We start from the raw sequence: 55,965 nt of genomic DNA, 5'->3' as shown, positions 1-55,965 counted from the left end.
TACTTTCACGGATTCAAGGGCAGAGGAACCTGGGGAGACGTGAATCAGATCAACCGGCGAGGGAGGCGCTAGGGTGAGGGCATCCTGCATTTCGGCTGGAGGTAGCGCTGGTGCCCAACGATGCGACCGTGACCGCGGCGGACATCGCCCGCCTGGCCGCGGTCGGCCGCGCCGCCGTGAGCAACTGGCGCCGCCGCCACGATGACTTCCCCCAACCCGTCGGCGGGACGGCGGTCAGCCCGACGTTCTCCCTCGCCGAGGTCGAGGACTGGCTCCGCGCTCAAGGGAAGCTGGCCGACTCGCCCATCCGGGAGCGCGTCTGGCAGACCCTTCGCTCGGCGGCGTCCGACGGCACGGATCTCGCGGACGTCCTCGCCTTCGCCGGCTCCTTCCTCCTCTTCCTGCAGGCCGACCCGCGCCACTGGGAGGAGCTGCCGGACGAATCGGACGAGCAGATCGAGCGCGTCCTCCGCGACGTGGTCCGCGGGCCGACCGACGTGATGCCGACGGCCGCCGCCCCGATCGCCCGCGCACTGGCGCAGCTCGTCGGTGAACTAGGCGTCGCGGAGACGTACGAGTTCCTGCGCACCCGCTACATGGAGCACCACAGCCGCCGCGTCTATGTGACGCCGGAGCCGGTCGTGCGGCTGATGCTCGATCTCGGCGGCCCCGCACGCACGGTCCTCGACCCCGCCTGCGGCACGGGCACGTTCCTGAAGGCGGCCGGCGAGACGTTCAAGAACGTCGAACGGCTGCTCGGCCAGGAGATCGACGCCACGACCGCGCGCATGACCGAGACGCAGCTCGCGCTGCGCGGCGCACCCGCCGAGGTGTGCCCCGGTGACTCGCTGCTCGCCGACGCCTTTCCCGGCAGGACGGTCGACATGGTCGTCTGCAATCCGCCCTTCAACGACCGGGGGTGGGGCTATGAGCAGCTGACGGGCGACCCGCGCTGGGAGTACGGGCTTCCGCCGCGCATGGAATCGGAGCTGGCCTGGCTCCAGCACGGTCTCGCCCATGTCGGCCCCGGAGGGCACGTCGTCCTGCTCATGCCTCCTGCCGTGGCGAGCCGCCGTTCCGGGCGCCGCGTCCGTGCAGAACTGCTCCGGCGGGGGACGCTCCGCGCCGTCATCGGCCTGCCGCCCGGCGCGGTGCCGAACATGGCCGTCGCGTTGACCGTGTGGGTTCTGCGCTGCCCGGCCCCTGGCGACACCCTCCCGGACGATGTTCTCATGGTCGATACCTCGGCCGACCCAGAGAACTTCCAGAAGACGGCCCTGGACGCCTGGCGCCGCTACGCGAAGGGCAAGCCCCTTGAGGGGGACGCAAGTTCCGTCGTCCGAATCATCGACCTGCTGGACGACGAGGTCGACCTGACTCCCGCCCGCTACCTTCCAGCGCGGAGCGCGCCCACGGCGGAAGGCTCGTTCGTCGCGGCCCTCGAACGCCTGGACGAGCAGGCCGTTGAACTACCGCGAGCCATCGCCGAACTGTCGTCGCTGACGCAGGGCCGTGCGCGCGCCGACCTCCCCATGACCACGATCGGTGAACTGGCCAAGGCGGGTGTGCTCCAGATACTGCGCCCCCCCGCCAAAGTACGGATGGACGAAGGAAACGTGTCCGTCCTGACCCTCGACGATGTCGCCCGGGGGCAGGGGCCCACCGGAACCGCCGCACCCGACCCCGACCACGTCGAGGTGGCCCCCGGCGACGTCGTCGTGTCGCTGTCCGGCCGCCATCCCGTGGCCCGTGTCATCACTGAGGAAGGCCCGGTGCTGGGCCCCGGTCTGGCGCTCGTGCGCGCCGAGCCGTCCCGCACCGACCCCGAGTTCGTCGCCGGCTGGCTTCGGCTCGGCGCGCAGGACGCCCGGCTGCGCAGCTCCACCTCGTCCGCCCGCTTCGACGTCCGCCGCGCCCGCCTGCCCCGCCTCACCCGGGACGAGCAGGCCGAATTCGGGCACGCGTTCCGCAAGCTCGCCGACCTTGAACGTGCACTCCGCGAGACGTCCGGTGCGGGCGCCGACGTCCTGCGCCTCGGACTCGAGGGGCTGGGCACGGGGACGCTCCGCCCGGCCGAGTGACGCCGGTACCCTGGCGGCCCCTGAGGAGGTGGGAATTGCGGCGGGGCGACCTCTTCGGAGAGCGCGAGCGCTACGAGCTCGACCAGCCGGTCGGGCGCGGCGGCATGGGGGAGGTGTGGCGCGCCTACGACCGGTTCCTCGACCGGCGCCTGGCCGTCAAGTTCACCCGCGTCTCGGACGAGTCGCTCGTCGGGCGGTTCGAGCAGGAGGCCCGCAGCACCGCCTGGTTCGAGCATCCGGGCGTCCCGACCGTGCACGACTTCGGAAGCCACGACGGCTGGTTCTACCTGGTGATGCAGTACGTCGAGGGCACGACCGTCGACCATGTCCTCGGAGCTGAGGAGAGGCTGTCCGTTTCGTGGGCTGCGCTGATAGCCGCCCAGGTGTGCGCGGTGCTCCACGTCGCGCATCGCCGGCCGTTGGTGCATCGCGACCTCAAGCCCAGCAATCTGATGCTGTGCCCAGACGGCTCGGTGAAGGTGCTCGATTTCGGCGCCGCTGTGGGGCTCGGCCCAGGCGACGTGCGCCGAACCACCACCGGCCTCGGCGCTCCACACACCCCGGGCTATACGGCCATGGAGCAGGTGTACGGCAGCCCGGGCCCGCAGAGCGATCTGTACTCCCTCGGCTGCGTCCTCTACGAGATGCTCACCGGCCGTAAGGTTTTCCCAGGTGACACGGCCTATGAAATACTGCGCCGCCACGAGGACGAGGACCCGACCCCGCCACGGGTCCTGCGTCCGGAGGTCCCTCCTGGGCTGGACGCACTCGTCCTGCAACTCCTTGCGAAACAACCCGGCGACCGCCCGGCCAACGCCGCCGAGACGTACCACCGTCTCCTGGAATTCGTCTCGTCCCTGGAACCGATCCCAGGAATCGTCGACACGATCGCTCCGCGACACCTGTATGCCGCCGCTGTCACCCGCATCCGGATTTCAGGCAGCGCACCTGCACCTCGCACAGAGGAAAGGGGAAAGCTTCCTGCGCGCGACGACGTCGTCAAAGCGCGCGCGGAAGCAGGTGAGCTGGCCAGGGCAGGACGCTACACCCAGGCGGCCGAGCTCCTCTCCGACCTCACCGAGCCCGCCCGCCTCGTCTTGGGCGACGACGACCCCGAATACGTCGGGCTCCGCCAGGACCTGGCCGATGTCCTCTTCCGAGGCGGTGACTACCGTCGGGCCGTCGACGCCTACCGCGCCGCCGCCGTGGTGCTTTCCGAGTTCCATGGGCCGGACGACCCGTCCGTCCTGAACTGCCGCGAACAAGAGGCCGTCGGACAAGCCCACCTCGGAGCCACCGACACGGCCCTCACCCACCTGGAAGAACTGCTCCGCGACCTCCTGCCCGACGGCTCGGCGGCTCTGCGCGTCCGCGAGCACATAGCCCGCCTCAAACTCGCCGCAGGCCGCACGGACGAGGGCCGCCAGGAACTCGCCGACCTCCTCGCCGACATCACGGACCAGTATGGCGACGACCATCCGCAGGCCGCCTGCCTGCGGATCCTTCTCGACGACCTCAGCCAGGCAGGAACGGGCTAGGCGGCCCCGCATACGACACATACAGGTGGTCCCGCGCCCGCGTAGACGCCACGAAGAGCAGGCACCGCTCCTTCTGGACGTCCTGCGCGTGCGCCTTCGGGTCCTCGTCCTCCGGCGTGACGGCCTTCGACGAGGGCAACGCGCCCGCGTCGGCCCCGATGACGGCGATGCACCGGAACTCCAGGCCCTTCATCTTGTGCATCGACCCCACCTGGACACCCGGCGTCTTACTGGGGACCTGGTAAGCGGTGATGCCCGCCTCCTTCAGCCGCCTGGCGGCCTTCCGCGCCACCCACACGTACCGGGCCGCGACACCGATCGCGCTCGGCTCGACCCCGGCGTCCAGCCAGGCCTGCACCTGCTCGACGAGCCCGTCCAACTCCGCGTCCATGTCCGGATACGCCTTCACCACGGGCCGCTGCCCATGCATCGGCGAGCGGTATCCGTCCAGGGTGTCGGCCGAATCGTCGAGCCCCTGCGCCGGCGCGACGCCCAGCAGGGGCACCGACCAGGCCAGGATCTCCTGCGTGGTCCGGTAGTTCAGCTTCAGCTTGGTGCTGCGGCCCCGCACCTGGATCCCGAGACTCGCCAGCGACACGTGGCTGTCGTAGATGCGCTGGTGCGGGTCCCCGACGATGAACAGATCGTCCGGACCGACCGCGACGAGCCGCCGCAGCAGCCGCCACTGCGCCGTGTGGATGTCCTGCGCCTCATCGACGATCACGTGGTCGTACTCGGGTCCGTCGACCAGCTCCGCCGCCTCGTTGGCGAGCTGCGGGAACGTCGACTTCCCCTCAGCCGCCAACCCGTCCACCACGTGCCGGACCGCGCGCCACACCACCACTCGCTGCGCCTTCCCCAGCGGAACGCCGCGACCCCTCCTGACGCAGGCCTGGTAGTCCTCCTCTGACTCCAGGTTCTGCGCGAGGATGATCTGTTCCCATTCGCGGCTCAGGAACGTCGGAGAGAACGGCGTCCCTTCGGCCGCGTCCTCCCAGAGGGAGTCCAGTTCCTCGGGCCGGGGAATGACGGGCTTGCGATGCCGCCCGACGATCCCGTACGCCACCGCGTCGACGTTCTTCACGTGGATCCGCTCGCGGACCTCCTGGTCGTCCACGAGCAGGGCGAGCTGCTTCTCCAGCGCCTCGGCCAGGTTCCGGGTGAACGTCGTCAGCAGAACCCGTCCGCCCTTGGATGCGAGGAACTTCGCCCGGTGAAGCGCAGTGACCGTCTTCCCCGTCCCGGCTCCGCCTGTCACCTGGGCAGGCCCGCTGTAGGAGGGGCGAAGAGCGACCCGGCTCTGCACCGGGTGCAGGAAGATGCGCCAGGTGTCGAATGGATGCGCGAGGATGTCCCGCAATTCCTCCGGCCCGTTGACGAAGACGACCTGCCCGGGCGTCCGCCGCATGGCCGTGACCAGGTCATCCGGGTCGACCGCCGCGGGCTTCTCGTCCACCGGAAGGTACTTCGCGACCTCTTCCCACGCCTGCTGGACGCTCATGCCGTCCGCGAGTGCCAGCAACGCGGTGTACTGCGGTGCGGGCAGGAACTTCTCCAAGGCCTGCAAATGCGAGTCCTCGGTCAGCAGCCGGACGAGCGGGATCAGCTCCTTGTCGATCCCCAGCCGCAGCAGGTCCTTCTCGAAGACGTGCCCCAGCAGGCGGAACACCGTGCCCTCCGCCGCCTTCTCCAACGCCGGAGAGATCTCGTCCAGCGCGGCCTGGTCACGGACCTCCAGCACCCCGATCGCCTGGTTGACCGAGAACTTCCTGCTCGTGGCCCAGGCGATCGCATCGTCATGCGGCAGGACGGCGAGCAGGCAGTACACGTCCCCTTGCTCGGGCGCCAGCACCACTCCACGCCAGAACTGCCCGATGCGGATCGTCCGGATGCGCGGGTCCTTGGCGTTGTTCAACTTCTCCAGGTGAAGCCCGGCGTGCGTGTGCTCGGCGAACTTCGCGATCGCGGCTTCCACGCCCTTGCGCACCTTCGGCTCCAACTTCGCGTACTGCGGCATGAACGAACCCGCAATAGCAAGCTGAGCCACCCCGCACCGCCCCTTCGACCAACGCCAAGCCGGGCCCACATCCTAGGAGCCGCCAGATCACTTGATTGAACCCCGGACGATCGGCGTCCGCCTCCGGACAACCACGGGACTCCCCGTAAACCTTGTGCAAGCCGCCTTCGTCGTCACGGCACCACCGAACCACCCGCCATCACACCCGACCGCAGCAGCCGACCTGCCCACCCAAACACGACGGTTGCGACATCGCGTCCCACCGCGACCACCTCGCCACCTCGGCAGGCACTCGAAGTCACGCCGCGGATGAGCACTCGCCACGATCGCCGGCATCCGGCGATCCGGGTCGCACAGGACGTGGATCAAGGCCTCGAGGCCCGGCGGCCGCACCAAGATCGGCCGCTCGCGCAGTCGAGAGAGAGTCGCGGGCGTCGATCGTGGCGAGTAGGCCCCGGGCGAGACGCGGCACACCCGCTCTCCGGCCCGGCATGGATTCTTGGTCTTCGGCCCCGGCTTGGGAGTCCGAGAACTCCGCGTCCAGCCAGAACCAACTGCGCACTTGACCAGACGTCCGCCCCGGGGCATGAACGGTCAGGGTCGGGCCGGTTTCGTTGTGCTTGGTGTCGCGGACGCCGATCGTGCCATCGGCGGCGCGGTCAGCTTCGATGCATCTGCCGTTCGGTTCGCTGTGGCGCGATTTGCGCCAGCCGGGGAAGCTCTTGGTCATGTCCTCGATCCTGACTGCCCGGCGAGCCTGTTGGCTACCTGATCGAGGCGCCATCACCACTTGCTACTGACTGCGCGGGATGTTCAGGTCAGTTCTCTCTGGCGAGCATGCGCGCGTGCCCGACGATCGCAATCAGTTCGCTCGGCGGGAGCGCCTCGGTCAGCCTGGCGGCCTCCCGGTAGGTGTGTTCACTCTTCCTGTCCGTGCCCTTACCGACTCTGACGAGTTCCTTCCTGGTCACCTCCCATTCCTGCCACTCCGCTCGGAGGAACACCTCCAGCGTGTCGTGAAACACCGCATACCTGCTCGTCACGGTTGTTTTAGGCCAGTCCACGGGCGTTGCCCCGAGAAGTTCGAGCAGGCGGCGATTCGTCCGGACACACTGTTCGGCTTTGTTCTTCAGATGGACGCCATCCTTGTCCTTCTGTTCAGGGCGTTGCGTGGCGAGGTGGGCGTCCCCGTCAAAGACCATGAAGGTGGGAATGCCCAACTCGGTGAGGATGACGTAGGGCAGGGGAAGGTTCTGCTTCCCTTCCACTTGGACAACCATGATGCCGTGCTTGTTCAACGGGTCGTCGCGCAGGCCACAGCCTTCCAGCGTGCCCTTGTCGCTGACCCCCTCCACAAGGATCACGGCCCGGGCGAACATGGCTTCCGGCATGTCCGTCAGGTACGCGTTTGCAATCTTGGCCGCAAGCTTCGCGTCGTCGGTGGATTCGCGGTCCCCCGGCCGTACGGGGGCGCCGAGCCGGCCCTGGACGGCGGCCCGCGTAGTCGAGTGCACGTGCGCTGTCGGTACGCCGTCCTCGATGGTGCGGGTTACCCGTCGGATCTGGTCGAATCCGTCCGTTTCCAGAAAGTACGGGCTGTGTGTCGCATAGGAGATCTGCATGCCCTGCTCGGCCTGTTCGGCCAGGGTGCGCAGAACCGAGGCGAACGTTCGAGCCTGCACGGGATGTTGGAACAGTTCCGGCTCCTCGATTGCCAGGAAAACCGTCCGGCTCGCCTCGCTCGCCTTCCGCTCTGCCAGCACCCGCAGGGCAGTAATCAACAGTGCCCGCTGGAAGCCGTGCCCTTGCTGGTCCACGCGCGTGCTGGCGGAGCCGTCCTCCACCGAGACCTGGAACACCGACTGCGGCACCCGCATCTCCGGAATGTGCGAGCTGACCCGAAGGGTACGTCCCCGGGTCAGTTGCTCGACCTCACGCGTCAACTCCGCCGACAGGTCATCGAGTTGCGCATGGAAATGTTCACGATGGATCTGGCCCCGCCTGTCCTCGAACACCGCGTGCAGTTCGAGCAGGTCCTTTTCAGCCTGGGTGCGGTCGACAGCCTGGTCCAGGATCCTGCCGATGATCGAGCCTTTGACGTCGCGGCCCTCCTCAACCGCCCGCAGGTCCGCGCTGACGAACACGTAGTCGAACAGGCCGCTCATCTTGGCCTGTCCGGCGAACCCGAAGAAATGGCCGTCCGCCGCCAGTTCGGTCGCGACCAAGTCTTCCTCATGTGCGCGCTCCCAGGCGACCATCGCGTCCTCGGCCGCCGCGGCGCTCTGCGCGACCGGCAGTCCGAGATCAAGCCTCGCAGTCCGCAGGGCTCGATATCGCGCATTCCGTTCGCTGCGACTCTCCGGTCGCCGCACCTCCGCAAAACCGGGGTAGGCGAGAGTGCGTCCCGACAGCTTCGCCGTACCGTTCTCCCACCGCCGCCACAGCCGGACGGTCTCGGCGCCCCCGGCTGCGTACTTGCCGAGCGTGGCGCGGTCCAAATCCGTGAGGTCGCAGAATTCGACCTCGATGCTGATCTGGCTGGTCTCCGCGCCCGCCCACACGTCGTCCTCGGTGAGGTCCTGAGCTGTCCCGTTGAAGAACCAGTCGAGGGCGCGCAGCACGGCCGACTTCCCGACCCCGTTGGGACCGATGAAGGTCGTTATGTCGTCGAAGCAGATGTCAACGTCACGCAGACACCGGTAGTTCTGGATCCTCACGCGTCGTATCCGCACCCCTAGATCTCATCGGTCACATCAGTCACGCCGCAACCGAAATTGCTCGACTGGCCGTAGTGCGCCGGTGGCCGGTGCACGAAACGACGGCGCACAGCGCCCCCCTTCCCGCGGCTTCACACGCCCTGGGTGGCTTGGTCGAGAGAAGGGGTCAGTTGGTCGACTTGACCGGGAGGTGCGGGCCTAGGTAGCCGATGTAGATCCTCCCCGTGTTCTTGACGTCGTCGAAGTAGTGCATCCGGGGTGCGCTCATCCCGGCGCCCCCGCCGAGCCGGACATGCGCCCACATGTAGACCTTGCCGGACGGGTCCACCTCCCTCGGCACGGGCAGCAACCGTCGGCGGCTCATCTTCGCATTCCCCTTCACGGTTTCCGACTCGTCGGCACCGATCTTGCCGGGACTGATGGCGCGCGCACCTGAAGGCGGCTGCTTGCACCAGGCGAGGAAACCTCCGTTGAAGCGGCCCTCGGCGCTGGCCTCCGCGTAGCCGTCCATGGCGAGCAGGGCCTGCCAGGCGGTCTGCGCCCATGACGAGGCGCTCGGCATCGTGTCCAGGTCCAATGGATGGTCGATGTCGCCGGTGAATTCGATGCGTGCCAGGTCCTCGATACGGTCCACGACTTCAGCGAAGGAGTTGGGAAGGATCGTCTGTTCGTCTGACTGGGCATAGGCGTCCGATCCACGTCCTGCTTGCACCAGTCGCCGCTGCAGCGTACGGACCAGATCCTCGAGGTACTCGGCGCGCTGGTTGGTGGCGTCGAACTCGACGCTGAGCGCGGCCAACTCCTCATTGCGCTGGGCGAGGCGCTGCTCGGTCTGCTCGGCCTCCGCAACCAGTTCCAGCGCCGCGTCGAGGTTGCCCTTGATCCGACCGACTTCCTTTGACAGCGCCTCCGCGGCCTCCTGTACACCCGGGGCCGGTACATCGCCGGCTCTTCCCGCGCTGGGCCGCTCGGCGAGAAGAGCCCGGCTCAGGCCGGTGAGAGGACGGGGGAGCAGTGCCTCCGCGCTCAGCCTCCGCGGAAGTCCGGAGAGCAGGGCTCCTGACCGTGTGGGGCTGTCCTCGATACGGGAGGCGGACAGCACCCTGTGACGGAGCGCGTCTTGATCGCTCGCCGGATCGACGTCGGGAAGGTACGTGCGCACAGCTCCGCCCCATACCCCGTGCGACTTGCCGACTTCGGCGATGAACTGGTCCGTGGCGGGCGGATCGAGCAGGTACAGGCTCGCGAGTCCAGCGGCGTTTCTCGTTGTCCCGTCGATGACCTTGCGCCAGTCTTCGAAGTCACGCCGCGGATGAGCACTCGCCACGATTGCTGGCATCCGGCGATCCGGGTCGCACAGGACGTGGATCAGGGCCTCGACGCCCGGCGGCCGCACCAAGATCGGCCGCTCGCGCAGTTCGGAGAGAGAGTCGCGGGCGTCGATCGTGGCGAGTAGGCCCCGAGCGAGACGCGGCACACCCGCTCTCCGGCCCGGCATGGATTCTTGGTCTTCGGCCCCGGCTTGGGAGTCCGAGAACTCCACGTCCAGCCAGAACCAGCTGCGCACTTGACCAGACGTCCGCCCCGGGGCATGAACGGTCAGGGTCGATACCCATGAGCCGTCGTTCTGGGGCTCGCGAAGTTGCCACCGCTTCGTCTGCGTGCCGTCCGCTGAGTTCCGGGCCAGGACGAGGAGCACCTCACCGGCAGAACCCACGCGAGCTCTTCCTTTGTCGAACGCCTCACGATCCAGTCCCTTCTGGCCGAGCCAGGAGCGCAGTTGTTGCTCCGCTGCGGGAAACGCCTCGTCTGCGGGCAGCTCGGTGTGAAAGACGGATCGATAACGTCCGGTGGCCACGTTCCCACATCCTTCGCTCTCAGCCTCATCGCTCATCAGAAACGGATGTGGGAGCGGCGCGGTGAGGTACCGAATGAAAATGCCCATGTTACGCCAGGTTCCTGGCGTATTAAGGCGGTCGTCGGGTGCCAACCCCGCGAGCACGCGCGAGCCGGGGTGCTCCGAAGCGCGTACATGCGGAGTTGGCCATGCGAGAGGAGCATCTTCTGAATTCATTGCCAAATAAGGTGAAGAGCTGATTCTCCGTGCTCAAGAGGGAGGAGACCGTTGACGATATACGTGTGGGTCAAGGGGTGACCCACTAGATTCGCAATGTTTACGTCCATCACGAGCCGAGGTGTTCTGATGTCCCCGACAATGCTCCCGGCAGCCCAGCCTGCGCTGCTGCGGTGGCGGCGCTTCTGGACGGGTGCCTCACAGAGGGCCGAACAGGGTGCGGGGGTCGGCGTCGAGGTCCAGTGCCGCCAGGGTGTCCAGCAACTGTCGTTCCTCGTACCGGAAGTGGGACTCCATGATCGCCGCGAGCCCGTCCAGGTGGGAGGACAGGACGTCCGGCGGGCCGACTGCCGACAGTGCGCGGTCGAACTGCGTCAGGAGGGAGGCGATCATCTTGTGGTCCTGCTGGAGCTTGGTGATCGCGGGACGCAGTTCGGGATGGCGTGCCGCAAGTTCGGGGAACAGTGCGGCGTCCTCGCTGAGGTGATGGCCGTCCAGTGCGGCGCAGAACCCTTTGCAGTACAGCAATAGGTCACTGCCCGCCGATGCGGCCTCGGCGCTGTCGCCGGCATCGAGTGCTCGGCGTGCGAGACGCAGGGCTTGGCGCAGCCGCTGGTGTACGGCCGTCAGTTCACGATTCCAGGCGATCAGCCTGTTCTGGTCCTCACTCACCGGTGCGGGCGCGGGGAGAGGGGCATGGTGACCACCTTCCAGATCCGGCGCCTCCATGCCTGACGCGGTCCGTCACCGGCACGCGACGCCGCCCCTCACCATATCGATCACCTGTCATCGCGGCGGCGACGCTTGGCGTGCGGGAAATGCCGCCGCCCTGCTGTGCTGCATGCGTGATGCCTTTCCCTTGGGGCCTCGGGTGAGAACCTCGCACATGCGGAGAGCGGACGTGAGACGCGTGCTTGTGCTGAATCCCCTGCGAGGGCCGGGTGAGCGCTGATTCTCCGTGCTCGGATAACGACTCAATGTGACGATGTGCCTGCGGACAAAGGAGAGATCCGCCTGATCCGCAACGCTGAAGTCCATCACGAGCCGAGGTGTTCCGATGTCCCCGACAATGCTCCCGGCGGCACAGCCGGCGCCGCTGCGGTGGCGGCGCTCCTTCCCGGGTGGGCTCGAGCAGGCCCGTGCCGTCCGGCGGTTCGTCGGCTGCCTGCTGGCGGGCTGCCCCTACTTGGACGACGTCCTACTTGCCGCCGACGAACTGGTCGTCAACGCGCTGCGGCACACCAAGTCCGGACAGGACGGCGGCTCGTTCACCGTCGAGATCGTCCAGGACGGTGGGCTGGTCGCGGTGTCGGTCGCCGACCAAGGCGGCCCCGGCGAACCCGTGGCGCTGGATGCAGGGGAGCTGGCCGAGTCTGGCCGGGGTCTGCGGACCATCTCGCTCACGGCCGCGAGTTGGGGATGGCACGGCAACAGCGAGGGCCGCACGGTCACCGCCGTGTTCGCGGGGGAGTGGGCCGCGTGACCGAGCCCGCCTCCTGGACGCACGACCAGGTCCACCAGCGTGTCCATGCCGCGATGACCGCCGCGATGCGCGCCGACCCCCACTCCATCGACGCCGCCCTCGTCCAGACCGGAGGCCTTGACCGCTCCAGCCGGGAGTTCGTCGCCCAGGCGCGCCGTCTCGTGCTGGCCTGCACCGCCGCACTGACCTGCGTGCTGTCGGCGCACCGCCCCGGCGAGGGGGCACACGGCGAACTGGTCTGCCGTGGCTGCGGGACGCGCGAGTGCCGTACGTTGCGCGGCCTCGCGCACGTCCTCGCCGCCTACAGCGTCCGCCCGGCATTGGTCGACCGGGCCGAGGCCTGGCGCCGCGCGGACGCCTATTTCTGGCGTGACGGCGGCCCCGTCCCGCTGACCATCGAAGACTTCCCGGACGGCTTCGTCGCCCGCGCCGCCGAGGACCCCGGCGACGACCCAACCCCGCTACTGGTCATCGACCGCCACACGGGCGCACTGAGCCGCTGGCCCTCGATGCCCCTCGAACTCCTCGCCTGCGAATACACCCGCTGTCGCGCAGGACTGTAGAAGGGCCGTGACGATGCATCGGCGGCAGGCCGCATGCGCCATTCTTGTGGATGGGAGCGCTGCTGAGAGGAGTTGGCATGATGCCGCCGCGCTGTTTTCTCTGCGATCGGTCGCTTCGGGACGGGGATCCGGCCTCATCCTTCACGGCCGTCCGGTTCGGGATCAATGCGCAGGAGGAGGCGCTCGAACAGGAGCGGGATCGGGAGGGGTGGGTCGGCCATCCGTCCTGGGTGGCCTGGTTCTGTGATGAGCACACCGCGCTGGCCGAGGACCATTCGCATCTCCATTGGCGTGAGGCCTTCGAGTTGCTGCGACAGCATCGGAGGCCGTCCGGTCCGGTGAAGTGACCGTGGTCCGATCTGGGGTCGCTATGCCCGGCTGGTTGCTGCTGAGAGCGGTTCGCAGTGGGACGAAAGGGGCGGGTGCCATCGTGGGCGGGCCATGTGGTGTTGGCCCGGCATGGTGAAGGATCGGTCATGAGCGGTTGACCGTGCGATGCCGGAATTGGGTAATCGCCACAGGCCGCAGGACGCGCCATTCGGGTTGTTCCCCTGGTGCGGCAGGCTTGATGCTAGGGGAATGACCGCTGAGCCCCCCGCCACAGATCCCCAGCTTTGGGAACGGTTCATACAAGGTCTTCGGGAACTGGCCGAGACGCTCGTAAGCGAGTACGAGGCTGCGGATGGGCCGTGGGGCGGTGCGCCCCCCCATCTTGGCGGTTCATGTCCGTCGATGCACCAGATCGCTCGGCAGGCGGCGCTGCTCGCGGAGGCCGGTTCCGGTGACTTCCATCCAGCGGCCTTGGTGATAGCCGGGCACCGCTGCGATCTTCCCCATGGTGCCTGGACGAGGTTGATCGAGGGCTGCCAGATCTACCAGTTCTCTGATCAGGGCCGCCGAGCCGCCTGGGAGGCCAACATGCGGCTGTGGCTCGACATGCCGGAACCGGGAGCGCCCAGCGCCGAGCCCCGGCCGCCGCACGATGACAGACCCGTTGTGCCGGACAGCGGTCCGGATCCTTCTCAGCCTGCCTGGGGTGGCCCGATTCCTCAGTCGGCACCCGAGATCATTGAGCACGCCGTGCACGTCGGTACATATGTTGCTGCGGCAGCCGCCGGAGGGATCATCGGCAACAGAGCCGACGCGGCGACGAACGGCGCTGTGAGGAGGATGTTTCGCTCGCTGCGTGAACGCTTCGGCCGTGCGGCGCCGGTCACCGAGGAGAGGGCCTTCGAGCTGGCGCGGGCCGAAGTCGTCAGGACGGGGCACGCGGAGCACACGATCACTCTTCTCGGCATCGAGCGGGAGTCCGGCTGCTGGATCGTCCATGTCCGTGCGCTGCACGTGACCGGCGCAATGGATCGGATGCGGGTGAGGGTCCCTTTCGACGCCGCCGCCGCGCCGAGCGTCCTCGTCGTCGATCCCAGGATTCCCTGACCGCCGGCGGAGTCCGGTAGCCCGGGCATACCGCGAGAGAGGTCAGGTCGGGCGGTGGCCGGGGGCTCTCGGGGGCCATTCGGTCCGGTCGAACATCAGGTAGAGGCCGCCGAGCCATACGAGGTCGGGCTTCGGCACCACGCGGACCGAGACCGGGACGCCTCCGGTCCGGCGGGTCGGGAACTCGCCCGGCGGCGCGGAGCGGGACAGGTAGGCGAGGCCCTGCCGCAGGAAGGCGCGCGGCCCCGGATCGAGGTGGTCGGCCCATGGCGGCTCGGTCTCGCTGCGCAGCCAGGCGTAGCAGGCCATCGCGTAGCCGAATTCGCGCTCTGTCAGATACCCGAGCCGCGAGTAGCCGTCGTTGCGGGCCGCGTTCAGGGTGCGCTCGTCCAGATCGCCCAGGGGTTGAACGGAGAAGCCGCGGGTCGTCTCGCCGAATCTCAGTGCGGCGTTGGTGCTGAAGACGCCGAATCCGAAATATACGGTGAGGAGGTCGGTCAGCCGCTCGTGGTCCTTGCGCTCGGTGGTGATCCGCTCCTCGCCTAGGAGGCGGACATGGCACAGTTCGTGTGCGATCACGGCGATCAGGTAGGCGGCGTCGGACGCTTCCGTGACGTCCAGGCCGATGACGGCGCGGCCGTCCTTCACGTAGTAGTGCCCGACCGCGCGCTTGCCCTCCTGAGCCGCCGTGTCCTCGTCCGACCTGTCGAACAGCTCCACGGTGAGCTCGGACCGGTCGATCTCCATCAGCTCGCACGTCTTCGCGACCACGTCGTCGACCTGTTTCGGTGTGCCGGTGTAGCCGGCAGAGCGCAGATCCGACCGGGGGAGGACGATCGGCCGCGTCAGCGGGTCGCGGCCGAACTCCTCGACGAACCAGGTGATCGACGCCTCGATCCACGCCTGGTGCGCGACGCCGACCGGGCACTCGGTGCTGACCGCCGGAGACCAGGGCGGGGGCGTTTCGCGTTCCTTGTTCATAAGGCTTCCTGACGGTCGTCTTCACGCGGCTCCGTCCATACGGAGCCACCCTGAAAAGTGGCGGAGGACAGCGAGGTGGAACGGTGTTCCTCGCTCGGTTGATTCGGATACTCATCCGGGGGGCCGGGGTCGGCTGTGCCCAATTTTTACCACGCGCGCTGAGCCCATCGCCCACATTGGCCGTAAATGGCCTGGCGGATGTTATAGGAATGGCGTTGTTCGAAAGGCGGGCGACCGTATCTCGACTGTCCGTGCGGCTGACGTGCGAATCCTGCACGTGCGCGACACGAGCGCGCGAACCCCGCCCGCACCGACCCCTCCGGCCGGATCGCGGCTGCGGACGCGCGGACTGGCCTTTTCCGGCCGTGTGAGCCGTAGCCCTCGTCTCGATCATGAGGCTCTTGGACGATTGCAGCGTGGGGCCGTCTGGGCGCCCATCCGGCATTAATGATCACGTCTCCAATGCGGATAGTGGGGGAATGCATGGGTGAACTCGGGCTCGCTGAGACCATCGCCGCCCTCCGCGCCGAGCTGCTGGAGGCGCTGGAGGCCGGGAAGGACTCGGAGTTCGGTTTCGAGGTGGGCCAGATCCAGCTCGAGTTCCACGTGGGCGTCACGCGCCAGGGCGGGGCGTCCGGCAAGGCGAAATTCTGGGTCCTCGAACTGGGCGGCGACGGCTCCTACCGGCGGGAGGAGATCCAGCGCGTCACGGTCACCCTGGAGCCGCCGGTCGACGACGACGGCCGTCCGATCAAGGTGACCCGCGGCTTCCGCACGAAGCCCTGAGATGTCCGGACTCACGGCTCGCGCGGTCGAGATCCTGCGTCGCGGCCCGGCGGACGGGTGGCATGTGGGTCCGGCTACCTGGTCGGGCGGCGGTGGGTGCTGACGGCGGCGCACAACGTCGTGGACGCCGAGACCCTGCTCGTCCGGCAGGTGGACGGGACCGAGCATCCGGCCGAAGCGGTCGCGGTGGACGAGGCACGCGACCTCGCCATGCTCGCGGTGACCGGGGACTTCGCACCGGACGACCTGCCGCCGGTCAGGTTCGCCCGTGTCGACCGCTCACGGACGGGGGAGGTCGGCCCGTGCTGGGCGACCGACTTCCCCAGGTGGAAGGAGCGGAGGCTGGAGTCGGCCGACGTCCGCCGGCGCGACAGCGCTCAGCTGACAGGCGTCATCCCCACCGGGTCGAACCTGCGCACGAACCTGCTGGAACTGCGCGTCTCTTCCATGCCCCGTTCGGCCGGCGGGCGCGGCGTGAGCGAGTGGCAGGGGATGTCCGGGAGCGTGGTGCTCGCCCAGGATCACTCTGACGAGTTCGCCGTCGGCGTGGTGACAGAGCATCACGTCCCCGAGGGGGTGTCCGTGCTCACCGTCGCCCCACTCGACACCTGGGCCGACACGATGCGGGACACACCCTGGGGGCGGGAACTCGGGTTAGGCGAGATGGTTCGCCTCCCGCGCCCGCCGGGCCCCCGTCCGCCCTCCTCCGGGCATGTGAACCTACGCAGGTCGCTCCCGGACTTCACGGACCGGGACGAGGCGGTCGCGAAGGCGAGGGCGCTGCTCACCGAGCGGCTGACCGAGACGTGTCCGCTGGTCGTCCTGCACGGCATGGCCGGGGTCGGGAAGACCGAACTGGCCAACGAACTCGCCCACAGGCTCGCGTCCACCTTCACCCATGCGCGCATCCGCGTGGACGTTGCCGCGGCCGCCACCGCCGATGCCGCCATGGTGGAGGTTTTGGCCGCCTTCGGCTTGTCCGGCGACAGGCTGCCGCGCGATCCCGGGCAGCGCCGGCGCGAGTTCCAGAAGCGGTTGGGGCAGGGCCCCAGCCTGCTGCTGCTCGACAACGTCTCCGAGGCGCGGCAGGCCGCCCCGCTCCTGCCCGAGACGCCCGGGACGGCCGTGATCGTGACCAGCCGGACCACGCTGGCCTCGCTGGACGGCGCCGACCGGCTCAGGCTCGAGCCCCTGCCCGACCCCGAGGGGCTCCGGCTGTTCGAACGGATCGTCGGCGCCGACGTGGTGGAACGCGACCGCACGTCCGTCCGGGAAATCGTCGTACTGCTCGCCGGACTCCCCTTGGCCATTCGCATCGCCGCCGCGCACCTCGTGATGAGGCGCACGTCTCCGGCGCGCTATCTGTCCCGGCTCCAGGACGAGAACAGGCGTATTTCCCGCCTTCAAGGTGAAGATAGGGGAGTGCGCAGCAGTTTCGAACTCAGCTACCGTTCGCTGCGGCCGGAAACGGCGAGGCTGTTTCGCCGTCTCGGCGTTCTGGCGGGCCGCGATTTCACCGCCGAACTGGTCGCGCGCACCGGTGACGTGGACGACGAGGACGCCGAGCGCATGCTCGGAGAACTCACGGACCGGCATCTGGTCGAGGTCGCCGGAGAGGACCGCTACCGCCTCCACGACCTGCTCCGGCTCTATGCCAGGGAACGCATGGAGGCCGAGGAGTCCGACTCCGCGCGGCAGGAGGCGTTCCGGCGCTCCTTGGACTGGTACGGGGACGTCCTGCACGAATGGATGTCGCGGCCCGGCGCCCACGAGCAGCCTCCGGCCGACGCGATCGCCTGGTTCGCGGACGAGTCCCTGAACGTGCAGGCGAGCCTTCGGGCCGCAGCGGAAGCGGGCGAGGACCGGCTCGTCGTCCGGATCGCGGAGTCGCTCTACGGCCTGTTCTTCTACCGGGCGCACTGGGAGGGGATGGAGGCGGTCAGGCCCTTGCCGTCCAGTCGGCGCGGCGCGTGGGCGACGCTCCGGCCGAACTCGGCTCGCTGATACACCTGGCCGAGGCGCGCCGGCTCCTCGGGCGCGGGACGGAGGCGCCGCCGCTCTACGAACGTGCGCTGGAGGTCGTCCGCACCATGGACGACCCGGGCAAGGAGGCGTGGGTCCTCACCCACTTCGGAGACTTCCAGTGCGACCTCGACCAGGCCGAGCAGGCCCTCGACCGCTACGCCGAGGCGCAGGCGATCTACCGGAGCCGGGACGACGCGGCGGGCGAGATCTGGCTGGCCGCGCACGTCGCCGACGCGTATCGCCAACTCGACCGGCACGCGGACGCCGCCCGCGTCCTGGAGCAGGCGATGGCGCTCAGCGAGCGCCGGGGCGACCGCGACGAGGTCGTCTGGTGCGCCTGGCACCTGGCGCTGGCCTACGAGGGGCTCGGCCGCTTCGCCGACGCCGAGGCGGTGCTCCGGCCGGCGGTCGACTTCCACCGGGAGATCGAGAACAAGCCCGGTCTGGCCACCATGCTGTGCATCCTGGGCAGCGTCCACCGCCATGCCGGACGCCCGTCCGATGCCCGGCGGGCCTACTCCGAGGCGCTCGACCTCCTCATCGAAATCGACGCTCCCACGCGGGCCGCCGACGTGCGGCAGATCCTGGCGGAGATCCCCGAAGAGGACTGACACCGCTCGCGCCGCCGCCCTGCGGGAGAATTGCCGGGGTTCTTGTTATCTCTGGTGGTTTCGGAGGTCTCCAGAGGGATCGGCCGGTACTCGCTGGAGGACGAGGATGCGTGTGGGCACGGATGTGGAGGTGCTGGTCCGGGCGGCGCAGGACGGGGACGCCGACGCCCGGGAGCGGCTGGTCACGGAGCATCTGCCGCTGCTGTACAACGTGGTCGGCTGGGCGCTCGGCGGCCACGCCGACGTGGACGACGTCGTCCAGGAGTCGGTGCTGCGCGCTCTGGGCGGCCTCGGCGGGCTGCGGGAGCCGGCGCGGTTCCGGTCCTGGCTCGTGTCCATCGCCATGAACCAGGTGCGCCGCCGCTGGTCGTCCCAGCGCGGCAGGACGCCGGTGGACCCGGAGGCGATGGCCGGGCTGGCGGGCGCCGAGGACGACTTCGCCGGACTGGCCGTCCTGCGGCTGGAGCTCTCGGAGCAGCGCCGGGAGGTCGCCGAGGCGACGCGGTGGCTGGACCCGGACGAGCGCGAACTGCTCGCGCTGTGGTGGCTGGAGGCCTCGGGGCACCTCACCCGCAAGGAGCTGGCGGACGGACTCGGGCTGTCGGCCCCGCACGCCGCCGTCCGGGTGCAGCGGATGAAGAAGCAGCTCGCGACGTGCCGCGCCGTCGTCCGGGCGGTGAGCGGGCGGCGCTGCGACGCGCTCGGCCCCGTCCTCGACGGCTGGGACGGGCGGCCGTCCCCGCTCTGGCGCAAGCGGATCGCCAAGCACATCCGGGGATGCCGCTCATGCGCCGCCCGCGAACGCGACCTCGTCCCGCCCGAGGCTCTGCTGGCGGGACTGGTCATGGTGCCGATGCCCGCGGAGTCCCCGCTGCACGCCGTGCTGAGCGGTGCGAAGGCGTCGGCGGGCGCGGGGAAGGCCTCGCTCGTCCTCGGGAAGGGATCGGCCGCCTTGGCGGGGGCGGCCGCGGTCGGCGCCGTCGCGGCGGTCGTCTACTGGAGCCTGCCTAGCGAGCCTCCGCGCCGTGCGCCCGATCCCGCGGCCCCCGTCCAGCGGACGCCGTCGCGGACGCCGGAGCCCGCCCCCCAGACCGCGGCGGACAAGGACCGCGTCGCGCCGCATCCCACCCCGGCCACCGTCGAGCAGCGGGTCGTGAAGCTGGTCAACGCCGAAAGGGCCCGGGCGGGGTGCCGGCCGCTGCGCGTCTCGCCCGCCCTGCACCGGGCCGCGCAGCGGCACTCCGCGGACATGGCGTCCCGCCGCGTCCTCGACCACCAGGGCGCCGGCGGCGACGACCCCGGGCAGCGGATCACCGCCGCCGGGTTCCGCTGGAGCGCGTGGGCGGAGAACATCGCGCAGGGCCAGGCGACCCCGCCCGCCGTCGTGGACGGCTGGATGAACAGCGCGGGGCACCGGGCCAACATCCTGAACTGCGGGTTCACGATGGTCGGGATCGGGGTCGTGCAGGGCCCCGGCGGACCCTGGTGGACGCAGGTGTTCGCGACGCCTCGCTGACCGACACAGGAAGGGGACGTAGTGGACGGTGACGAGGAGTTCGTCTGGGACGAGTTCTGGACCAACATCGGGCCTGTGTGGCGACGCGTCCTCGGCGGCTCCGACACCGAGGACCCGCCGCCCGCCGAGCCGATCCTGCGCCGGCGCCGGCTCACCACCGACTACGAGTGGGTGGGGACGTTCGAGCCCGTCCGGTGGCTGACCTCCGTCACCGAGGCCCTGCTGTGGGACGAGAACGGCATGGACCTCGGACCGCTGGCCGGACGCTCCTGGGAGCTCCTCCAACTCGCCGGCCCCGCCTCGAACGTGGACTTGGGCCAGCTCAGCGGGACGCCCGTCCGCCGTCTCATCCTGTCGAACATCGACGTCGTAGACCTGGCCGACCTCCGCGGCATCGCGGGCCTGGAATCCTTCACACTTGCCCACGGCGACTTCGGACCGCTACCGCCGCTAGACGAGCTCACCGAACTCGTCCTGTACGCGGAGGGCGAGGTAGATCTCTCCACCGCCCGCAACCCCGGCCTCCGCGTAGTCCGCCACGACGCCATCTACCTCCCGCCCTTCGGCCCCGAAGAGGTAGGTGCCTAGGGGACGGCGGCGGGCGGTCAGTCGATGGTGCGTTTGGTCATTCCTTCGGCGTCTGGGTCGATGCCCCAGGTGAAGATGGTGTGGGGGTGGATGCGGATTATGTCGCCGCTGAAGTGGGAGCCTTCCGCAACCTTCTCTACGGCGGTCTCGGCGCGGCCGCGGATCTCGATGCCGCGCACGCGCCACGGGTCGACTGAGGCCAGGTCGTCGACGACGAAGGCGACCTGGTCGTTGTGGCGCAGGTTGCGGTACTTGCGGGACGCGGCGAGGTTCCAGCCGCGGATGTCGATCGTGCCGGTCTCGGCGTTGTAGGCGAACCCGACCGGGTTGTTCTGCGGGTCGCCCTTGGGGCCGACGGTGGCCAGGCGGCCGAGCCGCTGGGTGGACAGGTATTCGCGTTCGTCGTCGGTGAGGCTCATACCGTCCAGGCTGCAACCTCAACCATGGTCGAGGTCAAGTGAGGTGAGGACGTTCCGGAGGCGGGGCGACATCTCGTCCGGGAGCGCGTCGAGGGGGCACCAGCGGGCCTCCAGGATCTCGGCCGCGTCGAGGTCGAGGCGTCCGCCGACGACCCGGGCCTCGTAGTACGCCTCGACCCGGTGCCGGAAGCCGCTCGCGACGTGGAGCGGCGGCGCGGTGACCTCGACCTCCAGCGACGTCTCCTCCCGGACCTCGCGGGCGACCCCGTCTTCGAGCCGCTCGCCGGCGTTGACGTATCCGCCGGGCAGGCCCCAGGCGCGGTACGGGGGCCACAGCCGGTGGCGGAGCAGCAGGATCCGGCCCTGCTCGTCCCGCACGATCCCGCCCGCGTACACGAGGAACGTCCGGTGCCGGAACCGTGCGAGGTGCCACTGCGCGGGCCCGCTCAGCCGCCTCCACACCGGCGCGGCCACGGCCCCCAAGCGCGCCCGCGCGCCGAACCGGATCTTCATTTCCGCGATGCTAGTGCCTCGTCGGGCGACGTTGACCCTGTCATTGGTCCAGGTCCGGACGAGCGCAGCGGACGGGCATGGTCGTCGTCCTCGTGCCGAGCCGAACTCGGCTCAGGACTGCGTCATCGTAGGGGGTGAGCGGTCAATTACCGATCGGCGCGGCGAGGGCGGCTCGTCGCCGCCGGCGACGTACTGGACGGGATGATCGGATGTCGGATCGGCTGGAGGCGGGGGATCCCGAGCGGATCGGCGAGTTCTGGCTGTCGGGCCGGCTGGGCGCCGGCGGTCAGGGCGTCGTGTACGACGCCTACGGGCCGGACGGCGCCCGGGTGGCGGTCAAGGTGCTGCACGGGGCCCAGGAGTCACCCCGGGAACTGGCGCGGATGGCCGCCGAGGCGCGTGCGGCGCAGCGGGTCGCCTCGTTCTGCACCGCCAAAATCCTGCAGGTGCGGCTGGAGCCGCCGCGGCCCTACATCGTCAGCGAGTACATCGACGGGCTGAGCCTGGCGGACACCGTCAACGGCGCGGGCGGTCGGCCGGGGCGCCGGTTCGCCGGGGACGATCTGTACCGCCTCGGGATCGGCATCGCCACCGCGCTGGCGGCGATCCATCAGGCCAAGGTGGTGCACCGCGACCTCAAGCCCGGCAACGTGATGCTGGGCCCCGACGGGCCCCGCCTGATCGACTTCGGTATCGCGCGGGTGCTGGACACCCACTCGGCCACGGAGGGCGGGTTCGCCGGGACGCTGCGGTACATGGCGCCGGAGGTGTACGCGGGGCAGCGTGCCGGGGCCGAGGCCGACGTGTTCGCCTGGGGAGCGATCATGGTGTTCGCGGCCACCGGCGAGCACGCCTTCAGGGGCGGCACGCTGCCCGAGATCGCCCACCGGATCCGCACCCACGACCCGGACCTGACCGCGCTGCCCGACATGCTGCGTCCGCTGGTGGAGGCGGCGCTGGCCAAGGACCCGCTGGCGCGCCCGCCGGCGCGGACGATCCTGGCGGCGCTCACCCGGGACCCGCACGAGGGTGCCGACGGTCTGGAGGACCTGGTCGCGGCCGGGGCCGCGCAGGCGGGGCTGCGGTCCCGGTGGGAGCCGGGCGATCCGGCGCTGGGGAAGGTCGCCGAGGACGCCTACGCCGCCCTGCCGCCGCGTGAGCAGAGCCTGGTCCCGGAGGTGTTCCTGCGGTGCGTGGTGCCCGGCGAGGACGGAAGCCTGGCCACCCGTCCCGTGGCGCTCGCGGAGCTGTCGGACCGGGGCGATCCCGCCGAGGCGCGGGCTCTCGAGCACGTGGTGCGGGCCTTCGAGCCGCTGCTGGCAGTGACCGGACACGGAGCGGGCGAGCAGGTCGTCATGGCGCGTCCGGCGGTGCTGCGGGCCTGGCCGCGGCTGCGGAGCTGGCTGGAGGACGAGCGCAAGGGGCTGGGGGCGCATCATCGCATCCGCCAGGCCGCCCGCACCTGGGACGACCACGGGCAGCGCCGCGGGGACGTGCTGACCGGCGCGCACCTGGACGAGGCCGTCCGCTGGGCCACCACCACGGATCGCCGCCTGTCCCTCAACCGGCTTGAGCGCGGCCTGCTGGACGCCAGCACCCGCGCCCAGACCACCCGCGGCCGCCGCATCCGCGCCGTCGCCGCTGTGCTGGCGGTGACCACGGTCGTGTCACTGACCGCCACCGGATGGGCGATCCGAGCACAGCGGACCAGCGCCGACCAACGCGACATCGCGGCCTCGCGGCAACTGGCCGCGCAGAGCCGGCAGTTCAGCACCACCGCCCCGGACAAGGCGGCCCTGCTGGCCGTCGCCGCCCACGGCATCCGTGAGACCCCCGAGAGCCGCACCGCGCTGCTGAACACCGTCGCCAACCCGGACCGCGGCGTCCTCAACGGATACCAGGGCGAGCCCCACGAACTCGCGGCCGACCGCGCCGGGCGGCTGCTCGCCATCGGCAACGAGGACGGCACGATCGGGCTCTGGGATGTGCGGAGACATCGCCAGGTCGGCGGCTTCTTCCGCTTGATCACACGGTCCAGTTCTGATTCGCCCATGTCGGTGGCGCTCAGCCCGGATGGCCGCACACTGGTCGGCGCCGCGACCGAACGGAGCGACGAAGCGGACGGCAGGGTGAAGGGGACGGTGCGGCTCTGGGATGTGCGCACCCGTCGGCTGCTGGGCGACCTGCCTGTACCGTCCCCGTCCCGTTCTGTGGTCTTCACCTCCGATGGGAGGAGTGCGGCCGTCGACAGCGGTGAGGGTGTCGCACTCTGGGACGTACGGACCCTGCACCGACGCACTCCCTTTGTGGGCGGCATCAGAAACACCTCCAAAGGCGCCTACTCCTTGATCAGCCCCGATGCCGCAGTCGTGGCCACTGGCCAGAAGACCTCGTCCGAACTGCAATTGTGGAATCTGGCCACCGGTCGGCGCACAACTTCCTTCCCCGTGAAAGGGAAGGCCGTAGCGCTGAGCCCCGGCGGGCGGACCGTGGTAACGGTGGAACCTGGGGCACTCGATGTCTTTAAGGTGCACTTCTGGGACGCCCAGACCGGCCGACCGCGAGGCGCGCCGATCACCTCGTCCGTTTCAGAAGTGGGACCGTTCAGCCCCGACGGACGGATCGTGTTCATCGGCAACCGCATGTGGGATGCCATCCGTGGCATACCCCTGAGTTCCCTCAGCGCCATCACACCGGACACCGGTGCGGCGACGGTCGTCACGTTCGCCGGTGCGCACACCGTGGTCTCCCTGAACACGAAGGCCTACCACAAGAACACAGTTCGGCTGTGGGATGTCACCGTGCGGCCCGATCACCGTTCCTTCAGCACTGTTGCGTCGCCCCTCCGCAACGGCTCCATCAGGCACGTCGAGCATGGATTCAGCCCGGACCGGCGAACGATGGTCACCTTTCCTGCCCTGATGGACGGGTCCGACGTCTTCCGGACCTGGGATGTCGCCACCGGGAGGCAGACGCAACCCCCCGTTCCCGCGCCGGTCGACTCACACGGACGGTTGGGCGGGCACCGGATCGTGGTCCGCCCCGATGGCCGGACCATCGTCATCGCCGACCCAGAAGCTCAGATCAAGCTCTGGGACCCGGCGGCTCGTCGCTGGTTCAGCCTCAACGGCGGCTCGAGTGGTCTTGTCGTCGCGATGGCCCTCAGCCGGGACGGGCGCTTCCTGGCCACTGGCAGAGGTCAGCCGGCAGACGAACGAAGCGATCAGCCCGCCGACGGCAAGGTGCAGTTGTGGGACCTTGAAAAGCGCACATTGATCGGGGGACCGCTGTTCTCCTCGGGGGAAGCGGTGACCGCTCTGGCCTTCAGCCGCGACGACAGGACCCTGGCCGCCGGTATCGGGCAGACCGTCCGGCTCTGGAACGTCTCCGACCGCAAGCCGCTGACCCCGCCGATCAGCGGGCTCACCAGTATGGTCAAAACCCTGGCCTTCGCCCCCGGCAACCGGACCCTCGCCATCGGCGGCTACAAGGCGACCACGCTGTGGGATGTCCGCGAACGGCATCAAATCGGCGCGCCTTTCACCGGACACAGCGGCATGGTGACCTCTCTCGCCTTCAGCCGCGATGGGAGAACCCTGGCCACCGGTGGCGACGACCATGTCGTCAGGCTCTGGGACGTCACCGGCCAGAGCCAGATCGGCGCGCCCCTCACCGGGCACGACGGCCAGGTCCTCTCCATGGCCTTCGCCCCGGACACGAGGACCCTGATCACCAGCGACGAGATAGCGACCGTGCGGCGGTGGAACATCGCCATGCCCGCCGACCCCGCGGCGACCGCCTGCTCCATCGCGGGGCGCACGCTCACCCGCGCCGAATGGGCCCAGTACGTGCCACCTGGCATCGGCTACCGCGACATCTGCCCATCACTGAGCCGACCGTGACGACGAGGCAGCCGCCGGGACGGGCACGCGAACCGGGAGACCGCAGGTGGCTGCGACGGCCCGTCGCCCGTAGCGGCGTTCTCGGTTCACGGGGTGGAGGCGGCCTCGGTGGCGAGGGAGCCCAGGAGGCGGAGCCGTTCGGCGGACGCTGACCCGGGTTCGGCGGTGTAGATCATGAGCATCAGGCCGGGTTCGGCGGTGATGGCGAGTTCCTCGTGGGCGAGGACGAGTTCGCCGACGTCGGGGTGGCGGAAGCGCTTGGTGCCGGCGCCGAGGATGCTCACGTCGTGGGCGCCCCACAGCCCGCGGAACGTCCGGCTGCGGGTGGAGAGCTCGCCCACGAGCTCTTGCAGGTCGCGGTCGTCGGGATCGCGTCCGGCCTCGGCGCGGATGATCGCCACGCTCATCCGCGCGAAGCGGTCCCAGTCGGGGTAGAAGTCGCGCGAGGCGGGGTCGAGGAACAGGAACCGCGCCAGGTTCGGGACGCGTCCGGCGCCGCCGATCAGGGGTGAGTAGAACGCCCGGCCGAGGGTGTTGACGGCCAGGACGTCCATCCTGGGGTTGCGGATGAAGGCGACGGCACCGGTGATCGCTTCCAGCGACCAGGCGAGGCCGGGGCCTATGGCGGCCGGTCCGGTCGCCCGGCGGCGCCGCCGCCCGGAGGCGGGGACGCCGTCGGCGGTGCGGGCCAGGTCGAACAGGTGCGCGCGTTCGGCGTCGTCGAGTCGCAGCGTGTCGGCGATCGCGTTCAGAACGGCGGCGGACGCGCCCCGGACGGCGCCTCGCTCGAGCCGCGAGTAGTACTCCACGCTCACGCCGGCGAGCATCGCGACCTCGCTGCGACGCAAGCCGGGCACGCGGCGGCCGCGCCCCGCGGGCAGCCCCGCCTGCGCGGGGGTGACCTTGGCGCGTCGGGACATGAGGAACTCGCGCACCTGGTGGCGGTTGTCCATGCATCGAGCGTACGGCGGGCCGGTGCCGCCGAGGGGTGCCCTGTCAGGGCACCTCACGCCAGGGACTCTCGCGCGCGCCTGCGCCGGTGTTCGCTGGAACGGCACGCCCCGGCGAACGAAGGAGCACCGACCATGCGTGGAGTCGTCATGCACGCCCCCGGCGATGTCCGGGTCGAGGAGCGCGCGGACCCGCGGATCCTGGAACCGACCGACGCGATCGTCCGCACGACGGCGACCTGCGTGTGCGGGACCGACATGTGGGCCTACCGCGGCGCGGACAAGATCGAGGGACCGCGGCCGATGGGGCACGAGTACGCCGGCGTCGTCGAGGAGGTCGGCGGCGCGGTGCGGAACATCGAGGTCGGCGACTTCGTCGTCGGTTCGTTCTTCGCCTCGGACAACACCTGTGAGATCTGCCGGGCCGGTTACCAGTCCCAGTGCGTCCACCGCGTGCCCATGGGGTCGATCGGCACTCAGGCCGAGTTCGTCCGGGTCCCACTGGCGGACGGCACGCTCGTGGCCACGCCGGGCGCGCCCGAAGCCGACCTGGTCCCTTCGCTGCTGGCCGCGTCCGACGTGCTGGGCACCGGCTGGTTCGCCGCCGGCGCCGCCGAGGCCGGCCCTGGCAAGACCGTCGCCGTGGTCGGCGACGGTGCCGTCGGCCTGCTGGCCGTCCTGGCCGCCGAGCAGCGAGGCGCCGAGCGGATCATCGCCTTCAGCCGCCACCGCGCCCGGCAGGCCCTGGCACGCCGGTTCGGCGCCACCGACATCGTCGAAGAACGCGGCGACGCGGGAGTGGCCAGGATCAAGGAGCTCACCGGCGGGTACGGCGCGCACTCGGTCATCGAAGCGGTCGGCACCCAGGAGTCCATGCGGCAGGCCATCGGCGCCACCCGTCCAGGCGGCCACGTCGGCCACGTCGGCGTCGCGCACGACGTCCAACTCGACGGGCGCGAGCTGTACTTCACCGGAGTGCACCTGCACGGCGGTCCCGCCCCCGTGCGCCGGTTCCTGCCCGAGCTGATCCGGCTCATCTGGGACCGGACCATCGACCCCGGCGCCGTCTTCGACGCCACCCTGCCCCTCGACCGGGCCGCCGAGGGCTACCAGGCCATGGACGAGCGCCGCGCCACCAAGGTGCTACTCACCGTCTGACCGGCCGAAGGAACCCCCAGGGAGAAATGATGTCCACCACCTCCACGCTGGTATTCGTTCACGGCTTTTGGCACGGCTCCTGGTGCTGGAGCGAAGTCATCCCCCGTGTGGTGGCCGCCGGTCGCCCGGCCGTTGCGGTGGACATGGCGGGGCACGGGCTGTACGCCCGCCGTCCTCGGTGGTTCACCGACCAGCCGTACACCCCCGAGGCGGTCGGTACGGAGGTCTCGCCCGTCGCGGACCTGAGCCTCGCCGATGCGGCCGAGTTGCTGACCTCTCAGATCAAGCGGATCGGCGGTGGGGAGCCGGTCACGGTGGTCGCCCATAGCGCGGCCGGCCCCGTACTGACGCGAGTGGCCCAGCAGACGCCAGAACTGGTCGCGCACGCGGCGTACCTTTCCGCGTACATGCCGGCTTCCGGCATGTCGGCTGCGGCCTACACGCGGATGCCCGAGGCCGCCGCTGACCAGGTCGCGCCGTTGCTGCGGGGCGACCCGGCCCGGACGGGCGCGCTGCGGCTGGACTTCGCCACGAACGACGCGGCCTACCGGCAGCGGCTTTACGAGGCGTTCTATGGAGACGTGGACCCGGTCCTCGCCGACGCCGCCACCGGTCTGCTGACGCCCGACGGTCCGATCGGCATCATGCTCGGTGCCACCACCCTGACCCGCGACGGCTGGGGATCGGTGCGGCGCACGTACCTCACCTGTGCGAGGGACGCGGCGATCGGGCCGGCCCTGCAGGCGAGGTTCGTCGCCGAGGCCGACGCGGCCTTCCCGGACAACCCGACCTCCGTCGTCGCGCTCGACGCCTCCCACTCGCCGTTCCTCTCGATACCCGGCGAGGTGGCCGACGTCGTCACCTCCCTTGGGTGAAGCTTTTCCGCCACCGCGACGTCGGTGCACTCACGCTGCGCTTCTCACCGTGCGGGCGTGCCCGTCGCGCCGTGGGGAACTCCTCGATGCCGAGGACCCGCAGCAGTTCCAGCCGTTCGCGGGTCTCGGCGTCGGCCGGGGTGAGCACCAGCAGCTGCTGCCCCTGGTCGGGAGTGACCAGGGTCTCGCAGTCCATCAGCATCCGGCCCACGCGCGGGTGCAGGATGGTCTTGCGGTCGGCGCGCCGGACCGCGACCTCGTGCTCGGCCCAGAGGCGGCGGAAGTCGGCGCTGGAGGCCTCCAGCCTGTCGATGAGTCCGGCGACCGCACCCGCGAGCGGCTGGCCGAGGCGCTGCCCGCGACGGAGCTGGACCTCACCGCCGACGACCTCGCCGAGATCGGGAAGGCGGTGCCGCCGGGCGCGGCCCGGGGCGACCGGTACCCGTCCGCGTTCATGTCCGGCCTCGGCGTGGGCAACTGAGTCCGGCCCTCCGGTGGGACTCCCGCCCCGCGGCGGCCGCCCGCGGGGCGGGGGAGGGGTGTGACCCTGGCCACATCGGGCCGGATCAGGGATCTTCGGCGCCCCGCCGGTTCGTCCCACAGAAAAGCCAAGTCCGCAGATCGGGGGCGATGTGACCACGACCGCCATGGAACGGACCGGGACGGACGCCGACGCGGCATCCGCGACCCGGCGACGCGCGCACGTCCGCCTGCTCCGCAAGATCGGCGTCGCGGTCGCCGGCGCCGCCCTGATCGTGGCGGGTGTCGCCATGCTCGTGCTGCCCGGCCCCGGCATCGTCGCGATCCTCGCCGGGCTCGGCCTCCTCGGCACCGAGTTCCCGACCGCGCGCCGCATCAGCACCCGCGTGAACGGCTACGCGCGCGCCGCGTGGCACGGGATCCGGGACGGCGCGTCCCGGCTCAGGCGAAAAGGCTGAGTTCCGTCGCCCGGCGGCAGGACGCTTTCATGGTGTCCTGCCGCCTTCGTATCCCTTCTGACGTGCATGGCCCCCAGGCAGGGGGCTGTGCCTGCATCGGCCTTTCCTTTCGGGGGACACCCCTGTCGGCCTCTGCGCGCGTCCGGCCTCCCGCGAGGTGACGAGGGGGGCGGCGCGATGGACGGCGGGGAAGGGGCGTGTGGTGCCAGACCGCGCTCCCGGGGTCCCTGGGAAACGCGGCAGAATGGTTGTCGGGTTTTGTGGTTGACTTCCGCGAAATTTCGGCTGTTTCGGATTTCAACGGCGAATCCTGCCAAGCAAAGTTGATCAGTCTGGAGCTTCGGAGAATGGTCCCGCGGGTATAAGACGCGCGACACAATTCGATACGTCGCTCCGGAGTGTGCAGATGCGTCTGACCCGCCCCAGCCTGGTCGCCTTCGGTGCGGCGACCTTCGCCGCCGCCTCGCTGATGTGGCCCGGATCCGCCTCGGCGGCCGGCGCCAACTACGTCGCCCTCGGCGACTCCTACTCGTCCGGCACGGGGGCCGGGAACTACGACCCGAACAGCGGCAGCTGCCAGCGCAGCGCCAACGCCTACCCGAACCTGTGGGCGGCGTCGCACTCCACGTCGTCCTACAAGTTCGTCGCCTGCTCGGGCGCCACGACCACGAGCGTCGCCAGCGGCCAGCTCGGCGCGCTCGACTCCTCGACGACGCTCGTGAGCATCACCGCCGGCGGCAACGACGCCGGGTTCGCCGACGTCATGCAGACGTGCGTGCTGTACTCGACGACGACCTGCCAGAACAGGGTGACGCAGGCCGAGAACTACATGAAGACCACGCTGCCCGGCCAGCTGGACTCCCTGTACGGCAAGATCCGCGCGAAGTCCCCGTCGGCGCGGGTGGTGGTGCTCGGGTACCCGCGCCTGTACATCATCGTCGACTGGTGCGCGGGGATCGGCAACACCAAGCGCACCGCGCTCAACCACGCCGCCGACACCCTCGACGGCGTGCTCTCCGCGGCCGCCGGGCGCGCCGGGTTCACCTGGTCGGACGTCCGGGACGAGTTCGCCGGGCACGAGCTGTGCTCCGGCGACGACTGGCTCAACGCCGTCACGATCCCGATCGGCTCGTCCTACCACCCGACCGCGCTCGGCCACCGCTCCGGCTACCTGCCCGCGTTCACGGGCTCGGCCAGCCTGACCCTCCAGAAGCAGACCTGACCGGCGAGCACCGCGATCGCGCCGGCCATCAGCAGCGCGCTCACCCGCACGGGCGAGCGGTAGCCGAGGCCGGCGCCGATCGCGGTGCCGCCCAGCCACGGGCCGAGCGTCCCGCCCACGTTGAATGCCGCCGTGGCGAACCCGCCCGCCAGCGTCGGAGCCGCGGAGCCCTGGTCGAGGACGCGTGAGATCAGCGCCGGGCCCGTCCCGAACGCCAGCATCCCCTGCACGAACACCAGCACGACCAACGCCGCCGGGTTCCCGGCCGTCAGCGCGAGGACGGCCCAACCGGCGGCCAGCGACGTCATGCCCGCCGCGATGAGCGCGGCCGGATGCGCGTCGGCGAGCCGCCCGCCGACGGCGACGCCCGCGAAGGACCCCGCGCCGAAGAGCGCCAGCAGCGCCGGCACCCATGCGGAACCGAGGCCGGTGACGTGCGTGGCGAGCGGCGCCAGGTAGGTGAACGTGCAGAACGTCGCGCCCTGGAACAGCGCGTTGACCGAGAGGGTGAGAAGGAGTCGGCCGTCGGCGAGGACGCGCAGTTCGCTGCGGGCGCTTCCCACCGACGGGCGCTCCTCCGGGACGGCCCTGGCGATCGCGACGAGGGCGGGCAGCGAGACCAGCGCGACCGCCCAGAAGGCCGCCCGCCAGCCCCACGCCCCGCCGAGCACCGCGCCCGCCGGGACCCCGGCGACGCAGGCGACGGTGACGCCGCCGACCACGACGGACGTTGCGCGGGCGCGGGCGGCGGTGGGCACGAGCGCGGTCGCGGTGGCGAGCGCGACGGCCCAGAACCCGGCGTTCGCGAGGGCGGCGGCGACGCGGGTCGCCAGCAGCACCGCGTAGCTGGTGGTGAGTGCGCCGGCGACGTGGACGGCGACGAAGGCCGTCAGGAACGCCAGCAGCGCGCGGCGGCGCGGCCACCGGCGGGCGAGCAGCGTCATGGACGGCGCGCCGATCACCATGCCGATGGCGAAGGCGGAGGTGAGCAGGCCCGCGGCGGGGATGGACACGCCCAGGTCCGCGGCGATCCCCGGCACGAGGCCGGACAGCATGAATTCGGACGTGCCCTGGGCGAACACGGCCAGCCCGAGGACGTAGACGGCGAAAGGCAAGGGGAGACTCCCGAGACGAGCGAACAGGTCGGCTGGTCGGGGGGCTGCGCCGGGACGGCCGTCCGGCATCGCGCGCGGACGGCGCGGCGGAGAAGGAGATCCCTCGGATCAGAGGGCGAAGGCAGCCCGCCTCAGGCGGCCCGCACGCAGGGGAGCCGCCCGGGAGTCAGCGTCTGTCGGACTCGGGGCTGGACATGGTCATGAGGCTAGCAGGGGCCCCGCCGCCGCCGTACAGAACATTCTTCTGGTGTGCCAGAATAATGTTCTATGAAGGAGGTCGGACGGGAGCGGATCCTGCGGGCGGCGCTGGAGCTGTTCGGGCGCGACGGGGTCGCCGGGACGACGCTGAGCGGGCTCAGGGCGGCGAGCGGGGTGAGCGTGGGCAGCTTCTACCACCACTTCGCGGGCAAGGAGCAGGTGGCGGAGGCGCTGTTCGTCGAGAGCATCGCGATGTACCAGGACGCCTTCCTCGCCGAGCTGAAGGCCCATGACGGCGCGCGGGAGGCGGTGGCCTCGGTCGTGGCCTTCCATGTGCGGTGGTGCAGGGAGCATCCCGGCCGGGCCCGGTTCATGTTCACGGAACGCCCCGCCGGGAGCGAGGCGCTGGCCGAGCGCAACGGCGCGTTCTTCCGCGAGGTGCGCAGCTGGTGGCGGGTGCAGGCGCGGCACGGCGCGCTGCTGGACGTGGACGCGGTGACCGCGTTCGTCCTCTGGCTCGGCCCCGCGCAGGAGCTGTGCCGGCTCTGGCTGAACGGCCAGAGCCCCGAACCGGACGGCCGGCAGGTCGAGTCGCTGAGTGAGGCCGCATGGCGGTCGGTGGGAGGTCCCGATGGTGGTTGACGCGTGGATGCAGCACGGAACGGTGCGGTTCCTGCGGCACGAGATGCTCGACTCGCTGTGGAGGTGGACGGGCCAGAAGCCGCCGGCGGAGGAGATCCCGGTCGGTACGACGGTCGCCGCGATGGACGCCGGGGGAGTGGACGTCGGCCTGATCAGCGCCTGGTACGGGCCGGAGGGCGACCTCGTGAGCAACGACGAGGTCGCGTCGTTCGTCCGGCAGGCCCCCGGCCGGCTCGCCGGAATCGCCTCGGTGGACCTGCGCAAGCCCATGGAGGCCGTGCGGGAGCTGAGGCGGTGCGTCCGGGACCTGGGCTTCAAGGGGCTGCGCGTGGTGCCGTGGCTGTGGGAGGTTCCGCCCACCGACCGGCGCTTCTACCCCCTGTTCGCCGAATGCGTGGAGCTGGGCGTCCCCTTCTGCACGCAGGTCGGTCACACGGGCCCGCTGCGCCCGAGCGAGACGGGCCGGCCGATCCCGTACGTCGACCAGGTGGCGCTCGACTTCCCCGAACTCGTCATCGTGGGCGGGCACATCGGCTACCCCTGGACGGAGGAGATGGTCGCGGTGTGCCGCAAGCACCCGAACGTCTACATCGACACGTCCGCCTACACGGTGCGCAGGTACCCGCCGGAACTCGTCCGCTACATGGCCCAGGACCGGCACCACAAGGTCATGTTCGGCACCAACTACCCGATGCTGACCGCCGAGCGGGCGCTCAAGGGCCTGGACGAGCTCGGCCTCGGCGACGACGCCCGCGAGGCGTTCCTCGCGGGCAACGCCCGCAGGGTCTTCCGCCTTTAATGATCTACAACGTAAAGGTCACCGCCGGAGCGTCCGGCAGGCGAGGAGCCCGAGGGGGACCGGCGCCCAGAACGTGACCGCCCGGAACAGCAGGACGGCGTGCAGGGCCGGGCCCGCGGCGACGCCGAGGGCGGCGAGCGCGGCGACGAGGGCGGCCTCGGTGGAGCCGACGCCGCCCGGCGTCGGGATGGCCGAGCCCGCCGCGGCCCCCACCAGGTACGCGGCGAGGAGGGCAAGCGCGTCGCCCGGCCCCACGGCCGTGCCGGGGATGGCGAGGACGCTGAGGGCGAACGCGACGCCGAGCACGAACGTGGTCCCCGCGGACGCGCCGAGCGTGACCGCCAGGTCGCGCGGGCGGCGGCACAGGTCGGCGAGCCCCGCCGCGGCGCGGCGGGCCGCGGTGGAGCGGACCGCGCGGCGCCCCCACAGCGCGGCGGCCGGCAGCAGCACCCCGCCGGCGATGAGCAGCGGGACGGGCGGCACGAGGTCGGCGGCCCGGGAGGCGTGGTGGCCGAGGGCGTCCAGCATCCGGTCGTTGCCGCCGCCCGGGGCGAGGACGGCGCCGAGCCCGAGGACGGCGCCCATCAGCAGCAGGTCGGCGGGGACGCCGGCCACCTGCAGGACCGCCACGGCGACGGCCGCGCGGGGCAGCGTCAGGCCGCGGCAGACGAGGTAGCGGGTGTTGACGGCGGCGGCGCCGAGACCGCCCGGCGTCACGCGGTTGGCGGCCGACGCGGTGAACTGCGTCATCGTCGTGCTGACCAGCGGCAGCGGGCGGCCCGCCGCGCCGCGCAGCGCGACCGCGGAGCAGACGTAGTGCAGCAGGGACAGCAGGACCAGCGCCGGCAGGAACCCCCAGCGCATGTGGCCGAGCGCCGCGAGGGCCGGCCGCAGCGGGCCGGCGGTCGCCAGCACGACGGCGGCGAGCAGGGCGGCCAGGAGCCCGGCGACCGCCCAGCGGGCCCGGTGGATCCGCTGGGTGATGGACAGCGTCAGGGCGTCGGCGCCAAGGTCGGGGAGCTTGGCGGACGCCGCGGGGTCGGCGCCGGCGGCGATCGTCTCCACACCTCAGTGTTCGGCTACTCGCCTGAAGCGTATGCGACCTCCCGGCCCCCTCGACAAGAACGTTGCGTGACCTGCGGGGCGCGGGCCCGCAGGTCACGGCGGCTCAGGCGGCCGGCTGGTAGCGGTTCTGGCGGGTCTGGGCGCCGATGTAGCGCAGCATGCTGCGCAGGGCCCAGTGGTTGAGCCCGGTGGGCATCATGCGGTAGCCCTGCCGGTTGGCCAGGGCGAGCGCGGCGAACCGGGCCTGGTCCAGCGGTGACCAGGGGATGTCGAAGCGGTCCCGGACGACCTGCGGCAGGCAGCCGAAGGTGATCAGGCGGAGCGGGCGCTCGATCACGAGGCGTCCGGCGCGGTCGAGCCGGGCGCCGCCGACGGGCAGCAGCGTCACGGTGTCGGAGCCGTGCTTGGCGATCTCCAGGGCGCGGGCGGCGGCCGGGGTGAGTTCGAGGGTCCGCGTGCAGACGTGCCAGAACTTGGACTGGAAGGCGGCGTAGTCGGCAGGGACGGGGCGCATGCTGACGCCGTAGCGGGAGTACCAGGTGACGGTCTCGGCGTACATCTGCTCGTGGTCCTCGGCGGTGAGGGTGCCGGGGTGGAAGGTCTCGGCGGCCTTGAAGATCTCCCAGGTGAACGTGGCGTGCGCCCACCAGAACGTCTCGGGTTCGAGGGCGTGGTAGCGGCGGGCGCGCTCGTCGACGCCGCCGATGGCGCGGTGCAGGTCGCGGATGGTGCGGGCGCGGGCGGTCCCGTCCGGGGCGAGGATCGTCGCCCAGATCTGCGGGACGGACCGGTGGATCCGGTCGAACGGCGCGTCGAAGAACGCGGAGTGCTCGGTGACGCCTGCGCCGATGCCGGGGTGCATGAGCTGCATCAGGCCGGCGGCGGCGCCGGGGAGCAGGGAGCGCAGGTCGGCGGCGTGGCGCCAGAGGAGCGTGCCGGGGCCGAGCGGGGCGCGGGCGGCCGTGCGGGCGGGCCTGCGGGCGGCGGTGGTGGCGACCGTCGGGGGCGAGGACGGGACGGGCATCGCACCTCCTGCCAGCAACTACTTACTTCCACCGTAGCCGCCGTGAGACAGAAGTCAATCTTTGTCGCACGACCGGTCGGCGGAACGCGCCTGGGCGCGCTCCGCCGGTCCACGTCGTCGACCGTCGCGGACCGTCCTGGCCCACGGCCCGCGGTCAGGCGTTCGCCGGCTTGTAGACGGCGACGGCGCAGGCGCTGCCGAGGCCGATGTTGTGCTGGAGGGCGACGCGGGCGCCGTCCACCTGGCGGGCGCCGGCCTTGCCGCGCAGCTGCCAGGTCAGCTCGGCGCACTGGGCGAGGCCGGTGGCGCCGAGGGGGTGGCCCTTGGAGATGAGGCCGCCGGAGGGGTTGACGACCCACTTGCCGCCGTAGGTGGTGGCCTCGTCGTCGACGAGCTTGTGGCCCTCGCCGACCTCGGCCATGCCGAGCGCCTCGTAGGTGATGAGCTCGTTGGCGCTGAAGCAGTCGTGCAGCTCGATGACGTCGACGTCGTCGATGGACACCTGCGCCTCGTCCATCGCCTTCTCTGCGGCGCGCCGGGAGACGCCGAACCCGACGACCTGGATGGAGGAGTGGTCGGCGAAGCTCTCCTGGGTGTCGCTCGCGATGTGGTGGCCCGCGATCTCGACGGCCTGGTCCCACAGGTCGTGCTCGTCCAGGAACCGCTCGCTGACGACGAGCGCGGCGGCGGCGCCGTCGGAGGTGGGCGAGCACTGGAGCTTGGTCAGCGGGTCGAAGATCATCGTGGCGTTCTTGACGTCGTCGAGGGAGTACTCGGTCTGGAACTGCGCGTAGGGGTTGTTGACCGAGTGCTTGTGGTTCTTCCAGCCGATCCAGGCGTAGTGGTCGGGAGTGGAGCCGTACTTCTCCATGTGCTCGCGCCCGGCGTTGCCGAACATCTGCGGCATGGGCGCCTTGTCCAGCTCCCACTCGCGGCCCGCGGTCATGGACCGCAGGTGGTGGTCGATGATGGTGACCTTGGACTCGCCCATGCCGGCGCCGAGCGAGCCCTTCTTCATCTTCTCCATGCCGAGCGCGAGCGCGCAGTCGGCCAGGCCGCCGCGGACGGCCTGGCGGGCGAGGAACAGCGCGCTGGACCCCGTCGCGCACGCGTTCATCACGGTCATGACCGGGATGCCGGTCATGCCGGTCTCGTAGAGGGCGCGCTGGCCCATCGATCCGTACATCGAGCCGGCGTAGGCCATCTCGACGGCGTCGTAGCCGACGCCCGCGTCCTCCAGGGCCTTGCCGACGGCCTCCTTGGCCATGTCGGGGTACTCCCAGTCGCGGGAGCCGGGCTTCTCGAACTTGGTCATGCCCACGCCGACGACGAAGGTGCGGTTGGCCATCGGGTCGCCTCCTGTAACCGAATCCTGTTCGGTCACACCATAACCCGCGGGCCGCCCGGCGGGCGGGGGCGCTCCCGATGTTCGGGACGCCCGGCTGGTCAGGCGGCCGTCTCCTCGGCGAGCGCGGCGGCGAACGCGTCGACGTCGTCCTCGGTGGTGTCGAAGGAGCAGACCCAGCGGACCTCGCCGGTCGCCTCGTCCCAGGTGTAGAAGGGGAACCGCTTGCGGAGCCGCTCGGCCGCGTCCTTCGGCATCAGCGCGAACACCGTGTTGGCCTGCACCGCCTGGGTGATCTCGACGCCGGGGACCGCGCGGGCGGCGCGCTCCAGGCGGCGGGCCATCGCGTTGGCGTGGGAGGCGTTGCGCAGCCACAGGTCGCCGTCCAGCAGCGCGATGAGCTGCGCCGACACGTAGCGCATCTTGGACGCCAGCTGCATGCTCGACTTGCGCAGGTACGCCAGCCCGCGCACGGCGCCCGGGTTCAGCACGACGATCGCCTCACCGAGCAGCAGCCCGTTCTTGGTGCCGCCGAACGACAGCACGTCCACGCCCGCGTCGGTGGTGAGGGCGCGCAGCGGCAGGCCGAGGGACGCGGCGGCGTTGGCGATGCGGGCGCCGTCCATGTGGACCGACAGGCCGCGCTCGTGCGCCGCCGCCGCGACGGCCGCCGTCTCGTCCGCGGTGTAGACGGTGCCGAGCTCCGTGCTCTGGGTGATCGACACGACGGCCGGCTCCCGCCGCTGGACGTTGCCGAAGCCCGTCGCGTACCGGTCGACCAGGCCGGGGGTGAGCTTGCCGTCCGGGGCCGGCACCGTGACCAGCTTCAGCCCCGCGATCTTCTCGGACGCGCCGCACTCGTCGGTGTTGATGTGCGCCGACTCGGGGCACACCACCGCGCTCCACCGCTCCGACATCGCCTGCAGCGACACCACGTTCGCGCCCGTCCCGTTGAACACGGGGAACACCTCGGCCTGCTCGCCGAAGTGGCGGCGGACGACCTCGCGGAGGCGGCCGGTGACGGCGTCGTCGCCGTAGGCGGGCTGGTGCCCGCCGTTGACCTCGGCCAGGGCCGCGAGGACCTCCGGGTGGACGCTCGCCTGGTTGTCGCTGGCGAAACCGCGCGCGGCGGACGGACGGGGATCGGACGGCTGAGTCATGCGCCCATTCTCCCGGACGTCCGGCGATGCGCCTTTCCGCGCCCGTTCCCGCCTGCGCCGATCGGAGGCCCGAGCCCGGTGGCGTTAGGCCGGGCGGTCGGTGAGGTTCTGCACCGGGGCGGGCGCGGCCTCGGCCGGCGGCTCGGCGGTGCGCAGCGCCATCCGGGCGCGCATCGCGTCGAGGTCGTCGCCGAACCTGCTGACGGTGGACTGCAGGTCGCGCCACAGCCCGGTCCGCTGCTCCAGCGCGGCGAGCTTGGTGCGCAGGTCGGCGACGCGCCGCTCGGCGGCCTCCAGCCGGGTGCGGTTGCCCGCGGTCTCGCGGCCGGTCCGGATCAGGCTGGTGGCGACGGCGGCCAGGTCGCGCTCGGTGTCGTCCATGCGCTCGTCGAGGCGCGGCAGCAGCCGGTCGTTGAGCTGCCGGACCAGCGAGTCGAGCTCGGTGCGGACCGCGCGCAGCTCGGCGTCCTGGTCGCGGACCGCCTGCTCTAGGATCAGGACGCGCTCCATGAAGGCGGGCAGCAGCCGGACCAGCTCCGCCGACCGCTCCAGATCCCGCCCGGCTCTGACGAGCACCCCGGCGCCCGCGCGCAGATGGCGCTCCGCCTCGGCGGCGGCGCGGCGGACGAGACCCGGGATCACGGTCATGGCGCTCCCTTCCGGGGCCGGGGCGGTGGAATCTCCTTAAACTTTAGGCGAACCGACCGTGAACATTTTGTGAAGCCGACGGTTTATTTCGGGGATGTCGCCGACTCCCGCACGACCGGCGGCGGCCGCGTCCGGCCAGGCGGCACGCCGCAGGCGCACAGCCCCCGGCGCACGATGAGCTCGGCGCGTTCGATGGTGTAGTCCGCCGGGCTCAGGGCCGGACGGACACGGCGGCATGTCAGGCAGAGCATGGGTCGTTCGACCTCCCCCTCGCGCCGGTGGAGCGTGGCCGTCCCGCACGCATTCCCCCCGGACGCGTGCGGGACGGCGGACCCACCGGATGGCCCTTCGGCTCCCCCGGCGCCGCTCACGGTAGGCGTCTTCACGTTGCATGCACGTTGCGATCATCCGGTCACGGATCGTGTCGTGATCCGGCCGGGCGGGATCCGGCGAATCGGTTGCGCCGCCGGTGCGATGGACCGATGCTCGAACGGAGCCGGATTTCCCTCCGGGAGAAAGGGCTGGTAGCGGTGCGCGAGCTGGTGACCGTCAGGCCGCCGATCGCCGAGTCGTGGCGGCGCTCAAGGGACGCCGGCGTCGACGCGGGCATCGAGGCGGCGCCCCTGGTGTTCGACCGGGACGCTCTCGCCGGCGCCCGCGCCGCCCACCCGCTCGAACCGCACCTGCCGGTGCTGCGGGCCCTGCTGCGGCGGGTCGCCGACGAGACCGAGCACCTGATAGTGATCACCGATGCCGCCGGGCGCGTGCTGTGGACTCAGGGCCCGGCCTCCGCCCGCCGCGCCGCCGACGCGATCGGCCTGAGCGCGGGGTTCCTCTGGTCGGAGGACGCCGTCGGGACCAACGGCATCGGCACCGCGCTCGCCTCCGGGCGGCCCGAGCACGTGTACGCCGCGGAGCACGTCGTGCACGTCCTGCGGTCCTGGTCGTGCGCCGGCGCGCCGATCACCGACCCCGACTCGGGGCGCGTGGTCGGCTGCATCGACGTCAGCGCGCGGGTGCAGTCGCTGCACCCCGCGACCGTCGCGCTCGTCGCGGCCGCGGCGCGGCTGGTCGAGGCGCGGATGGAGAACGACATGCTGCGGCGCGACGAGCGGCTGCGCGAGCGGCTCCTGCCGCACCTGCGGGGGCCGCGCGGCACCGGCGTCCTCGCCACCGCCACCGGGCGCATCCTCGCCGCGTCCGAGGGCGCGATGGTCGGCCGGCGCGTGGCCGTCCCCGAGCCCGGCGGGACGGTCGTGCTGCCGGACGGCCGCACCGCCGTCGCCGAGCCGCTGGGGGAGGCGTTCCTGCTGCGGGTGCCGGGGGCCCGCGGCCTGGTCGACCAGGGCGGCCCGTCCGGGCGCGGCCTCGCGGCCGGGCCGACGGCGGGCGCGGCGCCGCTGCTGTCGCTGGTGCTGCTCGGCGACGGGCCGCCGTACGCGCTGCTGGACGGGCGGCGGTTCGACCTGACGCTGCGGCACGCCGAGATCATCGCGCTGCTGGCGCTGCATCCGCGGGGGCTGAGCGGCGACCGGCTCTCGCTGCACCTGTACGGCGAGGACGGCAGCGCGGCGACCGTCCGCCCCGAGATCCACCGGCTGCGCCAGCAGTTCGGCGGCGTCGTCCGCGCCCGCCCCTACCGGCTCGGCTGCGCGGTGGACGCCGACTTCCTCGCCGTCCGGCGGCTGCTGGACGAGGGGGACGTCGCCGGCGCCGTGCGGCTGTACGCGGGCGAGCTGCTGCCGCGCTCGGACGCGCCGGCCGTCCGCGCCGAACGCGACGAGCTGGCGGTGCGGGTCCGCCGGCAGGTCCTCGACCAGGGCGACCCCGACGTGCTGTGGGCGTACGCGCAGACCGAGCCGGGCCGTGCCGACCTGGAGGCGCTGGAGCGGCTGCGGGGCGCCCTGCCGCCGGCGGATCCGCGGCAGGCGGCCGTGGCCTCGCGCAGCGCCCGGCTGCTCAGCGGGGAGCCGTAGGGGGCGGCACCGGGGCGGCGGCCAGGTGGGCGCGGTCGTTGTAGCAGACGGGGGCGAGCCCGGACCCGTCGTGGCGCCACCGGGTGACCGACGCGTTGGCGATCGGCTCCTTCTCGATCTCCATGATCTCCTGCTCGGTCAGCTCCTCCACCAGGTAGCGGGTCATCACGACGATCGCGTCATGGGCGACGACCAGGGCCCGTCCGCCGGGGGCGGCGCTCTGCAGGTCGCGGTAGAAGCTGCGCAGCCGCAGCGCCAGGTCGGCCCACGACTCGCCGCCCGGCGGCCGGTGGTAGAACTTGCCGAGGTGCCGCAGCCGCTCGGCCTCCTCGGGGAACCGGTTCCGGACGCCGCGGGCGGTGAGCCCCTGCAGGACGCCCAGTTCGCGGTCGCGGACCCGCTCGTCGATCTGGATCCGCGGGGCGGCGAAGGACGTCTCGGCCAGCGCGATCCTGGCGGTGTCGAGGGACCGCACGTAGGGGGAGGAGATCACCGCCGTCGGGCGCTCGTCGTCCGGCAGCGCCTCCAGCCAGCGGCCGAGCGCCGCCGCCTGGGCCCGCCCCGTGTCCGACAGCGGGATGTCGGCGTCCCGCTCGGGGATGTCGACCTCCTCGGCGTCGGTGCCGAGAACCGCCTGGTGGGCGACGTTGCCGGTGCTCTCTCCGTGCCGGGTCAGGGTCAGCCATTGCAGCGCGTTCACGCAGGCCATGCTCCCACGCCTCACCGGCCCCCGGCCCAGGGCCCGCGGCGCCGCCCTTCGACCGCCGCGGGCGCCCGCGCCGTCGCGGTGCTCTACAGCCGGTAGTACTCTTTGGTGCCGTGACGAACGTGCTGTCCACCGTGGTCGTCGTGGTGGCGCTCCTGGCCGCCGGGTACGCCCTCGTGACGGCGCTGCGCGGCCGGGCGATGGGCGCCGGCGACCTCGCCGCGTTCGGCGTCCTGGAAGTGCTGCTGGTGGTCCAGGCCGTGGTCGCCTTCGTCAAGCTCTCCGGCGGCGAGGGGCCGGACGGCCCCGCCACCTTCGTCGGCTACCTGCTGGGATCGCTGCTGATCCCCGCCGCCGGCGCCGGGTGGGGGCTGCTGGAGCGCACCCGGTGGGGGCCCGGCGTGCTCGTCGTGGCCGGGGTGGCCGTCGCCGTCATGATCGTGCGGATGAACCAGCTGTGGAGCGGCACCGGTGCCTGAACCCGAACGCGAGCCCGTCCGCGAGACCCGGCCCGTCCGCGGGACCGAAGCCGTCAGCGAGACCCGGCCCGGCCGCGAGCCCGTCCCCGGAGCGGGGGCGGCCCAGGGGTCGCCGGCCCGCGCGGACGACGGCGCCCGCGCCGGCGCCGAGGCCCGCACGGGCGGCGATGCCCGTCCCGGCGGCGCCGCCGGCGGGCCGGGACGGCTGCTGGTCGCCGTCTACGCGATCTTCGCGCTCGCGGCCGGCGCGCGGGCGGGCGTGCAGATCGCCACCGCGTTCTCCGACGCGCCGGTCGCCTACCTGCTGTCGGCGTTCGCCGCGGCCGTCTACGTCCTGGCGACGGTGGCCCTGGCCCGTGGCGGCCGGACGTCGTTCCGGATCGCCGTCGCCGCCTGCTCCACGGAACTGGCGGGCGTGCTCGCCGTGGGCACGCTCAGCGTCGCCGACCCCGCCGCGTTCCCCGACGAGACCGTCTGGTCCATGTACGGGCGCGGCTACGGCTTCGTGCCCCTGGTGCTGCCGGTCGTGGGCCTGCTGTGGCTGCGCCACACCGCCCGCAGAGGTGGCGGAACCCCCGCGGGCGGTGGGCGCCCTGTGGACGGCGGCGTGTGAGCCCTCCGGCCACAGGTGTCTGGTGGTCATGCCGTCCTCCCGTGCGGGGACCGGTCACGCAGCGGCCTGGATCGAACTGCGGGAACCGATGGGCAGGGCGCGCACGACGGCCTGGGCGAGCGCCTCGATCTCCTCGGGGGAGCGGTCGGCGGTCGGGTTGCGGCGCATCCAGCGGATCAGCTTCAGGGGCGGCGCGAACACGATGCCGTCGGCGGTGAACGGGGTCCGGGCGAGCTTGCCGCCGTGCACGGCCAGCACCGGCGTGACCGTCACCGGAGTCCCGGCGACACGGGTGATCGCCGCGGCGGCGGCCTCGGCCCGCGCGGTCAGCGCGCCGACGAGCTTGGACTGCGTCCGGCCGTCGATGAACAGCCGGCCGCCGTGCTGCGACACCTCGGCCCCGGGCGACCAGGCCTCGTTGTGCACGAGCCACACCCCGCCGGGCCCGACCACCAGCTCGTCGGCGACCCCGTGCCCGGGGACGGTGCGGGAATGCAGCACGCGGTGGCCGCGCCGTTCCAATGTGTAGCGGAGAAAGCGGTCCATACGCTCCACACCGCGCAGTCCGAGCCGCCACACCCGCGACGAGTTGTAAATGCGCCAATGGACGAGCGTGTCCGCGGCCGCAACCAGGACGGCCATCACGATTCCGAAAACGGCGTTGACCAGCATCCCGCACAACACAAGCGTCGCCGCCGCCAGAAAGGCGCGCGTCCGCAACCGTCCTTTTCGGCCTCGCTGCCAGAGTTCCTCGTACACCGCCTGCGGCGAACCGCCGGTGAAAGCGGGACGATCCCTGAGGTAGATGGAGCTGCCGAACATGTCCGTCCTCCCAGCACCTGCTACGACGCCACCAGTATGGGGACGGCCCGGCATTCCCGCCACACTTTGCGGGGTGACTTAAATCAAACTGCCGCGCCACTTCTTGGGCCTGGGGCATTGCTCACCTGCTCGTTCGCATGTGATTGGCCGCACCGATTCGCGGGAAGGCTGGAGAAGTGCCCCCCGAGATTGGCTGAAAGGCGCGGTGCAACTATCACCGCAACATTCAAGGCCCTTTTCGCTGCAATTGATTTCCGGGAGTGCGGGCGGGGCGGCAGACTGGGACGATGCACCTCAGCGCCGCCGAAGGCCTCCCCGTCCGCCACGCAGTCCCCGCCCTGCGCGCGGCCCTGGACGAGGGCGGCGCCGCGGTGCTGGCGGCGCCTCCCGGCACCGGGAAGACCACGCTCGTCCCCCTCGCCCTCGCGGGGCTCGCCCTCGGCGCGCCGCCCGCCCCCGGCAAGGTGCTGGTCCTGGAGCCGCGCCGCCTCGCCGCCCGCGCCGCCGCGCGCCGCATGGCGTGGCTCCTCGGCGAGCGCGTCGGCGGCCGGGTCGGCGTCACCGTCCGCGGCGAGTCCCGCCCCGGCACCAGCGTGGACGTCGTCACCACGGGGGTCGTGCTCCAGCGCCTCCAGTCCGACCCCGAACTCGACGGCGTCGGCACGGTGATCCTGGACGAGTGCCACGAACGGCACCTGGACGCCGACACCGCGCTGGCGTTCCTGCTCGACGTCCGCGCCGCCCTGCGCCCCGACCTGCGGCTGGTCGCCGCGTCCGCCACCGCCGACACCGGCCCGTGGTCGCGGCTCCTCGGCGGCGCCCCCGTCGTGGAGACCGCGGCGGCGCTGCACCCGGTCGAGACGGTCTGGGCGCCGCCGCCGCGCCCCGTCCCGCCGCCGCACGGCATGCGCGTCGACCCCGCGCTGCTCGCCCACGTCGCCGCGACCGCCCGCCGGGCCCTCGCCGAACGCGACGGCGACGTCCTGTGCTTCCTGCCGGGGGTCGGGGAGATCGCCCGCGTCGCCGGGCTGCTGGCCGGCGTGCCCGCCGAGGTCCTGCAGATCCACGGCCAGGCGCCGGGGCGGGTGCAGGACGAGGTGCTCGCGCCCTCGCCGCGCCGCCGGATCGTCCTCGCCACCTCGGTCGCCGAGTCGAGCCTCACCGTCCCCGGCGTCCGCGCGGTCGTGGACTGCGGCCTCGCCCGCGAGCCCCGCACCGACCACGCCCGCGGCCTCGGCTCGCTCACCACCGTCCGCGCGTCCCGCGCCACCGCCGACCAGCGCGCCGGACGCGCCGGACGCGAGGCCCCCGGCGCCGTCTACCGGTGCTGGACGCAGGCCGAGCACGACCGCCTCCCGGCCCGTCCCCGCCCCGAGATCGAGCTGGCCGACCTCACCGGCTTCGCGCTCCAGGCGGCCTGCTGGGGCGATCCCGACGCGACCGGCCTCGCCCTCCTGGACCCGCCCCCGCCCGCCGCGATGGACGCCGCCCGCGGCACCCTGCACGCCCTCGGCGCCCTCCGGGAGGGCCGGGCCACCGACCGGGGCCGCCGCCTGGCCGGCGTCGGCCTGCACCCCCGGCTCGCCCGCGCCCTGCTCGACGGCGCGCCCCTGGTCGGCGCGCGCGACGCGGCCCAGATCGTCGCGCTGCTCTCCGAACCGCCGCCCCGCTCGGCGGGCGACGACCTCACCGCCGTCTGGCGCGCCCTGCGCGGCCGGAGCCGCCCCGCCGACCCGCACGCCACGCGCTGGCGCGACGAGGCGGCCCGCCTCCAGCGGTCGCTCCCCGCGCGGGCCGGGGCCGGGGCGCGGCCGTCCCGGAGCGACGACCACGCGGCGGGGACCGTGGTGGCGCTGGCGTTCCCGGAGCGGGTGGCGCGGCGGCGGGGGAGCGGCTACCTGATGGCGTCCGGCACGGGGGCGGAGCTCGCGGACGGGTCGGCGCTGGCCGGGGCGCGGCCCGGCTGGCTCGCGGTCGCCGCGGCCGACCGCCCCGCCGGGTCGGCGTCGGCGCGGGTCCGGCAGGCCGTGGTGATCGACGAGGAGGTCGCGCGGTCCGCGGCGGCGGCGCTGGTCGAGACCGCCGAGGAGGTCGCGTGGCGCGACGGCGACGTGGTCGCGCACCGCGTCGAGCGCCTCGGCGCGATCGAGCTGGAGGCCCGCCCGCTGCGCGACCCGGATCCCGGGCTCGTGCGCGCCGCCCTGCTCGACGGGGTGCGCGCGGAGGGCCTCGGGCTGCTGCGCTGGACTCCGGCGGCGGTCGCGCTGCGGGAGCGGCTGGCCTTCCTGCACGGGGCCCTCGGGGAGCCCTGGCCGGACGTCGGCGACGCGGCGCTGCTGGAACGGGCGCCGGAGTGGCTGGCCGGCGCGCGGCGGCGGGGCGACCTGGCGAAGGTCGACGTCGCGGGCGTGCTGCGCGGGCTGCTGCCGTGGGACCTGGCGAAGCGGCTGGACGAGTACGCGCCCGAGCGGGTGGAGGTGCCGTCCGGGTCGCGGATCCGGGTCGACTACTCCGGGGAGCGGCCCGTCCTCGCGGTGAAGCTGCAGGAGCTGTTCGGGTGGGACGCGGCGCCGCGGCTCGCCGGCGGGCGGGTCCCCCTGGTGGTGCACCTCCTGTCGCCGGCGGGGCGCCCGGCGGCGGTCACCGCCGACCTGGCCTCGTTCTGGCGCGAGGGGTACCGGGCGGTCCGGGCCGAGCTGCGCGGCCGGTACCCGAAGCACCCGTGGCCCGAGGACCCGGCGGAGGCCGTGCCGACGAAGCGGACCAAGCGGGCTAGCGGGAGCTGACCAGCACCTCGATGCCGTCCAGGACGCGCGCGAGGCCGAACTCGAAGGCGCGGCCGGGCGCGACCGCCGCGTTGTACTCGCGCCCGGTGGCGGCGCCGACCCGGGTGCCGAGCGGGTAGTCGTCCTCGTTGACGAGCGCCTCCAGCAGGGGGGCGCTCGCCTCCCACCACTGCTCGTCGGTGATCCCGCTGCGGCGCTCGGCCTCGGCGGCGTCGACCGACACGCGGGCGGCGCTCTCGGCGAAGCCGGTCACGAGCGCGACGACCGAGTCCATCTCCAGGTCGCTGAGGCCGAGGCCGTCCACGGCGCGCAGCTCGTACTCGTACTTGGCGCACGTGTTCGGGCCGAGCGGCGGCCGCGCCTTGGTGATCTCCAGCAGCCACGGGTGCCGGTGGAACAGCGCCCAGTTGTCGCGGGCGATGTGCTCCAGGCGGTCGCGCCAGGAGCCCTGGTCCGGCGGCGTCAGCTCGCCGAACGCGCGGTCGACCATGACGTCGATCAGCTCCGCCTTGCCCGGGACGTAGGTGTAGATCGACATGGGGGAGACGCCCAGCTCCTCGGCGATGCGGCGGATGGACGGCCCGTCCAGGCCCTCGGCGTCGGCCAGCCGGATCGCCGTCCGGACGATCTCCTCCGCGGTCAGGCGCGGCTTGGGCCCGCGCCGCGGGCGCTCCCGCACCCCCCACAGCAGCTCCAGGGTGCGCTTCGGGTCGCCCGCCCCGCTGTACTCGGTCACCGGCCGATCCTCTCAGGGATGAAACTCTGTACTGCGTACGTTATATTGGCCGCGATGGTAAATCCGTACTGCGTACATAGTTTTGGAGGACGGGTGACGGAACCACGGTTCGCGGTCGTCGCCGAGGGGCTGCGCAAGCGCTACGGCGGCACCGAGGCCCTCGCCGGCCTGGACCTGCGCGTCCCCGCCGGGACCGTGCACGGCCTGCTCGGCCCGAACGGCGCGGGCAAGACCACCGCCGTCCGCATCCTGACCACGCTCGCGCGGCCGGACGCCGGCACCGCCCGCGTCGCCGGGCACGACGTGGTGCGCGAGGCGGTCGAGGTGCGGCGCCGCATCGGGCTCGTCGGGCAGCACGCCGCGGTCGACGAGGTGCTCGGCGGGCGGCAGAACCTCGTCATGTTCGGCCGCCTCCACCACCTCGGCGCCAGGCGGGCGCGGCTGCGGGCGGACGAGCTGCTGGAGCGGTTCCGGCTCACCGACGCCGCCGCCAAGCCCGCGGGCGAGTACTCCGGGGGCATGCGGCGGCGCCTCGACCTGGCCGCGTCCATGATCCTCGCGCCGCCCGTGCTGTTCCTGGACGAGCCGACCACCGGCCTTGACCCGCGCAGCCGGGGCGAGGTGTGGGACGCGATCCGCGACCTGGTGGACGGCGGCACCACCGTCCTGCTCACCACCCAGTACCTGGAGGAGGCCGACCGGCTCGCCTCCGGCGTCTCGGTGATCGACCAGGGCCGCGTCATCGCGGAGGGGACGCCCGACGAGCTCAAGGCCCGGCTCGGCGGCGACCGCGTCGAGGTCGTCGTGGACGACCCCGGAGCGCTGGCCGCCGCCGCCGAGATCGTCGGCCGGGTCGCGACCGGCGAGGTGGACGTCGACGCCGAGGCCCTGCGCGTCGGGGCGCCGGTGGCGGGCCGGGCGGCCGCGCTGACCGAGGCCGTCCGTGCGCTGGACGAGGCGGGCGTCGCCGTCGCCGACATCGGCCTCCGCCGCCCGACGCTGGACGAGGTGTTCCTGTATCTGACGGAGAAGAAGAAGGAAGTGGCCCTGTGAGTGTTCAGACGGTCCGGTGGGCCGCGGTGGACGGGTGGGTCCTGACGACCCGCGCCCTGGCCCACTGGGCGCGCAAGCCGGGCGAGGTCGCCGTCGGTCTGCTGTTCCCGGTGATGGTCGTGCTGATGATGGGCTACCTGTTCGGCGGCCAGATGGACGTGCCGGGCGGCGGCACCTACCGGGAGTTCATCGTCCCCGGCATGTTCGCGCTGACGATGGCGTTCGGGGTCGAGACGACGTTCGCCGCGATCGCGACCGACGCGAGCAAGGGCGTGACCGACCGGTTTCGGTCCATGCCGATGTCCTCGTCCGCCGTCGTGGTGGGCCGGGCCACCGCCGACATGCTGCACTCGGTCGTCGCGCTGGCCGTGATGGCGGTCTGCGGCGTGCTGATCGGCTGGCGCGTCCACGACGGCGCGGCCAAGGCCCTCGCCGGGCTCGGGCTCCTGCTGCTGCTGCGGTTCTCGCTGGTCTGGCTCGGCGTCTACCTCGGCCTGATGGCCAAGGGGCCGGAGTCGGTGGCCGCCGTGCAGATCCTGGTCTGGCCGATCGGGTTCCTGTCCAGCGCCCTGGTGGCGCCGAGCACGATGCCGGGGTGGCTGGGCGCGGTCGCCGAGTGGAACCCCATGTCGGCGACCGTGACGGCGTGCCGGGAGTTGTTCGGCGAGCCGGTCGCGGGCGGGTCGTGGGCGGCCCAGCACAGCGTGCTGATGGCGGTGGTGTGGCCGCTGGTGATCGCGGCGGTGTTCTTCCCGCTGTCGGTCCGCCGCTACCGGGCCCTCGGCCGGTAGGGCGGCTAGGGCAGGAGGGACAGCCGGTGCCGGGCCAGCGCCAGCGCCGGGTAGCACGCCTCGGGCAGGGGCTCCGCGCCGTTCCCGGCGCCCGAGGACGCCCCGCCGCGCTCCCCGCCGAGCGCGGCGCGGAGCCTCGCCCCCACGGCGGCCGCGTAGTAGGGCTGGACGACGCACAGCTCGGCCTGCATCGCCTGCCGCGCCGCCGCCATCAGCGCCGGGACGTCCCCGACGACCACGATCTCGGCGGGTGCGTCGCCGTAGGAGAGCCGGACGGCGAGGGCGTGCATCCCGGCGGTGCCGGCGTCCTCGTAGCGGAACTCGCAGACCAGGCGGTCGCCGTCCAGCGGCCCCTCCTGGATCAGCCACGCCTGCCCGGGGACGACCCGCCCGAGCGCCCCCTCCCAGGGCGCCGCCGGGACGCCCGAGAGCCGGTCGGCGGCGCGGGCCGCCGCGGCGCGCCCCTCGGCGGGGCCGATCGCGGCGAGGGCCCGCAGGAAGGCCCGCGCGCCCGGGGTGGCCGCCGCGTGCAGGCAGCCGATCAGGTCGCCGAGCGCGGCGCGCCGCGCCGCGGCGTGCGGGGCCGCCGCCTCCAGGCCGCCGAGCTGCGCGGACGTCCACATCTCGGCCTGCAGCGGGCCGGGCTGCGCGGGCAGCGCGTCGGCCTCCCGGACGTAGGCCGCGTACACCTCGCGCAGCCCCGGCAGCATCAGCTCGGGACCGGCGGAGGATCGGGTCGCACTCACCGCTTCAGCCTATGAGACGCGGGGGAGCGACCCGGCCGCGCCGCCGGGGCGCGCCCCCCGCGGTCCGGGGCGGGCGGCGTCCTACGCGGGGACGGTCAGCAGGGTTCGGCCATCGCCGATGGTCCGGACCTCGAACCGGCTGATCTCCTCCGGCCGCAGCGCCGTGCCGCCCTGCACCGCGAGCTGCGGCTGCGGCGAGTCCGGCAGGCCGTAGCCCTTGGCGGGGACGGACCAGCCGACGACGGTGTGCGCGCCGCCCTTGGCGTCCACGGCGACCAGTTCGCAGGCCAGGGGCCCGCGGACCTTGCTGAGCCGCAGCCCGACGCGGCTGCCCCACGCCTTCTCCTGCATCGCGACGGTACCCGTGACGCCGGTGCCCGCGTCGGTCGCCGACATGGCCCGGCCGTTCCGCAGCAGTTCGGCGGTGCCGCCGTCCGACGCGGAGGCGGTGGGGCCGCGGTCGGCGCCCAGCGTGTACCCGGTGCCGAGGGCGCCGCCGAGCAGCACGACCCCGGCGGCGGCCGCGGCCAGCGCCCGCGCGGCCCGGTGCCGGCGCCGCCGGCGGATCCGGTGCCGCATCAGGTCGGTGACCGCCGCCGGCTCGGGCGGCGCGGGCATCGCGTCCACCGGGTCGGCGATCGGGCCGATGCCGTCCAGCGTCTGGGCGATCCCGCTCAGCGCGCCGAGCTCCTCATGGCAGGAGAAGCACGTCGCCAGGTGCGCCTCGAACGCGCGGCGGTCGGGCTCCTCCAGCAGGCCGAGGGCGTAGGCGCCGACGTCGACGTGCGGCATGTCCGGCGCTCTCATGGCGTCACGCCCCTCTCCTCCAGGGCGACGCGCAGTGCCCGGAGCGCGTAGTAGACCCGGGACTTCACGGTGCCCACGGGAATCCCGAGATGCTTGGCGGCCTCGTTCACCGAGCGGTCACGGAAGAAGGTCTCGTTGAGGATCTCGCGGTGGGCCGGGGACAGGGCGAGGAGGGCTTCGGACACGACGACGGAGCGCAGCAGATCCTCCAACCCGTCGGGCACGCGCATGTTCTCCAGCGGGCCCTCGCCCGCCTCCTGCGGCCGTGCGTTCTTGCGGCGCTGGTCGTCGATGACGATCCGGCGGGCGACGGTCGCCAGCCAGGGCAGCAGCGAGGTCGCGTTCTCGTCGAGCTGGTGCGCGCTGCGCCAGGCGCGGATCATCGTCTCCTGGACGACGTCCTCGGCCCAGTGCCGGTCGCCGCCGGTGAGGCGCAGCACGAACGACAGCAGCGGCCGGCCGTACACGCGGTACAGCTCGGTGACGATCACCTGGTCGTCCACGCCGCCGGCGGGACGCGGGCCGCGGAACCAGCTCCAGGGTCCGGGCGGGCGTTCGCGGGTGGCCGACGCGGCGGCCGGCGATCTGTGGGCCATCGGGGTCTCCGGCGGGGTGCGAGGGGTGCGGGGCGACGCGGTGACCGTGGGTGTCACGTTGGGAGGCAGTACGGAACCCCCGCGCCCCCCGGTTCAACCGGGACCGTTTCGTGGGTGATTTTCCGATATGGCACTTACTGGTTCGCTAGCTTTTCCTTACCTTCTGCGCCGACGGCCGCCGGGGTGCGTCTCAAGGGGCGAACGGGAGGCGACGCATCCGAACCGCGCAGCGGGTCTTCGCCGGGCAACCTCACTCCGGATAGTGGAGCGAATGCGGGCATCAGGCCCATTTGCCCAAACAGAGACCGAGGGCGGGATCGGCATGGTGAAGGGGAACGGGGAAGTACAGCTCAGCTACCGCCTGCTGCTGGCGGTGGACATCCAGGGATACAGCAAGCGCGACACGCGCGAGCAGCTGCACGCGCAGCGGCTGCTGTCGGAGGCGCTCGACGGCGCCGCCCGCGGCGTCGGCCTCGACCGCGCCGGCTGGGACAAGCAGGTCGGCGGGGACGGCGAGCTCGCCACGCTGCCGGAGGGCGTCGACCCGGCGACGGTCGCCGGCGACTTCGTGATCCTCCTCGACGAGGCGCTGCGCGAGGCCAACCGGGACGCCGGGCGCTTCCGGCTCCGCGTGCGGCTCTCGCTGCACCACGGCACGCTCACGGCCGGGCCGTTCGGTCCCGCCGGCGACGCGCCCATCGTCGTCCAGCGGCTGCTGGACGCGACGCCGCTGCGCCGCCTGCTGATCGACGACCCGGACCGCGACCTGGCCTACGTGGTGTCGGACTCGCTGTTCGAGGACGTCGTGCGGACCGGGTTCTGCGCCCTGCCGCCGCGCGGCTTCCACGCCGTCAAGGTCGTCGCGAAGGGCGCGGTGTTCCGCGGCCACATCCTGACCGGCCGCGCCGCCCGCGAGGGCGACGGCGAGGGGCGGGGCGGACCGGACTCCCGGTCCGCCCGCGTCCTCGACTTCCCCGCCATGGCCATGGGGTGACGGGGCAGTGACCGTCGGAGCTAGTCCCCAAGCAGGGCGGCGAGGAGGCGGTTGTCGCCGCGCTGCCAGAGCGTCCCGGCCTCGGCGAACCCGGCGTCGCGGAGCGCCGCGACATGGGTGGACAGCAGCTCCGACTCCGACCCGTGGTGGCCGGTCGTCTCGTCCCGGGCCCGCACCCGCAGCTCGGCGAGGTCCGGATCGGCGGCGATCGCGGCCCACCACTGGTCCCAGCCCTCGGGGCGGTCCCCGGCGAACCGGCGCGCCTGCTCGCGCTCCCGCAGGGCGACGTCGAGGGCCGCGAGGCCCGGAGTCCGGTCCTCCACCCCCAGGTTGTCGCCGTTGAGGAACAGGCCGCGGGGCCGCAGCACGCGCGCCAGCTCGCCGTAGGCGACGCGGAGCTGCTCGCCCGAGAGCCAGTGCAGGGCGGTGGTGCTGACCGCGGCGTCGGCCTGCCGGTCCAGCCGCAGCCGGGCCGCCCAGCCGGGCTCGCGCAGGTCCAGCTCGGCGAAGGTCAGGTTCGGCCGGCCGGCGTGCGCGGCGCGGCCGAGCGACAGCAGCAGCGGGTCGGCGTCGACCGCGACCACGGTCGCGCGGGGGAGGCGGTCCAGGATCCGGCCGGCGAGCGAGCCCGGCCCGCAGCCGAGGTCGAGGACGAGCGGGTCGGGGCGTCCGGTCGCGGCCTCCAGCGCGTCGATGAGGGCGGTGAACCGCTCCTCGCGGTCGGGGACGTAGCCCTCCTGCTGGACGTCCCAGCGGGCGGTCCACGCGCTCGCGACCTCGTGGCTGAGCAGGGTCATGGCCCCTCCTGTGACTGTCGTATAACCTTTGGGCAGTTACAGTGTGAACCGGAAAGGTGTAACTGGTCAAGTGGATTTCAACAGTCATACCGATGCGGTGGTGCAGGCCGCCGCCGGCCTGGTCAACGAGCTGACGCCGGGGGAGCGGCGCGGCCGCGCCTACACCCCGCCCCCGCCGCCCGCGCTCGCCGCCGCCGTCACCGACGTCCTCCACGGCGTCGGGTACGGATCGCGCGCCACCGAGGACGAGCTGCCCGTGCTCGCCGCCGTCGCGCGCGAGCTGCGCGTCGTGTTCGACGCCGTGGCCGCCGGCGACGTCGACGGCGCCGCCGAGCAGGTCAACCGGATCCTGGAGAAGACCGAGGCCCGGCCCCGGCTGGAACGCCACGACGGGCAGCCGTGGCACGTCCACTACCACGGCGCCGACGAGAACGACTGGGCCGGACCGTGCGCCACCGGCCTCGCCATCGTCATCGGCAGCGAGCTGCACGACCGCCTCGGCGTCTGCACCGCGCCGCACTGCGACCGCGTCTACGTCGACACCTCCCGCAACGGCACCCGCCGGTTCTGCTCCACCGCCTGCCAGAACCGCGTCAAGGCCGCCGCGTTCCGCGCCCGCGCGCAGTCGTCCTGACCGGGCCCCCGGGCCGCTGGTGCGGCGTTTCCGGGGCGTTGTAGCGTGTGGCGATGATCCAGGCCACCGCCACCACCGCCGCCTCGCCCGAGGACCTGTTCCGGCATCTCGCCGTCCCCGAGGCATGGGGCGCCTGGGGCAGGTTCCCCATCCCGGCGAAGCAGACGCGCCGGGGCGACACGACCCCCTACGGCGTCGGCACCGTCAAGAAGATCTGGCCGGCCAGCGAGCGGACCGTCGCCTACGAGCCCTACGAGCACTTCGGCTACGTCGCCGTGTCGGGCCTGCCCGTGCGCAGCTACCGCTCGGACGTCCGGCTGGAGCGCCGGGACGCCGGCACGTTCATCCGCTGGGAGGCGGAGTTCGAGCCGCTGATCCCCGGCACCGGCCCGGTCGTCGGCTTCGCGCTCCGGCGGATGCTGGCGGCCTTCACCCGGTGGCTGCCCGCGCACGTCGAGCACTGCCCGCCCGACTGCCCCGCCCGGCGGGCCGAGGGCGTCTGACCCGGCCGCACGCGCGAGCCGGAGACCGCGCGACCCCCCGCACGGCCTCCGGCGTAAAAGGTGCAGGCCGAGAGCACCCCGCAGTTCCCTCGGCCTGCACGACCATGGACCCCCTTCAGGCGGGGTCGGGACCGTAGACCTCCCACAGCTCCCCGGCGAAGAACCTGCCGAAGTCGAGCAGCCTGCCCGCCCCGTCCGGTCCCGTCGTGCGGAAGGTCGTCAGCTGCCGCGCGAAGTCGGTCAGCTGGATGTGCAGCACACCCGCCGCGACGATCCGCGCGCCGTCTTCCTCGTCCTCGGCGACGTGGCCGTCCAGCAGCCGCACGTAGAGGGTGGAGGTGTCCGGCCAGATCCGCGTCGGCGGCCCGTGCAGGACGTTCTTGTGCCCGCTCAGCGTGCGCCGCCGGCCCTCGCCGTCGGTGTAGAAGAGCCGGTACTTCATCAGCCGCCGGTCCTCGGAGCCGTCCGCGACGAACAGGTTGAACGTGCCCCGCTCCACCGGGCGGCGGCCGCCGTGACCGCCCGCGTCGACCCACCCCGCGGCGGTCGCCTCGTGGGCCGCCTCGGCGAGGAACCGCTCGGTGTCCGCCGCGGTGATCGTCAGGCGGAACGACAGGGGCCGGCGCCCTTCGGCCAGCTCGCCGATCCGCGTGTCGGTCTCCCCGTAGGTGACGAACCCCTTCATCTCCTCGGTGAACGACAGCGACGTACGGCCCGCCGCCGCGGTGGAAGGTCCCCGTGTCCCACCGCGGCTCCCCGAGACCGGACCGTACGCCGAGCCGTTCCCCGCCCCGCCTGGCGAGCCGGCTCCCCCGGCCGGCTCGGCCCCCGTGGCAGACGGGGCGGTCGTCCCGCCCGTCCCCCGGCGGACGGACGTCTCCAGCAGCCGCGTGGCCAGGCGATCGGCGTGCGCGGCGATGGTGAGCGAGGGGTTCGGGCCCACCGGGCCGGGCATCGCCGCCCCGTCGGCGATGTAGAGGCCCGGGAACCCGAACACCTCGCCGAAGGCGTCGCAGACGCCTTCGCCCGGGTGGCCGCCCATGGGGGCGCCGCCCAGCGGATGGACGGTGATGATGCGCTTGCGGAACCACATCGGGTTGTCGGCGTAGTCGGCGCCGAGCACGTCCGCGATCCCCCGCATCGTCTTGCGGACGCGCTGGAACAGCTCCTCGCTGGTCTCGGCCGTCCAGTCGGCGGTGAGCCGGCCGTCCTTCAGGCGCAGCCGCCCGTCGGCGGTCTCGCGGCCCATGCCGAGCAGCGGCAGCGAACTGACCGTCAGCGCCCCGTCGCCGATCAGGTCCGACAGCTCCTTGGACAGGTTGGTGTCCGGCGCGTCCTTGAAGAACTCGGTGAAGCGGTCCCACAGGAAGGCCACCGCGCGCTCGAACTCCGAGCGGACGTCGAGGCCGTTCACGATCCAGTCGGTGAACCCCGGGTAGCCGCCGTCCTGGATGTAGGCGCCGGGGCCCGCGCCCGGCACGCCGTCCAGATCGTCCGGCAGCCGGATCGCCGTGGTGATCACCGGCCCGCGGCTGGCGCTCAGCGGGCGGACCCGGTTGCGGTCCTTGGCCCGCAGCAGGAACGTCAGCAGGTCGCCGTTGCCGCAGAACCGGGTGCCGAGCGCGGAGCTGAGGCCGGGGAACGCGTCCCTCGACTTCAGCAGCAGGTACGTGGTCCCGTACGTGCCGGCGCCCAGGACGAGCCGGTCGCAGGTGATCGTCCGGACCGGCAGGCGGCGCTTCTTGGCGCCGAGGTCGGCGTGGTGGACGTAGTCGACCTCGTACCCGCCGCCCGACCGCGGCCGGATCGCCTTCACCTCGTGGGAGGTGCGGATGTCGGCGCCGTGGTGCGCCGCGGCCGACAGGTAGTTGTGGTCGAGGCTGTTCTTGGAGCCCTCGTTGCAGCCGATGTCGCACTCGCCGCACAGCTTGCACGTCAGCCGGCGGGTGCGGTGCAGGTTGCCGTACGCCGGTTCGGCGATCGGCAGGCCCACCCCGGGCGTGCCGCCCGGCTCGGCGGCGAAGCTCACCGCGAGCGGCGGCAGCGTGCTGTGCAGGCCGAGCTCGGCCGCCGCGTCCTGCAGCGCGTGCGTCTTCGGGGTGTCGTCGTAGGGGACCCGGTCGAGCGGGTACGGCGTCGCGCCCATCATCCGCTCGACGGCGTCGTAGTGCGGGTCGAGGTCGGCGCGCGAGATCGGCCACGGCTCGTGCCCGCCGCCGGGGCCCGGCCGGTCGTGCACGAACCAGCGCTCGTCCTTGCGCAGCAGCACGTTCGCGTAGATCAGGGAGCCGCCGCCGAGACCGGCCGACACGACCGAGTCGCAGCCCTTGAACCCCCACACGTCGTACATCCCGTACAGGCCGGCGTCCGGGTCCCAGAACGCCCGGCCCATCTCGGCGGGGGAGCGGGGGAAGCTGCCCGGCGGGTACGGCTGCCCGCGCTCCAGCAGGACGACCCGCTGCCCGGCCTCCGCCAGCCGGTACGCGGCGACGGACCCGCCGAACCCGGACCCGACCACGACCGCGCCGACGTGCTC

52 protein-coding genes (1 of these 52 running past the window's edge) are annotated in these 55,965 nt (G+C 72.3%); 28 read left to right on the top strand and 24 right to left on the bottom strand.

All coding sequences use genetic code 11. The annotated features are described in order from the left end of the window. Positions 1–110 precede the first annotated feature (110 nt). Complete coding sequence (locus AB0C21_RS27060) at positions 111–2,081, top strand: N-6 DNA methylase (protein ID WP_500207877.1); 1,971 nt, start codon at positions 111–113, stop codon at positions 2,079–2,081. 35 nt (positions 2,082–2,116) lie between these two features. Next, the gene (locus AB0C21_RS27055; protein ID WP_500207876.1) at positions 2,117–3,619 is read left to right on the top strand and encodes a serine/threonine-protein kinase; all 1,503 of its coding nucleotides are present in this window, start codon (positions 2,117–2,119) and stop codon (positions 3,617–3,619) included. On the opposite strand, the gene AB0C21_RS27050 is transcribed toward AB0C21_RS27055, so the two are convergent. From AB0C21_RS27050 to AB0C21_RS27030, 5 genes are all read right to left on the bottom strand, one after another. Beyond that, entirely contained in the window at positions 3,597–5,666 is a 2,070-nt protein-coding gene (locus AB0C21_RS27050; protein WP_500207874.1) for a UvrD-helicase domain-containing protein, read from the bottom strand. The two genes, AB0C21_RS27055 and AB0C21_RS27050, sit on opposite strands and share 23 nt — an antisense overlap. 268 nt (positions 5,667–5,934) lie before the next feature. Further along, positions 5,935–6,366: a DUF397 domain-containing protein gene (locus AB0C21_RS27045; protein WP_500207872.1), complete on the bottom strand. Its 432-nt coding sequence runs from the start codon at positions 6,364–6,366 to the stop codon at positions 5,935–5,937. Between the two features lie 88 nt (positions 6,367–6,454). Further along, a complete protein-coding gene (locus AB0C21_RS27040) occupies positions 6,455–8,353 on the bottom strand; it encodes an ATP-dependent nuclease (protein ID WP_500207871.1) in 1,899 nt (632 codons plus the stop codon). Positions 8,354–8,519: 166 nt separating this feature from the next. Beyond that, positions 8,520–10,298: a hypothetical protein gene (locus tag AB0C21_RS27035; protein WP_500207869.1), complete on the bottom strand. Its 1,779-nt coding sequence runs from the start codon at positions 10,296–10,298 to the stop codon at positions 8,520–8,522. A 327-nt stretch (positions 10,299–10,625) separates the two neighbouring features. Then, on the bottom strand, positions 10,626–11,156 hold the full coding sequence (locus AB0C21_RS27030) for a hemerythrin domain-containing protein (protein ID WP_500207868.1): 531 nt from the start codon (positions 11,154–11,156) through the stop codon (positions 10,626–10,628). A gap of 328 nt (positions 11,157–11,484) precedes the next feature. Here AB0C21_RS27030 and AB0C21_RS27025 point away from each other — a divergent pair, with 328 nt between their 5' ends. From AB0C21_RS27025 to AB0C21_RS27010, 4 genes are all read left to right on the top strand, one after another. Beyond that, positions 11,485–11,910 (top strand): ATP-binding protein, encoded by a 426-nt coding sequence (locus AB0C21_RS27025; RefSeq protein ID WP_500207866.1) that lies wholly within the window; start codon positions 11,485–11,487, stop codon positions 11,908–11,910. Then, the gene (locus tag AB0C21_RS27020) at positions 11,907–12,473 is read left to right on the top strand and encodes an SUKH-4 family immunity protein (protein ID WP_500207864.1); all 567 of its coding nucleotides are present in this window, start codon (positions 11,907–11,909) and stop codon (positions 12,471–12,473) included. Before AB0C21_RS27025 ends, AB0C21_RS27020 begins: the two co-directional genes overlap by 4 nt. A 77-nt stretch (positions 12,474–12,550) precedes the next feature. After that, entirely contained in the window at positions 12,551–12,820 is a 270-nt protein-coding gene (locus tag AB0C21_RS27015; RefSeq protein ID WP_500207863.1) for a hypothetical protein, read from the top strand. Positions 12,821–13,205: 385 nt separating this feature from the next. Beyond that, the gene (locus AB0C21_RS27010; protein WP_500207862.1) at positions 13,206–13,910 is read left to right on the top strand and encodes a hypothetical protein; all 705 of its coding nucleotides are present in this window, start codon (positions 13,206–13,208) and stop codon (positions 13,908–13,910) included. Between the two features lie 42 nt (positions 13,911–13,952). Here AB0C21_RS27010 and AB0C21_RS27005 read toward each other — a convergent pair whose 3' ends face one another. Next, the gene (locus AB0C21_RS27005) at positions 13,953–14,891 is read right to left on the bottom strand and encodes a hypothetical protein (RefSeq protein WP_500207860.1); all 939 of its coding nucleotides are present in this window, start codon (positions 14,889–14,891) and stop codon (positions 13,953–13,955) included. Positions 14,892–15,374: 483 nt separating this feature from the next. Between AB0C21_RS27005 and AB0C21_RS27000 the strand changes: the two genes are divergently transcribed. From AB0C21_RS27000 to AB0C21_RS26980, 5 genes are all read left to right on the top strand, one after another. Further along, positions 15,375–15,677: a trypco2 family protein gene (locus tag AB0C21_RS27000; protein WP_500207858.1), complete on the top strand. Its 303-nt coding sequence runs from the start codon at positions 15,375–15,377 to the stop codon at positions 15,675–15,677. 57 nt (positions 15,678–15,734) lie between these two features. After that, positions 15,735–17,681: an NB-ARC domain-containing protein gene (locus tag AB0C21_RS26995; protein ID WP_500207857.1), complete on the top strand. Its 1,947-nt coding sequence runs from the start codon at positions 15,735–15,737 to the stop codon at positions 17,679–17,681. Then, the gene (locus AB0C21_RS26990; RefSeq protein ID WP_500207856.1) at positions 17,648–18,313 is read left to right on the top strand and encodes a tetratricopeptide repeat protein; all 666 of its coding nucleotides are present in this window, start codon (positions 17,648–17,650) and stop codon (positions 18,311–18,313) included. Before AB0C21_RS26995 ends, AB0C21_RS26990 begins: the two co-directional genes overlap by 34 nt. Before the next feature lie 112 nt (positions 18,314–18,425). Then, positions 18,426–19,829, top strand: a complete 1,404-nt coding sequence (locus AB0C21_RS26985; RefSeq protein WP_500207855.1) for a sigma-70 family RNA polymerase sigma factor — start codon at positions 18,426–18,428, stop codon at positions 19,827–19,829. Between the two features lie 21 nt (positions 19,830–19,850). Next, positions 19,851–20,417, top strand: coding sequence for a hypothetical protein (locus AB0C21_RS26980; protein ID WP_500207854.1), 567 nt, complete (start codon positions 19,851–19,853; stop codon positions 20,415–20,417). Positions 20,418–20,434: 17 nt separating this feature from the next. Here AB0C21_RS26980 and AB0C21_RS26975 read toward each other — a convergent pair whose 3' ends face one another. Further along, positions 20,435–20,836 (bottom strand): PPOX class F420-dependent oxidoreductase, encoded by a 402-nt coding sequence (locus AB0C21_RS26975; RefSeq protein ID WP_500207852.1) that lies wholly within the window; start codon positions 20,834–20,836, stop codon positions 20,435–20,437. A gap of 18 nt (positions 20,837–20,854) precedes the next feature. Then, a complete protein-coding gene (locus tag AB0C21_RS26970; protein WP_500207851.1) occupies positions 20,855–21,349 on the bottom strand; it encodes an NUDIX domain-containing protein in 495 nt (164 codons plus the stop codon). 209 nt (positions 21,350–21,558) lie between these two features. Here AB0C21_RS26970 and AB0C21_RS26965 point away from each other — a divergent pair, with 209 nt between their 5' ends. Further along, complete coding sequence (locus AB0C21_RS26965) at positions 21,559–25,251, top strand: protein kinase domain-containing protein (RefSeq protein ID WP_500207850.1); 3,693 nt, start codon at positions 21,559–21,561, stop codon at positions 25,249–25,251. Positions 25,252–25,337: 86 nt separating this feature from the next. Here AB0C21_RS26965 and AB0C21_RS26960 read toward each other — a convergent pair whose 3' ends face one another. Next, complete coding sequence (locus AB0C21_RS26960) at positions 25,338–26,204, bottom strand: helix-turn-helix domain-containing protein (protein ID WP_500207849.1); 867 nt, start codon at positions 26,202–26,204, stop codon at positions 25,338–25,340. 132 nt (positions 26,205–26,336) lie between these two features. Here AB0C21_RS26960 and AB0C21_RS26955 point away from each other — a divergent pair, with 132 nt between their 5' ends. Further along, complete coding sequence (locus AB0C21_RS26955) at positions 26,337–27,359, top strand: zinc-dependent alcohol dehydrogenase family protein (protein WP_500207847.1); 1,023 nt, start codon at positions 26,337–26,339, stop codon at positions 27,357–27,359. A gap of 29 nt (positions 27,360–27,388) precedes the next feature. Beyond that, the gene (locus AB0C21_RS26950) at positions 27,389–28,234 is read left to right on the top strand and encodes an alpha/beta fold hydrolase (RefSeq protein WP_500207846.1); all 846 of its coding nucleotides are present in this window, start codon (positions 27,389–27,391) and stop codon (positions 28,232–28,234) included. Here AB0C21_RS26950 and AB0C21_RS26945 read toward each other — a convergent pair. Then, on the bottom strand, positions 28,218–28,538 hold the full coding sequence (locus AB0C21_RS26945) for an MmyB family transcriptional regulator (RefSeq protein WP_500207968.1): 321 nt from the start codon (positions 28,536–28,538) through the stop codon (positions 28,218–28,220). The genes AB0C21_RS26950 and AB0C21_RS26945 overlap by 17 nt on opposite strands. Between AB0C21_RS26945 and AB0C21_RS26940 the strand changes: the two genes are divergently transcribed. From AB0C21_RS26940 to AB0C21_RS26930, 3 genes are all read left to right on the top strand, one after another. Continuing rightward, on the top strand, positions 28,452–28,715 hold the full coding sequence (locus AB0C21_RS26940; RefSeq protein WP_500207971.1) for a hypothetical protein: 264 nt from the start codon (positions 28,452–28,454) through the stop codon (positions 28,713–28,715). The two genes, AB0C21_RS26945 and AB0C21_RS26940, sit on opposite strands and share 87 nt — an antisense overlap. Positions 28,716–28,866: 151 nt before the next feature. Next, the gene (locus tag AB0C21_RS26935; protein WP_500207845.1) at positions 28,867–29,172 is read left to right on the top strand and encodes a PGPGW domain-containing protein; all 306 of its coding nucleotides are present in this window, start codon (positions 28,867–28,869) and stop codon (positions 29,170–29,172) included. Positions 29,173–29,578: 406 nt separating this feature from the next. Beyond that, on the top strand, positions 29,579–30,394 hold the full coding sequence (locus tag AB0C21_RS26930) for an SGNH/GDSL hydrolase family protein (protein WP_149263788.1): 816 nt from the start codon (positions 29,579–29,581) through the stop codon (positions 30,392–30,394). Here AB0C21_RS26930 and AB0C21_RS26925 read toward each other — a convergent pair. Then, positions 30,340–31,509 carry a Cmx/CmrA family chloramphenicol efflux MFS transporter gene (locus AB0C21_RS26925; protein ID WP_500207844.1) on the bottom strand — a complete coding sequence of 390 codons (1,170 nt, stop codon included), beginning with the start codon at positions 31,507–31,509 and terminating at the stop codon, positions 30,340–30,342. The genes AB0C21_RS26930 and AB0C21_RS26925 overlap by 55 nt on opposite strands. A 267-nt stretch (positions 31,510–31,776) precedes the next feature. On the opposite strand from AB0C21_RS26925, the gene AB0C21_RS26920 reads away from it, so the two are divergent. Together AB0C21_RS26920 and AB0C21_RS26915 are read left to right on the top strand one after the other, a co-directional pair. Then, positions 31,777–32,349: a TetR/AcrR family transcriptional regulator gene (locus AB0C21_RS26920; protein WP_500207843.1), complete on the top strand. Its 573-nt coding sequence runs from the start codon at positions 31,777–31,779 to the stop codon at positions 32,347–32,349. Then, on the top strand, positions 32,339–33,148 hold the full coding sequence (locus tag AB0C21_RS26915; RefSeq protein WP_500207841.1) for an amidohydrolase family protein: 810 nt from the start codon (positions 32,339–32,341) through the stop codon (positions 33,146–33,148). The genes AB0C21_RS26920 and AB0C21_RS26915 overlap by 11 nt, the downstream gene beginning before the upstream one ends. A gap of 18 nt (positions 33,149–33,166) precedes the next feature. Here AB0C21_RS26915 and AB0C21_RS26910 read toward each other — a convergent pair whose 3' ends face one another. The 5 genes from AB0C21_RS26910 to AB0C21_RS26890 form a co-directional block, all read right to left on the bottom strand. Then, positions 33,167–34,213: a lysylphosphatidylglycerol synthase domain-containing protein gene (locus AB0C21_RS26910; RefSeq protein ID WP_500207840.1), complete on the bottom strand. Its 1,047-nt coding sequence runs from the start codon at positions 34,211–34,213 to the stop codon at positions 33,167–33,169. Between the two features lie 103 nt (positions 34,214–34,316). Beyond that, positions 34,317–35,237 (bottom strand): oxygenase MpaB family protein, encoded by a 921-nt coding sequence (locus AB0C21_RS26905; protein ID WP_500207839.1) that lies wholly within the window; start codon positions 35,235–35,237, stop codon positions 34,317–34,319. A gap of 154 nt (positions 35,238–35,391) precedes the next feature. Then, on the bottom strand, positions 35,392–36,585 hold the full coding sequence (locus AB0C21_RS26900; protein WP_500207838.1) for a thiolase C-terminal domain-containing protein: 1,194 nt from the start codon (positions 36,583–36,585) through the stop codon (positions 35,392–35,394). Between the two features lie 98 nt (positions 36,586–36,683). Further along, positions 36,684–37,742 (bottom strand): threonine aldolase family protein, encoded by a 1,059-nt coding sequence (locus AB0C21_RS26895; RefSeq protein WP_500207837.1) that lies wholly within the window; start codon positions 37,740–37,742, stop codon positions 36,684–36,686. 84 nt (positions 37,743–37,826) lie between these two features. Next, complete coding sequence (locus AB0C21_RS26890) at positions 37,827–38,390, bottom strand: hypothetical protein (RefSeq protein WP_149263796.1); 564 nt, start codon at positions 38,388–38,390, stop codon at positions 37,827–37,829. Positions 38,391–38,920: 530 nt separating this feature from the next. Between AB0C21_RS26890 and AB0C21_RS26885 the strand changes: the two genes are divergently transcribed. After that, entirely contained in the window at positions 38,921–40,366 is a 1,446-nt protein-coding gene (locus AB0C21_RS26885; protein ID WP_500207836.1) for a GAF domain-containing protein, read from the top strand. Here AB0C21_RS26885 and AB0C21_RS26880 read toward each other — a convergent pair. Next, positions 40,350–41,075, bottom strand: a complete 726-nt coding sequence (locus AB0C21_RS26880) for a histidine phosphatase family protein (protein WP_500207835.1) — start codon at positions 41,073–41,075, stop codon at positions 40,350–40,352. The genes AB0C21_RS26885 and AB0C21_RS26880 overlap by 17 nt on opposite strands. A gap of 110 nt (positions 41,076–41,185) precedes the next feature. Here AB0C21_RS26880 and AB0C21_RS26875 point away from each other — a divergent pair, with 110 nt between their 5' ends. After that, entirely contained in the window at positions 41,186–41,551 is a 366-nt protein-coding gene (locus AB0C21_RS26875) for a hypothetical protein (RefSeq protein ID WP_149263799.1), read from the top strand. Positions 41,552–41,756: 205 nt separating this feature from the next. Next, complete coding sequence (locus AB0C21_RS26870; protein WP_149263876.1) at positions 41,757–42,164, top strand: hypothetical protein; 408 nt, start codon at positions 41,757–41,759, stop codon at positions 42,162–42,164. Positions 42,165–42,218: 54 nt separating this feature from the next. Here AB0C21_RS26870 and AB0C21_RS26865 read toward each other — a convergent pair whose 3' ends face one another. Continuing rightward, positions 42,219–42,806 carry an NERD domain-containing protein gene (locus AB0C21_RS26865; RefSeq protein ID WP_500207834.1) on the bottom strand — a complete coding sequence of 196 codons (588 nt, stop codon included), beginning with the start codon at positions 42,804–42,806 and terminating at the stop codon, positions 42,219–42,221. A 467-nt stretch (positions 42,807–43,273) separates the two neighbouring features. Between AB0C21_RS26865 and hrpB the strand changes: the two genes are divergently transcribed. Then, the gene (gene hrpB / locus AB0C21_RS26860) at positions 43,274–45,772 is read left to right on the top strand and encodes an ATP-dependent helicase HrpB (RefSeq protein WP_500207832.1); all 2,499 of its coding nucleotides are present in this window, start codon (positions 43,274–43,276) and stop codon (positions 45,770–45,772) included. On the opposite strand, the gene AB0C21_RS26855 is transcribed toward hrpB, so the two are convergent. Beyond that, complete coding sequence (locus tag AB0C21_RS26855) at positions 45,759–46,508, bottom strand: TetR/AcrR family transcriptional regulator (RefSeq protein WP_500207831.1); 750 nt, start codon at positions 46,506–46,508, stop codon at positions 45,759–45,761. The genes hrpB and AB0C21_RS26855 overlap by 14 nt on opposite strands. Positions 46,509–46,601: 93 nt before the next feature. On the opposite strand from AB0C21_RS26855, the gene AB0C21_RS26850 reads away from it, so the two are divergent. Both AB0C21_RS26850 and AB0C21_RS26845 read left to right on the top strand, forming a co-directional pair. After that, positions 46,602–47,561: an ATP-binding cassette domain-containing protein gene (locus tag AB0C21_RS26850; protein ID WP_500207830.1), complete on the top strand. Its 960-nt coding sequence runs from the start codon at positions 46,602–46,604 to the stop codon at positions 47,559–47,561. Then, on the top strand, positions 47,558–48,352 hold the full coding sequence (locus AB0C21_RS26845; RefSeq protein WP_500207828.1) for an ABC transporter permease: 795 nt from the start codon (positions 47,558–47,560) through the stop codon (positions 48,350–48,352). The genes AB0C21_RS26850 and AB0C21_RS26845 overlap by 4 nt, the downstream gene beginning before the upstream one ends. A gap of 5 nt (positions 48,353–48,357) precedes the next feature. Here AB0C21_RS26845 and AB0C21_RS26840 read toward each other — a convergent pair whose 3' ends face one another. From AB0C21_RS26840 to AB0C21_RS26830, 3 genes are all read right to left on the bottom strand, one after another. Next, positions 48,358–49,098, bottom strand: a complete 741-nt coding sequence (locus AB0C21_RS26840; protein WP_500207827.1) for a hypothetical protein — start codon at positions 49,096–49,098, stop codon at positions 48,358–48,360. 81 nt (positions 49,099–49,179) lie between these two features. Beyond that, positions 49,180–49,905, bottom strand: a complete 726-nt coding sequence (locus tag AB0C21_RS26835) for a zf-HC2 domain-containing protein (RefSeq protein ID WP_500207825.1) — start codon at positions 49,903–49,905, stop codon at positions 49,180–49,182. Then, the gene (locus tag AB0C21_RS26830; RefSeq protein ID WP_149263806.1) at positions 49,902–50,501 is read right to left on the bottom strand and encodes a sigma-70 family RNA polymerase sigma factor; all 600 of its coding nucleotides are present in this window, start codon (positions 50,499–50,501) and stop codon (positions 49,902–49,904) included. The genes AB0C21_RS26835 and AB0C21_RS26830 overlap by 4 nt, the downstream gene beginning before the upstream one ends. Before the next feature lie 322 nt (positions 50,502–50,823). Between AB0C21_RS26830 and AB0C21_RS26825 the strand changes: the two genes are divergently transcribed. Continuing rightward, complete coding sequence (locus AB0C21_RS26825; protein ID WP_235037323.1) at positions 50,824–51,495, top strand: hypothetical protein; 672 nt, start codon at positions 50,824–50,826, stop codon at positions 51,493–51,495. Positions 51,496–51,515: 20 nt separating this feature from the next. On the opposite strand, the gene AB0C21_RS26820 is transcribed toward AB0C21_RS26825, so the two are convergent. Next, positions 51,516–52,292, bottom strand: a complete 777-nt coding sequence (locus tag AB0C21_RS26820; protein ID WP_500207824.1) for a class I SAM-dependent methyltransferase — start codon at positions 52,290–52,292, stop codon at positions 51,516–51,518. Positions 52,293–52,362: 70 nt separating this feature from the next. Between AB0C21_RS26820 and AB0C21_RS26815 the strand changes: the two genes are divergently transcribed. Continuing rightward, complete coding sequence (locus AB0C21_RS26815) at positions 52,363–52,926, top strand: CGNR zinc finger domain-containing protein (protein WP_500207822.1); 564 nt, start codon at positions 52,363–52,365, stop codon at positions 52,924–52,926. A gap of 53 nt (positions 52,927–52,979) precedes the next feature. Then, positions 52,980–53,429 (top strand): SRPBCC family protein, encoded by a 450-nt coding sequence (locus AB0C21_RS26810; protein WP_500207821.1) that lies wholly within the window; start codon positions 52,980–52,982, stop codon positions 53,427–53,429. A gap of 115 nt (positions 53,430–53,544) precedes the next feature. On the opposite strand, the gene AB0C21_RS26805 is transcribed toward AB0C21_RS26810, so the two are convergent. Next, positions 53,545–55,965 carry the 3' portion of a GMC oxidoreductase gene (locus tag AB0C21_RS26805; protein WP_500207819.1) on the bottom strand. Its footprint extends 24 nt past the window's final position, so 2,421 of the gene's 2,445 nt are visible here — the last part of the coding sequence; the start codon falls outside the window, past its right edge; its stop codon occupies positions 53,545–53,547.

The sequence above is a fragment of the Spirillospora sp. NPDC049024 genome, assembly GCF_040649235.1.
GTDB lineage: Bacteria > Actinomycetota > Actinomycetes > Streptosporangiales > Streptosporangiaceae > Spirillospora.
The sequence above is the reverse complement of the archived record's forward strand: the minus strand, read 5'-3'. Positions and strand labels throughout refer to the sequence as shown.

Excerpts from the sequence above, each read along its gene's own strand:
- AB0C21_RS27045 (WP_500207872.1), bottom strand. The coding sequence starts at position 6,366 with ATGACCAAGAGCTTCCCCGGCTGGCGCAAATCGCGCCACAGCGAACCG.
- AB0C21_RS27035 (WP_500207869.1), bottom strand. The coding sequence starts at position 10,298 with ATGGGCATTTTCATTCGGTACCTCACCGCGCCGCTCCCACATCCGTTT.
- AB0C21_RS27030 (WP_500207868.1), bottom strand. The coding sequence starts at position 11,156 with ATGGAGGCGCCGGATCTGGAAGGTGGTCACCATGCCCCTCTCCCCGCG.
- AB0C21_RS27025 (WP_500207866.1), top strand. The coding sequence starts at position 11,485 with ATGTCCCCGACAATGCTCCCGGCGGCACAGCCGGCGCCGCTGCGGTGG.
- AB0C21_RS27015 (WP_500207863.1), top strand. The coding sequence starts at position 12,551 with ATGATGCCGCCGCGCTGTTTTCTCTGCGATCGGTCGCTTCGGGACGGG.
- AB0C21_RS27010 (WP_500207862.1), top strand. The coding sequence starts at position 13,206 with ATGCACCAGATCGCTCGGCAGGCGGCGCTGCTCGCGGAGGCCGGTTCC.
- AB0C21_RS27005 (WP_500207860.1), bottom strand. The coding sequence starts at position 14,891 with ATGAACAAGGAACGCGAAACGCCCCCGCCCTGGTCTCCGGCGGTCAGC.
- AB0C21_RS27000 (WP_500207858.1), top strand. The coding sequence starts at position 15,375 with ATGGGTGAACTCGGGCTCGCTGAGACCATCGCCGCCCTCCGCGCCGAG.
- AB0C21_RS26975 (WP_500207852.1), bottom strand. The coding sequence starts at position 20,836 with ATGAGCCTCACCGACGACGAACGCGAATACCTGTCCACCCAGCGGCTC.
- AB0C21_RS26970 (WP_500207851.1), bottom strand. The coding sequence starts at position 21,349 with ATGAAGATCCGGTTCGGCGCGCGGGCGCGCTTGGGGGCCGTGGCCGCG.
- AB0C21_RS26965 (WP_500207850.1), top strand. The coding sequence starts at position 21,559 with ATGTCGGATCGGCTGGAGGCGGGGGATCCCGAGCGGATCGGCGAGTTC.
- AB0C21_RS26960 (WP_500207849.1), bottom strand. The coding sequence starts at position 26,204 with ATGGACAACCGCCACCAGGTGCGCGAGTTCCTCATGTCCCGACGCGCC.
- AB0C21_RS26955 (WP_500207847.1), top strand. The coding sequence starts at position 26,337 with ATGCGTGGAGTCGTCATGCACGCCCCCGGCGATGTCCGGGTCGAGGAG.
- AB0C21_RS26950 (WP_500207846.1), top strand. The coding sequence starts at position 27,389 with ATGTCCACCACCTCCACGCTGGTATTCGTTCACGGCTTTTGGCACGGC.
- AB0C21_RS26930 (WP_149263788.1), top strand. The coding sequence starts at position 29,579 with ATGCGTCTGACCCGCCCCAGCCTGGTCGCCTTCGGTGCGGCGACCTTC.
- AB0C21_RS26920 (WP_500207843.1), top strand. The coding sequence starts at position 31,777 with ATGAAGGAGGTCGGACGGGAGCGGATCCTGCGGGCGGCGCTGGAGCTG.
- AB0C21_RS26915 (WP_500207841.1), top strand. The coding sequence starts at position 32,339 with ATGGTGGTTGACGCGTGGATGCAGCACGGAACGGTGCGGTTCCTGCGG.
- AB0C21_RS26905 (WP_500207839.1), bottom strand. The coding sequence starts at position 35,237 with ATGCCCGTCCCGTCCTCGCCCCCGACGGTCGCCACCACCGCCGCCCGC.
- AB0C21_RS26900 (WP_500207838.1), bottom strand. The coding sequence starts at position 36,585 with ATGGCCAACCGCACCTTCGTCGTCGGCGTGGGCATGACCAAGTTCGAG.
- AB0C21_RS26895 (WP_500207837.1), bottom strand. The coding sequence starts at position 37,742 with ATGACTCAGCCGTCCGATCCCCGTCCGTCCGCCGCGCGCGGTTTCGCC.
- AB0C21_RS26890 (WP_149263796.1), bottom strand. The coding sequence starts at position 38,390 with ATGACCGTGATCCCGGGTCTCGTCCGCCGCGCCGCCGCCGAGGCGGAG.
- AB0C21_RS26880 (WP_500207835.1), bottom strand. The coding sequence starts at position 41,075 with ATGGCCTGCGTGAACGCGCTGCAATGGCTGACCCTGACCCGGCACGGA.
- AB0C21_RS26865 (WP_500207834.1), bottom strand. The coding sequence starts at position 42,806 with ATGGCCGTCCTGGTTGCGGCCGCGGACACGCTCGTCCATTGGCGCATT.
- hrpB (WP_500207832.1), top strand. The coding sequence starts at position 43,274 with ATGCACCTCAGCGCCGCCGAAGGCCTCCCCGTCCGCCACGCAGTCCCC.
- AB0C21_RS26835 (WP_500207825.1), bottom strand. The coding sequence starts at position 49,905 with ATGAGAGCGCCGGACATGCCGCACGTCGACGTCGGCGCCTACGCCCTC.
- AB0C21_RS26830 (WP_149263806.1), bottom strand. The coding sequence starts at position 50,501 with ATGGCCCACAGATCGCCGGCCGCCGCGTCGGCCACCCGCGAACGCCCG.
- AB0C21_RS26825 (WP_235037323.1), top strand. The coding sequence starts at position 50,824 with ATGGTGAAGGGGAACGGGGAAGTACAGCTCAGCTACCGCCTGCTGCTG.
- AB0C21_RS26820 (WP_500207824.1), bottom strand. The coding sequence starts at position 52,292 with ATGACCCTGCTCAGCCACGAGGTCGCGAGCGCGTGGACCGCCCGCTGG.
- AB0C21_RS26810 (WP_500207821.1), top strand. The coding sequence starts at position 52,980 with ATGATCCAGGCCACCGCCACCACCGCCGCCTCGCCCGAGGACCTGTTC.